Origin of the sequence: Dyella sp. LX-66, from assembly GCF_018599165.1 — a bacterium.
GTDB classification, from domain to species: Bacteria; Pseudomonadota; Gammaproteobacteria; order Xanthomonadales; family Rhodanobacteraceae; genus Dyella_D; species Dyella_D marensis.
Genome location: NZ_JAHFVJ010000015.1, coordinates 1 through 57,671 on the forward strand (window position 1 = coordinate 1; position 57,671 = coordinate 57,671).

Consider the following 57,671-nt stretch of genomic DNA (forward strand, 5'->3'; position numbering starts at 1 on the left):
GGTAGCCGCGCTCGTTAACTTGTTTGACCGCTTCAGCTTTGAACTCGTCGGTGAAACGTTTGCTGGTCATAGATCCTCCGATCCTCAATAGACACTATCAGGTGTCTACGGAATCGGGGGCGTACCACGCAAAACTATCAGCGATGCTGTGCAATGTCACGCGCACAATAGCTTTAGTTGTTCAGTAATGACTCAAAGTAACTTGGATAGCTGGCCAAAACTCTTCGCACACTATCTAGATGGGTTGCCGCTGCGGTGGAAAATGAATCCCCATTGAGCCCGTCACTCCGCGCTTCACGGCAGAGGTTCTGCGCCACAATGCGATCGCTGAATCCAGATTCATAGCAAGAAACTGTCAGTCGATCAGGAAGTCCGTATTTAAGAGATTTTTGAAATAGCGCAATCGAGGAAGTTGCTTCGTTTGCTAGGAATTGATCGCCTAGTAGAAATTGAGCCACGGCGGCAAGTACCAAGGCGCAATCGAAGCCAAGGGTGCTTTCGCAGAAATCAACTATGTCGTCATCGGATAGCTTTCGGCGCTTTTCTGGGCCCCATGGCTTGCTTCCTTGCATCGAGCGGGACAATGCGAAAATCTCCGAATAGGCATGGCCTCGAATCCACAGAGTCGCGATCTGAAAGGCAAGGCCGTCCGGTCGTATGGTGTGGAAGAACTTATCGTCAGATTGCGACGCGAACAGACCCCATGTAGCGCGCAGCCATTGCTCGCTTGACTCGATCGCAACTAGTTGTTCGCGATTGATCTCTACCCATGTCTCGATAGCTTTAGCGTTCCGTGCACCAAGCAGGGTCTTTGCGTAACTTGCTTGCCTCTCGGGATCAGGCTCCTGGCTATAGACATACTCTGCCACCGCAACAAATAGCTTGCCAACCCCAGGTTTTAGCTCTTCGTCAGCCAGATGATAGGCTAGCGTCGATGATGCGAGTCTTTCAGCGGAAGCTTTGAATTCGTCAAGGCCTTCGCTTCCTCTGTTGGCCATCAAGTAGCTCTCAAGAGCGATAAGCAAACGCCGACGCTGCTTAAAATCAGCGAGTATCGCGTTGGCGTTGAACTGACGCGATGGATTGAGTCGCACCACTTCGTCAGCCGAGTTTGCCCAAGTCTCTTCTTCCGCGAAAAGGAGCTCGCATAGCTGCTCGGGTGTCAGCCGAAGCTCCCATTCCCCATTTGCGTTTTTTATCGGAGCAAGTAAGGTCAGTATCGAGCTATTTGTACTTTCGGCGCGGTCTGGTGACAGAAGCTCCGTTGATGATTCGAATCTCCAAGCATCACGTCTTTGGTTTCGTTTGTCATAGACCGCTGGGTCGGAGAATATGACGAGACCTTCGGTATGCATGCCTGATCGTCCAGCGCGACCAATGAGGTTCTGGAAGTCGCGTACCTTGATTTTTTCTCCTGCTTGATAAATGCCGGAAACGATCAAGTATCTGATTGGCAGATTAACGCCTTGAGCCAAGGTCGATGTGCATGCCACAAAATTAATGAGGCTGCGCTGCATTGCATGTTCGATCGACAGGCGTATGCCATGCGGAGTAGTGCCGTGATGGACAAAGATTCCCAAGGCGCCTGCACGACTGAGAATTGACTGCTCACCGAAATGCCCGTCGAGAAGGTTCTTCAGTCGTGCCAGCTCGTTAGCATTTGCGGTATGCGCAGGGGGGCTGACACTAAAGCTGCGTCCGTACACTTCGACGGCACGGGAGGCCATATTCATGGCTGTGTCTTTCCGTCCACAAAACACGGCAACTGCGCCTTGGGGAGCTAAGCGAATGCCCAAGTACAGGGCTACGTCGTTTGCAACGTCCTTTTCTGGAAAGAATCGCTCGTGCTCTCGACCTCTGCGCTCAAGAGACTGTTGTTCCACCGCCCTGGGCACGAAGTAGTCTGGTCGATCGTAACGATTTGATTCGTAGAACATGAGCTGTCCGAGGCGCTCGGACCAACTCGCGAAAGCAACTGCTCTCGAAGTCGTAAGCAATGTCGTGCCGTTTACGACTTGAGCGTCGTTGCCGATTAGCCAGTCTCCTACGGCTTGCGCATTTTGAATCACTGCGGAAATCAGCACCGTCTGTGACGCCTCCGGCAGCGCAGCTTTAATCTCGGTTAACAGCAACTCGTAAGTAACGCCCCTCGCCCCAGAGTCAAACTGATGCCCTTCGTCGTAAACGACTAGTCCCAAGGCGGATGCGATTCTTGGGGTCTGCCGGAGCACGTAGAGGAGCTTCTCAGGCGTCATAACTAGTATGCAGGGCGACGTTGCGATATGCGTGCCTAGCAGATCTGAAATCTGCTGGAGGAAATCGACCTGGAGTGCATCGGAGAGTTCATTGACCCTTACGTCATCGTCTCGAAAAGCATGGCGAAGTGACGCACTGATTTCGTGGCAGAGAGCTCTGAATGGCGCGACGACTACAGCTACCTTGGTACGGTTAGCGAGGAAGGCGCTTCTGAGTATGATTTCTACTGAACGAGTTTTGCCCGCGCTAGTCGGCATCTGGACGATGCCAGAAACACCAGAAAATATTCCGGCTCGACCAAGCAGAATTTGCGATGGCCAAAGCTCTTTCGGAAACTCAGGTCGCCTTACTGCTCTAGCCCATTGTTCTGTGGGTATACCCGTAAATGACGGAAGCGTTGTCCACGCCGAAGATGAAAGACGGAGTCGTACGATTGCAGATAAGAGGTCAGCAAAGAGAAGTTCTCGTGACGACCCGCTTTCGTAGCTTCGGCTTCGAAGCGATTCCAATGATCCAGTCAGTTCTTCGACGTTGGAGCCCTCATAGAAGTGAAAGGCGAGCAGTCTGGCGATTTCATTGAGGACGGAGCCAAATAATGGGTGGCTAACCTGCGGGTACGACTCCCAGCGGCCGGCCAGGACCCAGCGTAGAATTTTGTCCACGGCCGCTTCCTGATCGACCTCACCAATCCTTCGGGCCAGTACCAGGCTGCTCCCGGGGCGGCGGGCAAGATAGTAAGCGGACGATGCTAGAAGCAACGTGTCGCGGTGTATCTCTGTAGAGAAGCGCGAATCTAAGAAGGCGTCAAAGAAGCTCGCTGAAAAACTCAACTCTTCTGCCGCTTCGGGCGAGAGAGGAGTGTCTGCATTTCTATTGCCGCCAATGGATGCTGCTATATCACCGAGCGTGCCCACCGCGAGCAAAAAAAGCTCCTGGGGATTACTTCCTCGTGGAACGGACAGATGAGATTCCTCGGGAACGCCTAGTTCGTACATCTTCCCCTTGGAACGAGTGATCCCTAAGAGGCGTCGACTGTTTGACTCAGGCTTCATTTGCGGCTCGCTCGTACAACGCGTGTATCAGATTCATCAACGCCGAGCCACGAATCACGATTAGTTCGAGATTCTTTGAGTTCTGGTGCTTCTCAGTTACCGAACCCTCCAGCGCGACTTTGTTGTAAGCATCGTCGGATAACAATGCTGCCGCCCCTGATCGATAGATGTAGGGATGATCTGCCTGGTTCTGAAAGCGTTGTACGACGAGTGCCTCTTGCCCTTCTCCGGCGCGTAACAGCCGGCGCTTAGTGGCATTGAGTGTTATTGCTCGCCTAAGGTAGTCCTCCGACGAGTCGTCAATCGCCGACTGAAGCTGGCCAGAGTAGGGAGCGCCGGAGGCTTTGGCTTTGACCTCAAATGCCAGCAACGTATCATTCAGAGAGACGTGTGGCGGGTTCACCATTTTGAACCCAAGGATGTCTACGCCCTTTACCGATTCGTTGCGGCTTGCCTTATCGGCATACTTTCCTCGCGGGACTTGATATCCAAGGACAAACTCGACGTAGTCGGAAACCAACAATTCGGCGAAATCACCTGAGCGAATAGCAGGCCCTGGAGCATTGCTCTTGTCTGGGAACACTAGCTGAGTCAAATAGTCCGCGCGCGAGAGTCCTGTGCCCTCCCTTAGCTGATCTATTTCGTGATCCGGACAATATTGCTGTCGAAAGCGAGATGCCCAGGGGCTAAGGAGCTCCGCCGATAGAGGGACATCGAGCTCCCAAACTTCTATGAGCCGCCCGTCGGCGGTTTGCAGGGAAATTTTCGATTTCGTTAGGCACTCTAGGTGCTTTGGATGTTCAAGCGCGCCCATGGGGGCGCTTGACACTGAACTGCCCGCGACATTCGATTCTGACATGCATCCATTCCCCCTGTCCGGCCCTGCCAAAAGCAGCGCGCTAGCGCACGTAACGTATCAGTTCCTCGTTGAGCGCATAAAGCTGCAAAGCCAGGGCGGAATGAAGCAATCCATTGCGGAGCCTGCAGCACTGCCTGGGGGGGATGCCACAAATTTGCCACAACAAATGTGCGAAATCGTGCCATCCAAAGCAAAACAGCGCATCACACTGCAATGTGTAATGCGCTGTTTTGCTTGAAAAAAATGGTGCCGGAAATAGGAATCGAACCTACGACCTACGCATTACGAATGCGCCGCTCTACCAACTGAGCTATTCCGGCAGTGAGCCGCGAATTCTACGTAACGGCCGATGGGGGCGCAAGCGGCCGGAGCGGCGGATCTTTTGCCGGGCGATTCATGGGCTTGCGTTATCCGCCTGATTTTTCGGACTACTCCCAATGCCTTAAGCACCGCCGTCCGTTCCAGAATGCCTGCAGCCGATTCAGGCCACACGTAGGCGCAGCGGTTGTGGGGAGTCCGGTACGGACGACCGCAAGGGGGCATGCGGGCAAGCGTCTGATCCGCGGTGATCCACGCGGCTTTGCGGGATGGAAGCGTCCCCGGCAGCAGGAGGAAGTCTGGCAATGCGTCTCACAAGTACCGAGATATGGGTAAGGGCCGCGAGGGAATCGCTAGGACGATTCGGCGAGCAAATGTCGGATCAGGCGCGCGCGCCGATGCAGACGCCGGAGCATTGGTTTCTCCACGCCGCCATGGGCGTCGTGCTGCTCGGTGCGATCGCGATGGCGTGGCTGCTGTTCCGCCGGCGTGGCCTGGCGCCGGCGCGCGGCGGCAGCGAGGTGCCGGCGGCGCCGGTGGATCAGGCCATGCTTGCGACGATCAGCCACGACGTGCGCACGCCGCTCACCGGCATCATCGGCTCGCTCGAACTGCTGGGCTATTCCGAACTCACGCCGCGCCAGCGCTCGCTGGTCGAAGGCGCCGAACACGCCTCGCGAACCTTGCAGCAGCGCATCGAGAGCCTGCTTGCGCTGGTCTGGCTGGGAGCCGGTGCAGCATCACGCGGCGACTGTTCCTTCATGAACGATGCGGGCCACGGATCGTCCTCGGCCGAGGCGGATATGTCCGGGCGAGCGGAACCCGACGAGTCGATGCGCGAAGACGCGCAGCGGGTGGTGCGGCGCCTGCTCGACGTGTTCGGCGAGGACGCGGCCGCCATGGACGACTACCTGCGGCTGATGTGCAACGAGGAACAGCGCCTGCTGCTGCATCTCGACGGCCGCGACCTGCAGCGCCTGCGCGAAGTGGCGCATTACCTGTGCGGCATGGGTTCGTTCTTCGGCGCGCAGCGGCTGGCCGTGCTGGCTGGCGCCGTCGAGCTCGGCCAGGATGCGGAAGCGATGCTCGGACACGCCAAGGCCCTGCACGATTATCTCGCCGGCTTTATCGATGCGCTGCGTGAAAGCAGCAGCGAAGCGTCGGCAGCTGCAAACAATACGAATGCGATTTCGGATACATCGCATGGAAACGCATCGGGCCCCGCATTAGAACATTGAACGCTGCGCGCAGGACTTCCCGGCGCGAGTTTTCCCGGGACGGCGCATCAGCGGAACCGCCGTGGCGAATCCCGGCCTGTCCGCCATCCAGGCGCTACGAAGCCAAGGAGATTTCTTAAGTGAACACCACGAACGACGCGAACATCCGGATCATTCTGGCCGACGACCACCCGATCATTCGCAAGGGTGTCATGGCCGTACTCGGCGGCAGCGACATCTCCGTCGTCGGCGAAGCGTCCTGTCCGGTGGAACTGGTGTCCCTGCTCAGCCGGGTCGAATGCGATGCCGTGGTCACCGACTACATCATGCCCAGCGACAGCTCGCCGGACGGCATCCGCCTGATCGAACGGCTGCGCGAGATGCGGCCGGACCTGCCCATCGTGGTGCTCACGATGCTGCGCAACGTCGCCCTGCTGCAGGCACTGCTGGCGGCGGGCGTGAAGGCGATCGTGGACAAGTCCACCGCCATGGCCGAGATCCATACCGCGGTGCGGCTTGCGGCGACGGGCCACGTCTTCGTCAGCGCCACCTTCGAAGGCCGGCTGTCGCGCTTCGGCGCGCATTCGGTCAACCGCCTGACCGACCGCGAAGGCGAAATCATCCGCCTGCTGGTCGCCGGTATGAGCGTCACCGAGATCGCGCGCAAGCTGGACCGCAGCGTGAAAACAGTGAGCAAGCAGAAGACCGACGCGATGAAGAAGCTGGGCCTGCGTTCGGACATGGAGATCTACGCCTACGCCACCGAAGTGGGCTACTGAGTCCGCCGCGGCGCCGTGCGCGGCGCGAGCGATGGCGATTCATCACAGGGAGGCCGCGGCATGTTCACTGCCGTCATCGTCGACGATCACCCCATGATCAATGGGGCGATCCGCAACATGCTGGAGCGGACCGGGGAGTTCAAGGTGCTGGCCGAATGCACCAGCGGCCAGCTCGCGCTCTCCGTGGCCATGGAGCTGCAGCCGGATCTGCTGGTCATCGACCTGGACATTCCGCAGCCGGACGGCATCGAAGTGATCTGCCGCCTGCGCGAAGGCGGCGGGCCGATGGCGATCCTGATGATCTCGGCCAGCGAGGAAACCGTCAGCGGCGTGCGCGCATTCCGTGCCGGCGCCGACGGCTTCGTGCACAAGTGCGCGCCGATGGAGGACGTGGTCGCGGCGGCGCAGCTGATCGTGCGCGGCAAGATCTATTTCAGCCGCGGCATCATGGATGCGGCGTCCAGCCTGGCGACGAAGGGCACGCGCAGCCCGCTGCACGAGCTGGGCCGGCGCGAGTTCGAGGTATTCCGCTGCCTGGCGCTGGGCATGACCAATATCGACATCGCGCGGCACATGTCGATCAGCAACAAGACCGTCAGCGCGCACAAGCGCAACCTGATGGACAAGCTGGGGCTGGCGAACATCCGCGAGGTGATCGAGCTGGCGCGCCAGCATCGGATCATCGAATGAAGTTTCAGCCGCGCCGCTTCGCGCCCTGCAGCAGCCGCAGCACGCCGGCGCAGGCCAGGATCACCACCGCGCAGCCGGTCGGCGGCCACCAGTAGCGCGCTTCGCGCAGCAGGCCGACGCTGGCGAGAAAGCAGGCCGCCAGTGCGACCGCGGCGACCAGCCAGGCCGAGCGGAAGCCGGGCAGTCCGTACAGCAGGAACGGAAACGCCAGCAGCGCCGCGCCTATAGCCAGCTGCCCGCTGAAATTCAGCGGCGCCAGCGTGCTGCCGTCGTGCATCGATTCCAGCAGGTTGGCCTGGTATTCCACGCCGGGCATGCGTTCGCTGCCGCCGGAAGCGGAGGTGTCGAGCAGGTCGCCCAGGCCGGCGGCGGTGGCGCCGATCAGTACCCAGCGGTCCTTGAGCAGCGCCGCCGGTACGTGGCCTTCGAGCACGTCCACGTAGGACACCTGGTCGAAGCTGCCGGCGGGGCCGGCGAAATGCAGCATGACGTAGTCGTCGCGCAGCCATTGATAGGGCGAGGCGCTGTCCAGCGTCGAACGATGCAGGCTGCGCGGTTCCCCCTGCGATGCGGCGGCCTGGCCGAAGTCGCGTACCGCCAGCGCCAGCGCGGGCCAGTAGGGGCTGCCCAGTCCGGCGTGCAGATACGCGCCGCGCACCACGCCGTCCTCGTCCTTCGCCGCGTCCACGTGGCCGAACGCCGCCGCGGCGCTGGCGATCTGCGGCGGCGGCAGCATTTCCTCCAGCGTGCCGCCGAGGTCCGCGGCTTCGGGAAACACCGGCATCACCACGCGGCCGTTGCGCCGCATCGCCTGTGCCAGCGCCTGGTCGTTTTCCGGATGGCGCAGGTCCGGCTCGGCCATGGTGATATCCATGCCCACCGCGCGCACGCCGGCTTCGCTCAGGCGGTCGAGCAGACGGGCGTGGGTGGCGCGCGGCCATGGCCAGTTGCCGAGAGCGGACAGGCTCTTGGGATCGATCGCGACGATCGCCACCGCGTTGCCGGGGCCGTAGCTCCAGTGGCGCATGTGCAGGTCGTAGAACGCGTTGTCCAGGCGCATGGCGAGGCCGCTGGCCAGCACCAGGGTGAGCGCTGCCACGCCGATCATCCAGCCCAGCGCGCGCGCCAGCAGCGCCATCGGATGGAAGCGCTTCATGCGCGGACGCGCCGTCGCTGCAGCTTGGCGACGGCGCGTTCGCTCATCGCGTCACAGCGCCAGCCACAGCAGCGCCGCGCCGCCGCCGGCGATGGCCCAGCGGCAGGAGACGCAGGAGATGCGCGTCTTCTGCGCGGGGCTCCACGGGCCGGCATAGCCGTCGACGTCGATGGTCTGCACGCGTACGTACCACTTGCCGGACTTGAGCTTCTTCAGGTCCAGCTCCGGCTTGTCGACGGTGGCGTCCACCTCGGGCTTGGCGAACTGCGGATCGCGCGCCAGCTGCACGTGGTAGTGCTGGCCGGGCGTGCCGCCGGGCCAGCTCAGCACCAGGTCGCCGTTGGAGCGCTTCGGCTCGCCCGGCACCGGCACCGGCGGTTCTTCCACCAGATCGAACGGCAGCGCGTGCGTGTACGGACCGACCTTGCCGCTGCTGTCGCGGCTGGCCACGCGCCAGTAGTAGCGGCCCAGCGGCAGCGCCTGCGGCGCGCGCGTGCCGTCGCCGCGGGCGTTGTCCTGTTCGGCGAGCACCTGGCCGAAGGCGGCGTCGGTGGAAAGCTGCCAGCGGTAAGAGACGGCCTGCACGCTCTCGGTCCAGTGGAACTCGGGGCGCTTGTCGCGCACCTTGCTGTCCGGCTGCGGCGACACGATCAGCGGCGGCTGCGGCGTGCCGTCGATGGTGACGTTCGGGCAGACGCCGTCCAATCCTTCCAGCGCACCGGCGCCGATGCCGCGCACGCGCACGGCGTAGCTGCCGTCCGGCAGGTCGGGCAGGGTGGCGGTGCTGGTACTGACCACGCGGTCCAGCAGCAGCGCTTCGAACTTGTCGTTCGGCGCCAGCTGCAGCCGGTAATGCTCGGCGCCGGCCAGGGCGGGCCAGTGCAGTTCGACCGGGAACTGGTTGACCGGGCCGCTGGGGCAGGCGATCGCCGGCGCGGGCAGCAGCTCCTGCGGCTGGCCGGGCGCGGCGCCGTCGGCGGTGGCCACGCCGCGGCCGGATTTCACCAGCACGTGGCGCTTCTCTCCGCCTACATCGACCTTGCCGCCCACCACTTCGGTGCGCGCGGCGCCGTCACCGGCGACCACGCGGAAGTGCGTGCCGCGCACGCTGGAGATGGTGCCCGGCGTGGACACGCTGAAACGCGCCGCGCTGCCGGTGAGCGGATGCACGTCGCTGTTGACGCGTCCGCGCTGCAGGCGCAGCCGCGTGTCGACCATGCCGGTATCGCCATAGGCGCTGAGGCGATCCAGCGCCAGCTCGCTGTTGGCCTGCACCAGCACGCGCGAGCCGTCGGCGAATTCCAAGGTGAGGCTGGTGTCGTTGCCGGTGCTCAGGCTGGCGCCGTAGCCGAAGCTCATGCCGGCCTTCACCGGCACCGGCGCGGCGCTGTCGGGCAGCTTGGCCGTGGCCTCGCCGATCACCGCCACCACCTTGGCCTTGGCCGGTTCCAGGCGCAGCCAGGCGACCGGGATATTGAGCGTCATGCCCGGCGGCAGGTGCAGGGGATCGGCGACGTGGTTGTAGTCCTGCAGCTTCTGCCACGGGACATCGGACTTCAGATAACGGGCGGCCAGGTCCCAGATGTTGTCCTTGGGACGTACGCGGTACGTCCAGTCGGACGACGGCGCGGCCTGCGCGACGGTGGCCGCAGCCAGCGCGATGGCGAGAACGATGCTTTGAACGATCGGGGCGGTGCACGTACGGCGCTCGAGCCTGGGCCGCCCCCAAACCCTGTATGTCATGGGAAAACCTCTTTCCTGTTGCGCCCCCTGACGCTCACCGCGCGGTCCCTCCGGGTCGATGGATCGTCCAGTAAATCCAACGCCCGTGCGGATTCAGACAAGTCCTATTGTCGCGGACGCCTCGGAAAATAGCTAACCAAGCCCTTGATCGGCGGTCAGCTGGTTCAGCTTGGTGAGCAGCGCCTCCACTTCGGCCGCGTAGCCGGGCAGGCGGGGCAGGGTTTCCGGCGCGGCGGCGCCATGCAGGGCTTCGAGCAACTGCCGCCCCTGGTTCAGCAGCGGACCGTCGTCGAACAGCTGCAGTGCGCCCAGCAGCCGGTGCAGGCTGAGCGCCGCGGCGGCGGGGTCGGCGTGCTCGACGCTGCGCCGCAGTTCGCCCAGGTCGTCGTGGCTGGCGCTGGTGAAGGCGCGCAGCATGTCCGAATACAGCGCGGGGCCGTCTTCGGCTTCGGCCATGCCGGCCGGCGGGGTGCCGCGGCCGGTGGGCGCAGCGCCGGCTGCCGCCGTGGCGGCGCCGTTCTCCGGCAGCCAGCGTTGCAGCGCCAGGCTCAGCGGCAGCAGCTGCAGCGGCTTGGCCAGCACGTCGTCCATGCCGGCTTCGCGCACGCGCACGGCTTCGCCGGCCAGGGCGTTGGCGGTCATGGCGATGATCGGCAGGCGCCGCGCGGCGCCGCTCTGCGTCTCGTGCCGGCGCCATGCCGTGGCGAGTTCGTAGCCGCTGAGGCCCGGCATGTTGCAGTCGGTGAGCAGCAGGGCGTAGTCGTGGCCCGACAGCGCGTCGAAGGCGTCCGCGCCGTTGTCGACCACCTCGCACGACAACCCCATCAGGGCGAGCTGGCGCTGGATCAGCTGCTGGCTGACCGGATGGTCTTCCGCCACCAGGATGTCGCCGCGATGCGCGGGCAGGGCGGTCAAGGAAACCGGTGCCGGCGCTTCCGCCGCGGCGGGCAGTTCCGGATACGCCTCGTCGCGCAGTTCCAGCGCGCCCAGGCAGGCACGCAGCAGCGCCTGCCAGCGCAGCGGATTGGCGCTGAGCCACCAGCGCTCGTCGCGCTGCTCGGTGCCGCCGGAGGGAAGCGCGTCCCCGGTCACCGCCACCACGTGCGAGCTGATGCGCGTCTCGCTGTCGCGGTCGGCCGGCTCGACGAACAGCAGGCTCGCCGCCATGCCTTCGCGCAGCGCTTGTTCCGGCGGGGCCAGTTCCACCGTCATGCCCAGCGACTTCAGGTGTTCGCCGACCGCCGCGGCGATGTCCGGTGCAGCGAGCCGCACCACCGCATGGCGGCCGCGCAGCGAGGCCGGGGCGGCGGTCTCGCGTTTTTCGACCGGCAGCCACACGTCGAAAGCGACGGTGGTGCCGGCGCCCGGCGTGCTGTCCAGTTCGACCGTGCCGTCCATCAGCGTGGCCAGGTGCCGGCAGATCGCCAGGCCCAGGCCGGTGCCGCCGTAGCGCCGGCTGGTGGAGGCTTCGGCCTGGGTGAAGGGATTGAACAAATGAGCCTGCTTGTCCTTCGCAATGCCGATGCCGGTGTCGCTCACGCTGATGCGCAGCTGCTGCCGCGCGCCGTCGTCGCCCAGCACCACCAGCCGCACCGCCACGCTGCCGCGCTCGGTGAACTTGGTGGCATTGCTCAGCAGGTTCAGCAGGATCTGGCGCAGGCGCACGCTGTCGCCGCGCAGCGTGCCGGCGACGGTGGCATCCACCGCCAGCCGGATCGCCAGGCCCTTGGCCTGCGCGCGCGCGGCCATCACGCTCACCACGTTGTCGGCCAGCACGCGCGGATCGAACGCGCTGTCGTCCAGGCGCAGGTCGCCGGCTTCGAGCTTGGAGAAATCCAGGATGTCGTTGAGCACCTGCAGCAGCACGGCGGCGGAGTCCTCCACCGCGCGCAGCAGCTCGCGCTGCTCGGCATTGATCGGCGTGCGGCCGAGCAGTTCGAGCATGCCGATCACGCCGTTCATCGGCGTGCGGATCTCGTGGCTCATGGTGGCGAGGAAATCGGCCTTGGCCTTGGAGGCGCGCTCGGCCACGTCGCGGGCGATGCGCAGCGCTTCGTTGCGCGCATTCAACTCGGTGGTGTCGATGAAATAGCCCGCCAGGCTGAGCCGGCCTTCCGGCAGTGCGCGCGGGGCGAGCATGGCGTGGATCCAGCGCAGGCCTTCGGCGCCGAACGCGCGGAAGTCGAGCGAGCGCGGTGCCAGGTCGTCGCCGAGCGGCGAGATCAGGGCGAGGAAGGCGTCGGCGTCGTCCGGATGCACGCGTTCCTTCAGCGGCCTCTCCTGCAGTACATCGCCGTCGCGCAGCAGCTCGCGCGTGTCCAGGCCGAACAGGGCCTGCACGTCGCCGGCGGAAAAAGTCACGTGGCGCGTGCCATCCGCATCGCGCTGCAGGGTGAACACCACCACCGGGATGTGCTGCACCACTTCGCGCAGGCCCCGGTCGGCACTGCGCGCGGCGCGCTCGGCGGCGAGTTCGTCTTCGCTCTGCCGCAGGCGCTCGTTCTGCCCGTGCAGCCGCCAGGCCAGCGCCATCGCGGCTACCGCCACCAGGATCAGCAGGCCGGCCAGCATCAGGGTGGCGCCGGTGACCGGCACGGCCTGGTTATCCACCAGGGAGTTGTCGATCCAGGCGAAGGCCAGCGCGGCGGCGGCCGGCCGGGAGAACGCAAGCCTGGAGCAAGGACGGCGTAGCGTGGTTGGCATGGCGTTCCTGGACGTCACGGTTCCGATCGGGTGCGCGGCAAGCGCGCCGGCGACCGGCGGCCTGCTGTGGTTGGCGATGCTCCCCGTGGCGCAGGCGGCCGGTGTCCATGTCCCGCTGCGCGTTCATGCTACTGTTGCCGCCGTTCCGGTACAAACCGGACGGACCGGCCGGGGGGAGCCCGCCGGGGCAGTTGGCAAGGGGGTTACCCAGGCAAGGCAGGGCACGTTGCGGGTCATCATTTCCGACGATCATCCCGTCGTACTGATGGGATTGAAGGCAGCCCTGCAGGGCTACGGCGAGCGCTTCCGCATCGTGGGCGAGGCGCGTAGCGGCAAGGAGCTGTTCGCGTTGCTCGAACGCGAGCCCTGCGACCTGCTCATCACCGACTTCGCCATGCCCGGCGACAACCCCGACGAAGACGGCCTGGCCATGCTCGCCCGTGTGCGCGAACGCTGGCCGCAACTGCCCATCCTCGTGCTCACCATGCTCAGCAACCCGGCCCTGGTGCAGGGCATGCTCGCCGCCGGCGTGCGCGGCGTGGTGGACAAGATGGCGATGACCCGCGAGCTGATGCTGGCCATCGACATGATCAAGGCCGGCCGCGTGTATTTGAGCGAACGCACCCGCCGGCAGATCGAGGGCGGCGACGAAACCAGCGCGCTGTCGCCGCGCGAGGCCGAGGTGGTGCGCTTCCTCGCCCAGGGCGTCACGGTTTCCGAAATCGCCCGCCGCACCGGCCGCAGCGTCAAGACCATCAGCCAGCAGAAGCGCGACGCCATGCGCAAGCTCGGCCTGGACGGCGACAAGCAGCTGTTCGATTACGCACGGTCCAACGGGCTGCTGTAGCCCTCCCTGACGAAGCTCCTGTCCGGCCAGCCCCGCTGGCCGGCGGCTTGGCGTGCCTGAATGCGGGGTTCAGTTGCCTATCACGCCATTTCAGTCAATTGCGTGACTTAAAGCACATTCTCTGTGCACTAGGACTTTTCTGATTCAAAGCGTGCTCCCCGTCACCAAAATGTGCCATGCCAAGTGCGACGGGGCACGTCCGCTACTTCGGGGCTCAGCGCCCACCCCGTGCCGCACCCGGTTTCCCGCATACCAAGGATGCGTATGTGTCGGCGAGCTAACGCTGGCGGTACCCAGGCACTAGCCCCCTGGCGCCTGGGTGCCGGGATCCTCATTCCATGCGGGATCCTCATGCAACGGATGGCATCGGCAGTCGGAGCAACGGTCATTCGGGAAAGACGATGAGCAGGAATCGCAACGGGTCATGCACGCAGGTCGCCGCCATGGCAGGGCTGTACGCCAAAGCGGGACGGGCATGAACGCTGCCGTGGCCTGGCCGATCCGGCGCCGCTCCCTGCTCGATGTGCTCCGCCTGGTCGGCGATGCGCGCACGCGGCCTTATCACAGCCCGCGCGACATGCTGCTGTGGCGCGAACTGGCCGAGCTGGTCGCGCATACCAGGCAGGACGAACCGGCGTCGCTCGCGCGCATCCGCCAGCCCTTGCTTCGCCGCATCCTGGAAGCCGAATGGGGCGCACCCGCCCTGCACGACGAGATCGCGCTGGCCATGCTGCGCACGGAAGAGAGCCTGCTGGCGATCGATCCGGAAATGTGCGACGTGCTGCGCCGCGCGGTGGCGACGCTCAAGCGCCTTTATTGAGTGCCGCTCAGCAGCGGTCGATTGCGATGGTGTGGCCGCAGCTCACCAGTTCGATGCGCGCGTCGTCGTCGCTGCGTTCGCGCGCGAGCATGCGCGCCAGCTTGATCGCCGGACCCAGGCGCAGGCCCCCGGAAACCGGCAGGTCGCCGGTCCATAGGGTCCAGCGTCCGTTCTGGTCTTCCTGGATGCGGTAAACGATGGTCTGCATGATGTCGCCCCCCGGCTGGCGCGCGCGGCGGCATGCCACCGTCGCGCGCGCTGCCTTGCTGTGGATCGGCGCTGTGCTCAGGCGCGCTTGAACAGGCGCACCACGAACAGCAGCACGATCGCGCCGAGCGTGGCGGTGACGATCGAAGCGATCAGTCCGCCGCCGAGGCTGATGCCGAGCAGGCCCGACAGCCAGCCGCCGATAAAGGCGCCCACGATGCCCACCACGATGTCGACCAGCAGGCCGAAGCCGCCGCCCTTCATCACCACACCGGCCAGCCAGCCGGCGACCGCCCCGATGACCAGCCACGCCAGAATGCCGTGCGTCATGTCATGCCCTCCGTTCGTTGATGGAACGGCCGTGCGGGAGTGCCCCCGTGTCCCGGCCGCATGGCCCGCCGCGCAGCGGTCGGGTCGGGCGGCAGTCTAGGAAGCGCGCTGCGGCGGCTCTTTCAGATAAGTCCTACTTGCGCGCTTCGAAGCCGTTTCGTGCGGCAGCCGTTCAGGCTGTTCTGCTTGAGCTTGGTCTTTTTCTTGCTCGAAAGTTTCCTTTCGCCCGCCTGACCGATTGACGGCCTGTTCACGGCACGTGGCGGCAAACTCCGCCGCGCGCGCATTTCGTGATATGGCGCGCAGTTTTTACGGAAAGGAACATCGCCGCCGCTCCTCCCGGCAGGGGAGCGGACGACCGGCAGGGGATCGAAGCTCGTGTGCGGAGTCGCGCGAATCCTTCGATGGAAGTGGACCGACCGCTTCATGCAAGCGGCGGACCGGCTCGCGGCAGGGCGGGGGCGTGGAACGGCCCCCAGGGGTAGCGCGAGCTGGCAACGGTGCGGTGCCTATCGGTAAGGAGGCTGTCATGCAGGTGCTTCGTTCCAGCTATCGCCGCGGCTCATCCCATCGCGATGGGCCTCCCCCGGCGTCGCCACCAGGCCCGCATCCCGCGTAAACCGCGCGGAAGGGGATTCCTGATTTTCATCTGATTCGATCCGCCGCCCGCGGGGCGGCGCGTCGCCGTGCGTCCGCGCGCCTGCGCGGACCGATGGCGGCTGCGGTGCGTGCCCATCCGTGCAAAGGAGAAACCGTCATGCAGGTGCATCGTTCCGGCCGCTTCGGCCGCCGCCCCCTGGTCCAAAGCATCCTGCTCGCGCTGGCGCCGGTGATCGCGCTGCCGTTCACCACCGGCGCGGCGTTTGCCGCGTGCACCACCGCCGGCACCACCATCACCTGCGCCACCGGTTCCAGCACCAACAATTTTTCCAACAGCACGGCCAATGTCACGGTGAACGTGCAGACCGGCGCGGTGCTCAGCTCGCCGCCGATCGTCGGCGGCAACTCGCTCACCCTCACCGGCAACGGCATCACGCTCAACAACCAGGGCACGATCGACCCCACCACCAACAGCGCGGGCCTGTCGCTGGTGATGGCCGGCTCGGTGCTCGGCAACGCTTCCGCCAACACCATCGCGGTGAACAACCTGGCCGGCGGTTCGATGCGCGGCATGTTCAACATCGCCACGCTGTTCGGTTTCGGCGGACAGGCGCTGACCGTGCAGAACGGCGCGGGCGGCACCACCACCATCGCCAACGCCGGCACCATCGGCATGTCGCTGCTCGGCGCCGGCAACACCGCCGACGCGGGCGCGGTGGTCACCTATGGCGGCGCCAACGCCAACCTCACCAATACCGGCACCATCACCGGCCGCATCGGCCTGGGCACGGCGACCAGCGGCAGCAATACGTTTCTCAATGCCGGCACCGTCAACGGCAGCATCTATTTGGGTGACTCGGCCGCCGGCAGCACCTTCACCGCGGTGTCGGGTTCCAGCGTCAACGCTTCGGGCGGCACGGCGATTGCCGGCGTGATGACCGGCGTCACCGGCGTGAAGCTGGCCGCGGCTGGTACGGTCGGCGCGGGCACCGGTGCGAACAACTCGCTGGTGTTGCAGAACTCCGCCGCAGGCCCCGGTTCGGGTACCGGCGGTGCGATCACCACCATCGGCGCCACCGGTTATCTCGGTTTCCAGCACCTGACCGTGCACAGCGGCACCTGGAACCTGCAGGGCGCGCTGGTCAGCGCCGATGCCACGCTAAACGATGGCCTGATCAATTTCGACAACGCCAACGTGTTCGGCAGCGGCTCGTTCACGGTCAACGGCGGCGCGCTGGCTTCGTCCACCGCGGGCTTGTCGCTGGGCAACAACGTGGCGCTCAACGGCAGCCTCACGCTCGGCGGCGCGAACAACTTCGGTTTTGGCGGCGTGCTTTCCGGCACGGGCGGTCTGGCGATCAATACGACTTTGCCGATCACGCTGTCCGGCGCCAATACCTTCGGCGGCGGCGTCGCGCTCAACGCGGGCGGCCTGGTGCTGGCGAACGGTTCCGCACTGGGCAGCGGTGCGCTGAGCGTGGGTGGCAATGTTTCGTTCGATGCCTCGGTGGCCTTGTCGCTCGGCAATACCGTCAACCTCGGCGCGGGTGGCACGCTCAATCTGCTCGGTGGGCAGCCGCTGGTGTTCAACGGAGCGATGAGCGGTACCGGCGGCTTGGTGAAGGGCGGCGGCGCCTTGCTCACCTTGAATGGCGCCAACAGTTTCAGCGGTGGCCTGACGCTCAATGCCGGCGGCTTGATGCTGGGCAATGGCGGTGCGCTGGGCACCGGTGCGTTGAACGTCGGCGGCAATGCGACGCTCGATGCGTCGCTTGGCCTTTCGCTGGGCAATGCGGTGAATCTCGGCGCCGGCACCTCGCTCAATCTGCTGGGCGGCCAGGCGCTGAGCTTCAATGGCTTGATCGGCGGCAGCGGCGCGCTGGCGAAGAACGGCAGTGCGCTGCTCACCTTGAATGGCGCGAACACTTTTACCGGTGGCCTGTCGCTCAATGCCGGCGGCTTGATGCTCGGCGACAGCGGTGCGCTCGGCACCGGCGCGTTGAACGTGGGCGGCAACGCGACGCTCGATGCTTCCGTGGGTTTGTCGCTGGGCAACGCAGTAAACCTCGGAGCAGGCGGCACGCTCAGCCTGCTCGGAGGGCAGGCGCTCAGCTTCAATGGATTGATTGCCGGCGCTGGCGGCCTGGCCAAGAGCGGCAGCGCGCTGCTCACCTTGAATGGCGCCAACACCTTCAGCGGCGGCTTTGCGCTCAATGGCGGCGGCCTGTTGCTGGGCAATGCCGGTGCGCTCGGCACCGGTGCCTTGAATGTCGGAGGCACCGCCACGCTCGACACCTCCGGCGCGTTCGCCTTGAACAACGCCATTGCGATCGGCGGCGGCGGTTCCTTGAATCTGCTCGGCAGCAATGCGCTCACGTTGAATGGCAGTCTTTCCGGCGCGGGCAGTTTGCTGAAGAGCGGCGCTTCGACGCTGACGCTCGGCGGTGCGAACAGCTTGACCGGCGGCCTTTCCATTCTCGGCGGCACGCTGGCGCTGGGCGCTGGCGGCAGTCTGTCGCCGAGCGCGGGCATCACGCTTTCGGCCGGAACCAATCTCGATCTTTCTGGCGCGGGCACCGATCAGGCGATCGGTTCGCTCGCGGGTCTCGGCGGTTCGGTCAATCTCGGCGCGCATACGCTCACCCTCAACGGCCTGGGCGACACCAGCTTCGCCGGCAACATCGCGGGCAGCGGCGGACTGGTGAAGCTGGGCACGGGTATTCAGACCCTGGCCGGTGCCAGCACGTTCGGCGGCGGCGTGGCTTTGAATGCGGGCGGCCTGCTGCTCGGCGATGGCGCCGCGCTGGGTACCGGCGCGCTCAGCGTGGGTGGCAACGTTTCGCTGGATGGCACCGCTGCCTTGTCGCTTGGCAATGCGGTCAACCTCGGCGCGGGTGGCACGCTCAATCTGCTGGGTGGCCAACCGCTCACCTTCAATGGCGTGATCTCCGGTGCCGGCGCGCTGGTGAAGACCGGCGCTGCGCTGCTCACCTTGAATGGCGCGAACACCTTCGGCGGCGGTCTTGCGCTCAACGGTGGCGGATTGCTGCTGGGCAATGCGGGCGCCTTGGGTACGGGCACGCTCGGCGTGGGTGGCAATGTCACGCTCGATGCATCGGCCGGCTTGTCGCTGGGCAATGCGATCAGCCTCGGCGCAGGCGGTTCGCTCAACGTGCTTGGCGGACAGCCGCTGGTGTTCAACGGCGGACTCACCGGCGCGGGCGGCTTGATCAAGAGCGGTGCCGGCCTGCTGACCTTGAACGGCGCGAACGATTTCAGCGGCGGCCTGGCGATCAATGCCGGCACGCTGGCGATGGGTGCAGGCGGCAGCCTGACGGCCAACGTCAATGTTTCGCTCGCCGCCGGTGGCACGTTCGACTTGAGCGGCGGCGCGAACCAGACCATCGGCACGCTGGCCGGCCTCGGCGGCACCGTCAATCTCGGCGCGCAGACGCTGACGCTGGGCAATGCGACCAGCCAGAGCTTCGGCGGCCTTATCGCCGGTACCGGCGGCCTGGTGAAAGTCGGCGCCGGCATCCAGACGCTCACCGGCGCCAACACCTTCAGCGGTGGTCTTGCACTGAATGCGGGCGGGTTGCTGCTCGGCAACGGTGCCGCGCTTGGCACCGGCACGCTCGGCGTCGGCGGCAATGTCACGCTGGATGGCACGGCTGCCTTGTCGCTGGGCAATGCGGTGAATCTCGGCGCGGGCGGCACGCTCAACCTGCTTGGCGGCCAGCCGCTTACCTTCAACGGCGCGATCGGTGGCACCGGTGCGCTGGTGAAGAACGGCGGCGCGCTGCTCACCTTGAACGGCGCGAACACGTTCAGCGGCGGTCTTGCGCTCAATGCGGGCGGCTTGCTGGTGGGCAACGCTGCGGCGCTGGGTACGGGCGCTTTGAACGTCGGTGGCAATGCCACGCTCGATGCTTCGGCCGGATTGACGCTGGGCAATGCGATCACGCTGGGCGCGGGTGCTTCGCTCAACGTGCTTGGCGGCCAGCCGCTGGTGTTCAACGGTGGACTCACCGGTGCGGGCGGCCTGATCAAGAGCGGCGGTTCGGTGCTGACCTTGAACGGCGCCAACACTTTCAGCGGCGGGCTGGCGATCAATGCGGGCACGCTGGCGATGGGTGCGGGCGGCAGCCTCAGCGCGAACCTCGATGTGTCGCTTGCCACCGGTGCGACGTTCGATCTGAGCGGCGGCGCGAACCAGACCATCGGCTCGCTGGCCGGTCTGGGCGGCACCGTCAATCTCGGTGCGCAGACCTTGACGCTCGGCAACGCCACCAGCCAGACCTATGGCGGCCTGATCACCGGCGCCGGTGGACTGGTGAAAGTCGGCGCCGGCATCCAGACGCTGACCGGCGCGAACAATTTCACGGGCGGCGTCGCTCTGAATGCGGGCGGCCTGCTGCTCGGCAATGGCGCGGCGCTGGGCACCGGCGCCTTGAGCGTCGGCGGCAACGTCACGCTGGACGGTACGGCCGCATTGTCGCTGGGCAACGCGGTGAATCTCGGTGCGGGTGGCACGCTCAACCTGATCGGCGGCCAGCCGCTGAGCTTCAACGGCGCGATCTCCGGCGCCGGTGCGCTGGTAAAGAACGGTGCCGCGTCGATCACCCTCAATGCCGCCAACACCTTCACCGGTGGCACCACCATCAACGCCGGCACCATCGCCCTGGGTGCGAACGGCAGTCTCGCTGCGACCGGTGCATTGAACCTTGCCGCTGCTGGCGCAAGCCTCGATCTTTCCGCGACCGGCACCGATCAGGTGATCGGCGATCTGTCCGGCGTCGCGGGCAGCAGCATCCTGCTCGGCACGCACAATCTTGGCCTGGGTGGCGCCGCCAACCTGAGTTTCGGCGGTGGAATCAGCGGCAACGGCGGCATCGTGAAGCTGGGTGCGGGCATCACCACGCTCACCGGCGCCAATACCTATCTCGGCGGCACCACCATCAATGCCGGCACCCTGGCCCTGGGTGCCGGCGGCAGCCTGGCCGCGAATGGCGCGGTGAATCTTGCCGGCGCGGGTGCGGCTTTCGATATCGGTGCCGGCGGCAACCAGGCGATCGGATCGCTGGCCGGCATCGCGGGCAGCACGGTGAACCTGGGCGCGAATGCGCTCACGCTGGGCGGCGCCGTCGATGCGGATTTCAGCGGCGCCATCGCAGGCACCGGTGGCTTGATCAAGAACGGCGCCGGTATCCAGACGCTTGGCGGAGCCAGCACCTTCAGCGGTGGACTTACGCTCAACGCCGGTGGCCTGGTGGTTGGCAACAATGCGGCGCTGGGCACGGGTGCGCTCACGCTCGGTGGCAACGCTTCGCTTGCCGCCAACGGCAATATCAGCCTGGCCAACACGATCGGTCTCGGCGCCGGCGTCGGTTTGAACGTGCTGGGCAACGGTGCGCTCACGCTGGGCGGCGTGCTTTCCGGCGCCGGCAGCCTCGCCATGAATGGCGCTTCCACGCTTACGCTGACCGGCGCCAATACGTTTACCGGCGGCACCACGATCAATGCGGGCACGCTGGCATTGGGCACCGGCGGCAGCCTCAGTTCGACTGGCACCGTTACGCTAGGCGGCACGGGTTTGTTCGATATCTCCGGCGGCGGCAACCAGACCATCGGCCTGCTCGCCGGCGCCAGCGGCAGCGTCAATCTCGGCGCCAACACGCTGAGCTTGGGCGGCGCGGGCAGCGGCAACTTCGCTGGCGCCATCGGCGGCACCGGCGGCTTGATCAAGCTTGGCGCCGGTACGCAGACCTTGTCGGGCAACAACACGTTTACCGGCGGCATCGCGCTCAATGCGGGTGGACTCAGCCTGGGCAGCAACACCGCGCTCGGCACCGGCACGCTCACGGTAGGTGGCGCCGCCACGCTCGATGCAACCACGGCCCTCACGCTCGCCAACAGCATGCTGCTCAATGCCGACCTGACCTTCGGCGGCAGCAACGCGCTCACCCTCAATGGCAACCTCAGCGGCACCGGTGGCCTGATCAAGAACGGCGCGGCCGCGCTGACCTTGAACGGCGCCAACAGCTATCTCGGCGGCACTGTCATCAACAGCGGCACGCTGGCGCTGGGCGCGGGTGCCAGCCTTGCGGGCAGCGGCACGGTGAATGTCGCGGTCGGCGCTACGTTCGATCTGTCGGCCGGCAACGGCACGCAGACCTTCGGCACGCTGACCGGTGGCGGCACGGTGAACATGGGCGCCAACACGCTCAATGTCGGCGGCGCCACCAACGGCACCTTCAGCGGCGGCATCGCCGGCAGCGGCGGCGTGGTGAAGATCGGTGCGGGCGTGGAAACGTTCACCGGCGCCAACACCTACACGGGCGGCACCACGATCAGCGGCGGCACGCTGGCACTGGGCGCGGGCGGCAGCCTCGCGGCGAATGGAGCGGTGTCGCTGGTCAATGCGGGCACGGCGTTCGATATCAGCGCGGGCGGCAACCAGGCGATCGGCACGCTGTCCGGCGTGGCCGGCAGCTCGGTGAACCTGGGCGGCAATACGTTGACGCTGGGTGGTGCGGTCGATGCGGGTTTCGATGGCGCGATCGGTGGTACCGGCGGTCTGATCAAGAACGGCGCGGGCATCCAGACGCTGAACGGCACCAGCACGTTCAGCGGCGGCGTCGCGCTCAATGCGGGCGGCCTGGTGGTCGGCAACAACGCGGCACTGGGCACCGGCGCGCTCAGCGTCAACGGCGCCGGCACGCTGGCCGCCAACGGCAATATCAGCCTCGCCAACAACGTGACGCTGGGCGCCGGCCTCACCGTGCAAGGCGGTGGCGCGCTGACGCTGGGCGGCGTGATTTCCGGTGCCGGCAGCCTGACCATGAATGGCGGATCCACGCTCACGCTCACCGGCGCCAACACCTATACCGGTGGCACGAATATCCAGTCGGGCGTGCTGGCGATCGGCGCGGGCGGCAGCCTCGCCGCCAACGGAGCGGTGACGCTCGGCGGCACCGGCAGCTTCGATATCTCCGCGGGCGGCAACCAGACCATCGGCTCGCTGGCCGGCGCTTCCGGCAGCGTCAATCTCGGTGCCAACACGCTGACCTTCGGCGATGCCAGCAATCAGACCTTCGCCGGCACCATCGGCGGCACCGGCGGCTTGTTCAAGACCGGCACGGGCACGCAGACCTTGTCCGGCAACAACACGTTCAGCGGCGGCGTGGCGCTGGTGGATGGCGGCCTGATCGTGGGCAGCAATACCGCGCTCGGCACCGGCACGCTCACCGTGGCCGGCGCGGCCACGCTGGATGCGAACAACGCCGTCACCCTCGCCAACAACATCGTGCTCAATGCCGGGTTGACCGTGGGCGGCAGCAATGCGCTCACGCTCAATGGCAACCTCAGCGGCCTCGGCAGCCTGACCAAGGAAGGCGCGGCGACGCTGACCTTGAACGGCGCCAACACCTACAGCGGCGGCACGCTGATCAACAGCGGCATCCTGGCGCTGGGCGCGGGTGCAAGCCTCAATGCGGGCGGCATCGTCAACGTGGCCACCGGTGCCACCTTCGATCTCTCCGCCGGCAACGGCACGCAGGTGTTCGGCACGCTCACCGGTGGCGGCACGGTGAACATGGGCGCCAATACGCTGCATGTCGGCGGCGCCACCAACGGCACCTTCAGCGGCGGCATCGCCGGCAGCGGCAGCCTGGTGAAGGATGGCGCGGGCACCGAGACGCTGACCGGCACCAACACCTATACCGGCGGCACCACGATCAATGCGGGCACGCTGGCCATCGGCGCGGGCGGCAGCCTGGCGGCAACGGGTGCCGTCGCGCTGATCAATCCCGGCGCCGCCTTCGATATCAGCGCGGGCGGCAACCAGGCGATCGGTTCGCTCGCGGGCAGTGCGGGCACCACGGTCAGCCTGGGCGGCAACGCGCTCACCTTGAACGGCGTGAGCAATACGAGTTTCGCCGGCACGATCTCCGGCAGCGGCAGCCTGATCAAGAACGGCGCCGGCGTGCAGACGCTGAGCGGGGCCAATACGTTTACCGGCGGCGTGGCGCTCAATGCGGGAGGGCTCAGCGTGGGCAATGCCGGTGCGCTGGGCAGCGGCGCGCTGACGGTCAATGGCGCGGCGACGCTCGACAACACCACGAGCTTGAACCTCGCCAATGCGGTCAACCTCAACGCCAACCTCGACGTGGTGGGCAGCAATGCACTCACCTTGAGCGGAGCGATCGGCGGCACCGGCGGTTTGATCAAGGACGGTGCGGCGACGCTGACGCTGACCGGCGCCAACAGCTATGTCGGCGGCACCACCATTAATGCCGGCACCTTGGCGCTCGGCGCAGGCGGCAGCCTCAGCGCAGCCGGCACGGTGACGCTCGGTGGCACCGGTACGTTCGATATCGGCGCGGCAGGCAACCAGGCCATCGGCGCGCTGGCCGGCACCGGCGGCACCGTCAACCTGGGCGCCGCCAACCTCACGCTCGGCGGCGCGGCCAGCACCGTGTTCGCCGGCGCCATCAACGGCAGCGGCGGGTTGATCAAGAACGGCACCGGCGTGCAGACGCTGTCCGGCGCCAACACCTTCAGCGGTGGCGTGACGCTCAACGGCGGCGGCCTGGTGGTGGGCAACAACGCGGCGCTCGGTACCGGTGCGCTCAACGTGGGTGCTTCCGCGACGCTGGATGCGAGCGGCCCGATCGCGCTGGCCAATGGCGTCACGCTCGGTGCGGGCGCCGCGCTCGACGTGCTCGGCGGCAGCGCGCTGAGCTTGAACGGCGCGGTAAGCGGCAGCGGCAGCCTGGTCAAGGATGGCAACGCCACGCTGACCTTGAACGGCGCCAACACCTACACCGGCGGCACCACGATCAATACCGGCACCCTGGCTCTGGGTGCCGGCGGCAGCCTGGCGGCGACGGGTGCGGTCACGCTCAACGGCACCGGCGTGCTGGATCTCAGCGCGGCTGGCGGTGCGCAGACCATCGGTGCACTCAGCGGTGCGGGTGGTGGCATCAATCTGGGTGCGAACGCCTTGGCTTTCGGCGATGCCAGCAACCAGACCTTTGGCGGAACCATCAGCGGTACCGGCAGCCTGGTGAAGAACGGCAGCGGGGTGGAGACGCTGTCCGGCAACAACAGCTTCACCGGCGGCGTTGCGCTCAACGCGGGCGGCTTGATCGTCGGCAGCGCGAACGCCTTGGGCACCGGTGCGCTTGCGGTCAACGGCGCGGCCACGCTCGATGCGACCGCGGCGCTCAACGTCGCCAACAACGTCGCGCTCAATGGCGGCGCCACGCTGACCTTGCCAGGCGCCGGCGGCGCGGTGAATCTCGGCGGCGTGGTCAGCGGCAGCGGCAGCCTGGTGAAGGACGGCGCATCCACGCTTACGCTGGGTGGCGCCAATACCTTCACGGGTGGCGTCACGCTCAACGGCGGTGGCGTTCTGCTGGGCAACAACAACGCGCTCGGCAGCGGCACGCTCACGGTCAATGGCGCGGCCACGCTCGATGCATCGGCTCCGGTCTCGGTGGGCAATGCCATCGCCCTCGGCGGCGGCACCACGCTGACGCTGCCGGGTGCGGGCGGCGCGCTCACGCTCAATGGCGCGATCAGCGGCGCCGGCAATCTGGTCAAGGACGGTGCGTCCACGCTCACCTTGGGTGGCGCCAATACCTTCACCGGCGGGTTGACGAGCAACGGCGGCAGCGTCGTTCTCGGCAATGCCAACGCCCTCGGCACGGGTGCGCTCAACGTCGCCGGTGCCACCACGCTCGATGCGACCGGGCCGCTCACTGTGGCGAACGACGTCACGCTCGGCGCCGCGCTCAACCTCGGCGGTGCGCAGGCGCTGACGCTGGGCGGCACGCTTTCCGGCAGCGGCGCGGTGAACGTGGGCGGCACGGCGCCGGTCACCTTGAACGGCGCCAATAGTTTCACCGGCGGCGTCACGCTTGGCGGCGGCAACCTGGTGGTGGGCAATGCCACTGCGCTGGGCACCGGTGCGCTGACCGCCAACGGCGGCTCGCTGCAATCCAGTGCCGCGGTGACGCTCGCCAACAACGTCAGCATCGGCGGCAACGGACTCACCGTGCAGGGCGCGACGGATCTTGGCCTCAACGGCAGCCTCACCGGCACCGGCACGCTGGACAAGCAAGGCAGCGGCACGCTCACCCTCGGCGGTGCGCTGGGCGGCTTCGGCGGTTCGCTGGCGGTGAACGGCGGCACGCTGACCGCCACCTCGCCGTACAGCGGCGGCATCAGCGTCGGCACCGGCGCCACCGCCAACCTGCAGGGCAGCGGCAGCAGCGCGACGGTGAACGGTGCGCTGGCCGGCACGCTCAACCTGGGCGCCGGCAGCGCGGTGAACGTGGGCTACGGCGCGCTGGGCGGCATCACCGGCACGGTGAACGGGCAGGGCGCTGGCACCGCGGTCAACCTCACCGGCACCGGCGAGGCGACGCTGCCTTCCGGCACGTTCAACAACATCGACAACCTCAACGTCGGTGCGGGCGGCACACTCGGCATCGCCGGCGGCACCGCGGCGAGCTTTGCCGGCGGCAGCACGGTGGGCGGCAACCTGGTGGTGAACAGCAACGGCAGCCTGGGCGGCCCGGCGACGATCGCCAATGGCGGTGCGCTGATCGGTAGCGGTACGGTCGGCGGCAACGTCACCTTGAACGGCACGCTGGCACCGAGCGGCCTGCCCGGCGCAGGTGGCATGGCTGGTGGCAGCGGTGCGGCGGGCAGCACCATCACGCTGGGCGGCTTGAACAGCGGCGGCAGTGCGATCACCGACATCCGCGCCACCGCGGCGGGCACCAGCGACCACGTGCAGGTCAATGGCGCGGCCACGCTGGGCGGCCAGCTGGTGGCGCTGCCGGCGGCCGGCTCCTACGCGCCGACCACCACCTACACCATCCTCAACGCCACCGGCGGACTGAGCGGCAGCTACGCGAGCGTGGTGCAGAACCTGCTGCCCTTCCTCTCCGCCAGCGTGACCACGCAGGGCAACGCGGTGCTGCTGACGCTGACCCAGGCCGGCAGCGGCGCGCCCACCGGCACGCCGTTCAACCAGTACCCGGGGCTGTCATCCAACCAGGTGGCGATGGCGGGTGCGCTGCAGACGATTTCGCAGCAGACGCCGCAGCGCCTGACCACCTTGCTCGGCTACGCACGCGGCCTCACCAACGACCAGGTGATCGGTTCGTTCGACACGCTGACCGGTGAGACCTATGCCTCGTCCACGCGCTACGAACTCAACGGCCAGGGCCAGCTGCTCGATACCGTGTTCCATCGGCTGAAGCTGGCGCGCGATACCGGCGAGCAGGGCACGGCGGTGTGGGCGGAACCGTACACGTACAGTTCCAGCCGCGATGCGAGCAATGGCGTTGCCGAGACCGACTACCGCATCCGCGGCGTGATCGTCGGCGCGGATACCACGCTCGGTTCCGATCTACGCCTGGGCGCGCACGCGAGCTTCGGCAATTCGCGCACGCAGGTGGACAGCCGCCGCGACCGGGTCGATATCGACCAGTACACGGTGGGCCTGCATACGCTGTACATGCCGGTCGAGCAGTGGTGGGTGGAGGGCGCGGCTTCGTACGGCTGGCAGCGTGCCAGCGGCGACCGCAGCATCCAGGTCGGGCCGCTGTTCGACTCGCGCGCCAGCTCGCGCTACGACGGCAAGTCGCTCAATGCCGGACTGGAAGGCGGCTATCGCTTCAACACCGGCGCGTGGCATCTGGAGCCCTTCGTCGGCGCCTACTACGCCAAGGTGAAGTACGACGCCTTTACCGAGCAGGGCGCGGGCGATGCCAACCTCGCGGTGGGCCGCTCGCGCGCCAGCAGCATGGCCTACGGTGCGGGCCTGCGCGTGATCGGCGATTTTGCGAAGCAGGCCAATGGCACGCAGATCCATCCGATCTTCCTGCTGCGCTATCTGCACGACACGCGTGCCGATTCGGATGCCACCACCAGCGTGGCCTTCGCCGGCGCACCGGACGTGGGCTTCGCCGTGCACGGCACGCCCGGCGTGAGCAATCACTGGCAGGCAGGCGCCGGCTTCAGCTTCGACATCTCGCCGCAGGCCAGCACCTACTTCTATTACACCGCCGATATCGCCAGCCGCGGCGACAGCCACGCCGCCAACCTGGGCGTGCGCTGGAGCTTTGCCGCGCCGGCCGCGGCGATGGCGGCGAGCGCGCGACGGATGGATGCGTTGCCGGCGGCGCCGCTGGCTCCTGCGGCTGCTGCCGTGCCGGCGGCGGTGCCTGCGGCGGACGATCCGTCCTCGCGTGGCGACAAGGCCGCGCCGATCGTTGCCGGGGCTGCTCTGGCCGCTGCAGGAGCGGGCGCTGCCGAGGCCGCCAAGCCGGCGGCTGCGGACGACGCCCCGCTCGGCAAGTGCAAGCCGCGCGCAGCGGCGGGCGCCAAGAAAGCCGCGATCGCCAAGAGCAAGCGCACGGGGCCGCGCCACGTGCCGGCGCCGGGCACGGGCGCCAAGCCGGCGGTGGTGGTGAAAAAGAAGAGGGCGGTACCGGCCAAGCCGAAGCCCGCGGCGGCCGAGCCGCTGTGCGACGGCTGAGCGCCGCCGCTTGTGCCCCCTCTCCCCTCCGGGGAGAGGGTTGGGGTGAGGGGCCGGGCGGAGCGATGAGCGGAGGGTTGTTACAAGCTCAAAAGCTCTTGCTCGCTCGGTAGAAACATTACCGCGAGCACCCGCCCCTCATCCGGCTGCCGCCACCTTCCTCGCTCCTCAAAGCCGGGCACATCCATGTGCCCTCCCCGCGTACTCCCCGAAGGGGAGAAGGGGTTCCTTCGTTTAGGGCTGCACCACGTCGAAGTGCACGTCCGGATTGACCTCCGCCGCGTAGTCCACGTCCTTGCGCCCGAAGCCGAACAGCTTCTGGAACTCCGCCTTGAAGCCTTCGTAATCGGTGATCTGCTTCAGGTTGGCGGTGGTCACGGTCGGCCACAGGGCCTTGCAGGCCTGCTGCACGTCGTCGCGCAGCTCCCAGTCGTCCAGGCGCAGGCGGCCTTCGCCGTCCAGCGGGGCGGGCTTGCCGTCGGCGCGGTACATGAATTCGCGCAGCAGGCGGTTGGCCTGCTCGATGCAGCCTTCGTGGATGCCCTTCTCCTTCATGATGCGGAAGGCCAGGGACACATACAGCGGAATGACCGGGATCGCCGCGCTGGCCTGGGTCACCACCGACTTCATCACGCCGACGCGGGCGTCCAGGCCGGGGTGGCGCTGGCGCAGCTCGCGGGCGGTGTTGTCCAGGTGCTGCTTGGCCTTGCCCAGGGTGCCGTGCCAGTAGATCGGCCAGGTGATCTCGGTGCCCACGTAGCTGTAGGCGATGGTCTTGGCTTCCGGTGCGAGCACGCCGGCCTGGCTGAGGGCGTCGATCCACAGCGCCCAGTCCTCGCCGCCCATCACGGTGACGGTGTCCTTGATCTCCTGCTCGGTGGCCGATTCCACCGTGGCCTGGATCACCTCGTCCTTGTCGGTGTTGACCGAGGTGGCGGTAAAGGTTTCGCCCACGGTCTTGAGGGCCGAGCGCACCACTTCGCCGGTATCCGGCAGCTTGCGCACGGGCGAGGCCAGCGAATAGACGATCAGGTCGATCGGGCCGCCCATCTCGTTCTTGATGATCTCGATGGCCCGCTGGCGGGTCTCGTTGGCGAAGGCGTCGCCGTTGATCGACTTGCTGTACAGGCCGGCCTGCTTGGCCGCCTCGTCGAAGGCCCAGGCGTTGTACCAGCCGGCGGTGCCGGGCTTGCTCTCGCTGGAGGGCTTCTCGAAGAACACGCCCAGGGTGGCGGCCCCGAAACCGAATGCCGCCGCGATGCGCGAGGCCAGCCCGTAGCCGGTGGAGGCGCCCAGCACCAGCACCCGCTTGGGGCCGGCCGGGGCGGCGGCGCCCGCCTGGCGGGTGATGCCGATCTGCTCCAGCACGTTCTGGCGGCAGCCGGTGGGGTGGGCGGTGACGCAGATGAAGCCGCGGATCTTGGGGTTGATGATCACGAGTCTCGGGTCCGTCTTGGGGCGTGAAAGCGGGGCATTTTAGCCAAATGGCGCCGTTTTACCCGTACTGGCACGTAGGTTCGGGCGGGTCCGGGACCCGGCCTGGCCGGCTAGGGCTTGCCGCACGTTTTCCACCGGTAGCCATAACCCATTAGAATCTCCAGGTTTAGCCCCCCGCTTTCCCATTCCTACTTCCCATCCAACCAACCCGGACGGCCGTATGCCTCGCCAAAAACCGCTTTCGCTCTACCGCAACATCGGCATCATCGCCCACATCGACGCGGGCAAGACCACCACCACCGAACGCGTCCTGTACTACACGGGCAAGAAGCACCAGATCGTCGACGTGCACGACACCAAGGACGGCAAGGGCTCCACCACCACCGACTATCTGGAGCAGGAGCGCAAGCGCGGCATCACCATCCAGTCGGCTGCCGTGTCGACCGAGTGGAAGGGCCACCAGATCAACGTGATCGATACCCCCGGGCACGTGGACTTCACCATCGAAGTGAACCGCAGCCTGCGCGTGCTCGACGGCGCCGTGGTGGTGTTCGACGGCGTGGCCGGCGTGGAACCGCAGACCGAGACCAACTGGCGCCTGGCCGACCAGTACAACGTGCCGCGCATGTGCTACGTCAACAAGATGGACCGCATCGGCGCGAACTTTAAGCACGCCGTCGAGGGCATCAAGAACCGCCTGGGCGCCAATGCGCTGCTGTGCCAGGTGCCGCTCGGCAGCAACGACGAGTTCATCGGCATGGCCGACCTCGTCACCGGCCTGGCCTACATCTGGCAGGGCGACGACAAGGACAGCACCTGGGAGAGCGTCCCGCTGGACCAGGTCGCCAGCCATCCGAAGTGCCAGTTCAGCTCCACCGGCGACCGCGAGTGGGTGGCCAACCTGGCCAAGCTGCACGAGGAAACCATCGAGCGCGCGCTGGAGATGGACGACGAGGCTTTCGACAAGCTGCTGCACGCGGGCGATGTGGAAACCTACGTCAAGAGCGGCGATTTCAGCCTGGAACTGCTGAAGAAGGCGATCCGCAAGGGCTGCGTCAGCGGCAAGCTGGTGCCGGTGTTCTGCGGCTCCTCCTACCGCAACAAGGGTGTGCAGCAGCTGCTGGACGCCGTGGTCGACTACATGCCCTACCCGGGCGAGAACGGCGGCATCGCGCTGGTGGACGAAGACGGCCACGTGGTCGGCGAACAGGGCGTGGTGGACGACGCTCCGGCGCGCCTGCTGGCCTTCAAGGTGATCAACGACCAGTTCGGCAGCCTGACCTTCTGCCGCATCTACTCCGGCGTGATCAAGAAGGGCGACACCCTGCAGAACGTCACCCGCGGCAAGAAGGAGCGCATCGGCCGCATCGTGGAAGTGCAGGCCAATGCCACCAAGGACATCGAGGAAGTGCGCGCCGGCGACATCTGCGCCTTCGTCTCGCTGAAGGAAACCGAGACCGGCGACTCGCTCACCGATCCGGCCCATCCGGTGCTGCTGGAGCGCATGCGCTTCCCCGACCCGGTGATCAGCGTGGCGGTGGAGCCGAAGAACCGCAACGACATCGACAAGCTGTCCTCCGCCCTCTACAAGATGGTGAAGGCCGACCCGTCGCTGAAGCTCGAAGTGGACAAGGAAACCGGCGAGACCGTGCTCAAGGGCATGGGCGAGCTGCACCTTGAAATCACCATCGACCGCATGCGCACGGAGCTGGGCGTCGACGCCAGCATGGGCAAGCCGCGCGTGAGCTTCCGCGAAGCGTTCGGCAAGACCATCGAGCACACCTACACGCACAAGAAGCAGTCCGGCGGTTCGGGCCAGTTCGCCGAAGTGAAGATCATCTTCGAGCCGGGCGAGCCGGGCAGCGGCGTGATCTTCTCCGACGAGATCGTCGGCGGCCGCGTGCCGCGCGAGTACATCCCGGCGGTGGAACATGCGGTGACGGTGGAGTCGCGCGAAGGCCAGGTGGCCGGTTACGAAGTGCTCGACTTCAAGGCGCGCCTGGTCGACGGCAAGTACCACGACGTGGACTCGTCCGCGCTGGCGTTCGAAATCGCCGGCAAGGCCTGCTTCCGCGAAGCGCACAAGATGTCCAACCCGAAGCTGCTCGAGCCGGTGATGAAGCTCGAAGTGGTCACCGAAGCCGACTACCTCGGCGACGTGATCGGCGACATCAACCGCCGCCGCGGTTCGATCAGCGACCAGGGCCAGCGCGGCACCAACGCCTTCGTGCAGGGCTTCGTGCCGCTGGCGGAGATGTTCGGCTACATCAACTTCCTGCGCTCGGCCACCAGCGGCCGCGGCACCTTCACCATGGAATTCGACCACTATGAGGAAGTGCCGGCCAGCATGGTCGCGAAGCTGATGGAGAAGGAAGGCGCGAAGTAATTCTTTCGCCTTGCCTGATCGAGAAAGCCGCCGGGTTCGCCCGGCGGTTTTTTTTTGGGCGCCGGTTTTTATCGCGCCCATAAAAATGGCCCCCTTGCGGGGGCCAGGCCATCCGTTGGGAAATAGCCTGTCGGGAGGGTTGAAAGGGGGGTCAAGACCGTCCCGACGGGTGACTAGATACCGGGCACAACGTGAAGGCGCCGTCAGCGCGAACGGGGCTTGCATCACGGCTTTGGAAATCGTGACGCAGCGCCCGGATTCCAGGCTCTCCGGCGGATTTCACGCCGTGCCCATGGACGCTGCCGCAAGCCGCCGCCGCGGCATCGGCCATCCGTCAGGCAGGCAGATATTTCTTAAGGAAGTAACCTCCGGGTTTGTTCCTACGAAAACAGCGCATCGTCGGCTAGCCACGGGGCAGGTGTCATGGGATCGAACGGACATGGGGAGCTGCGCCGCGTGCTGCGGCGAGTGGGTGGATGGTGGCGCTACGGGGTGATCGCCGGCGTACCGCTGGTGGTGGCCGCGGGCCTGGGCTATGCGGGTGGCTGGCTGTCGCCGGGGCGGCTGACGGCGCAGAAGCTGGTCGACCAGCTGCAGTCCAATGCCGGCGTGCATCCGGGCTATCGCCGCAACCACGCCAAGGGCGTGTGCGTGGCGGGCACCTTCACCGGCAATGGCGCCTTGCAGTCGTATTCGAAGGCGCAGGTGTTCGCGCCGGGTGTGGTGCCGGTGGTCGGGCGCTTCGCCATCCCCGGCGGCAATCCTTATGCGCCGGACAGCAGCGCGCCGATCCGCAGCATGGCGCTGCGCCTGACCCAGCCCAACGGGCAGCAATGGCGCACGGGCATGAACAGCATGCCGGTGTTCCCGGTGGCCACGCCGCAGGCTTTCTACGAACTGCTGCAGGCGCAGCAGCCGGATCCGACGAGCGGCAAGCCGGACCAGGCCAAGGTCGGTGCTTTCTTCGGCGCGCATCCGGAGGCCGGTGCGTTCCTGGCCTGGGTCAAGACGGCGAAGCCTTCGTCCAGCTATGCGGTGGACAGCTACTGGAGCTTGAACGCGTTCGAGCTGGTCGACGCGCAGGGCGCGCATCATGCGGTGCGCTGGCGGATGGTGCCGGAGGCAAAGGCGGACGGCAGCGCGGGGCAGGGCGAGGATTATCTTGCGGCTGACCTGGTGCAACGCCTGGCGGCCGCTCCCTTGCGCTGGCATCTGCTGGTGACGCTGGCCGATCCCGGCGATCCAACTTCCGATGCAACCAAAACGTGGCCGGCGAGCCGCCGCGAAATCGACGCCGGCACGCTGGAGCTGACCTCCACCCAGCCGCAGGACAGCGGCCCCTGCCGCGACATCAACTACGACCCGCTGGTGCTGCCCGACGGCATCCAGGCTTCGGACGATCCGCTGCTGCCCGCGCGTTCGGCGGCCTATGCCGCTTCGTACCTGCGCCGCACCAGCGAAGAGGCGCACCTCCCCGGTAGCGCGACCGCGAAGAAGGAGGCCCGCTGATGGCACGCCCGACCGATATGTTCGTGTGGCCCGCGCGGCTGCTGCATTGGCTGATGGCTGTCCTGATCATCGCGATGCTGTTCATCGGCGTGGGGATGGTGGCTTCCGTTTCCGAGCGCCACGACTGGCTGGTGCAACTGCACAAGCCGCTGGGCGTGGCGATCCTGGTGTTGGCGGTGGTGCGGCTCATCGTGAGATGGCGTCATCCGCCGCCGCCTCTGCCGGCCGATCTGCCCGTGCTGCAGAAGTGGGCGGCGCTCGCTTCGCACTGGTTGCTGTACGCCTTGATGCTGGCCTTGCCGCTGGTCGGCTGGGCGATGCTTTCGGCGGGCGGGTATCCGGTGATGCTCAGCGCGTCGCTGCGCCTGCCTTCGATCCTGCCGGCGAATGCCGCGGCATTCGCCGTGCTGCGGCATCTGCATGCATGGCTGGCGGTGCTGCTGTTCGTGACTTTCCTCGCGCATCTGGGCGCCGCGCTCTATCACGGACTGGTGCGCCGGGACGGCGTGCTGGGCAGCATGGTGGGCTGGCGGCCGCGTCGCTGACGATGCTTGTGCGGGATCGAGCGAGGCCATGCATCGGCCTCGCCCCGGTCCGTACATGATGGTGCGGTCGCGTAAACGTTCTCTCCGCGTTTCACCCGGGATAGGTGCTCGAACGCCACCTAAATGCAGACGTTGACTGCACGTTCGGGCATCCATTGCGTAGCGCACCGCTCACCCGGCCATCACGATGGCTTGGTCACGATGCGTTGACACCACAGGGGTGACACCACAGGGAGAATCACCACGATGAAGCTGCGCTATCTCGCATGGGGCCTGCTTGCCGCGGGCGTGTCGTTGAGTTGCAGTTCGGTCGTGTGGGCAGCTGGGCCGGTGCAGGGCATGGGTAGCGCCGCGCCCGGGACGGTGGATCGTTCGATCAGCCCGCGCTGGCACGTCTATACCTTCGTCAAGGACGGCATCGAGTACGTCCAGGTCAACGACAGTGCCGGGCGCGTGCGCGCCGGCGTCGCGGCGACCGCCGGGGTGCATCTCGTGCTGCCGATGGGTATCGACGCCGAGCGCGTTTCCACGCCGGAATCGCCGCTGGCCGCCGGTGCCATCCGTGGTGCGGAAACGGTCTACAAAGATAGGCTCGTGAGCTTGAGCGTCGGGCTGAGCGATGCCGGCCAGTACGTGTGGAGCGTGGCCGATGCTACGTCGGCGGGCGGGCGCTTTGCACCGGCGGACGATACGTCGAACTGCAAGCAGGATCCCAACAGCTGTCCGATCAATCGCCGCGTCACCATGCCGACCACGAATCTCTCGCCGGCCGACGGCGACATCTCCAACTGTAAGCAGGATCCGAACAGCTGCCCGATCAATCGCGCCAACTCGCTGCAGTCATTGCGCCTGTCGCCGCAGCCGCAGGACACGCCGGATTCCAACTGCAAGGAAGACCCGAACAGCTGCCCGATCAATCGAATCGGGGAACAGTGAGTTCCTGGCGCAGCGTCACCTGGACGCTGCGCCCATCCACCACCACGTCGCCGTTGAACAGCTGCGCCCGCAGGCGCAGCTCGCCCAGTCCCAGTCCCAGCGTGCCCAGTCCCTTGGTGACCTTGTCCTGAGAGGGCGGGGCGATCGGCACGCCTTCGCTGCGCACGCTCAGGTGGATGGTGGTGCCGCTGTCGGTGGTGTGCGTGTCGGTGGTGAGCGCGATGCGGTCGCTCGGGCATTCCTTGAGCAGATAGGTCACCGCTTCGCAGGCAAGGCGATACAGCAGCGACAGCGTATTGCGCGGCAGCCGGCTCCACTGGCCATGCACGTTGGCGTGGTAGGCAATGCCCAGCGAGTCGAGCACCTGCACCAGCGGACCTTCGCTCAAGGCATGCGGATGGCCCGCGCCCATCGGCGGCGACAGCGCATCGGCCATTTCCTTCAGGCGCGAGGTGGTCATGGTCAGGGTGCGCTTGTAGGTATCCACTTCGCCGCGGTTGGGCGAGTGGTCGAGCTGGATCAGCAGATGGCGGTGCGCACGCGCCAGCTCGCCGCTGACATAGGCCAGCTCGAACGAACTGCGCTGCAGCTTCATCTCGGCCAGGTGCTGTTCCAGCCGGGTCTTGTCCAGCTGGTCGTCCACCGCGGCGAGCGCATGCTCCAGGCGCGTGGTCTGCATGCCGAGCACGGTGGAGATGGTGAGGAACAGCGCCATCATGGTCTGCGTCATCAAGGTGGCGATGTCGAACATCTCCGGCATCAGCGCAACGATGCCGAAGCTGGCGATGGCACCGATCACGGCGGCACCTTTCCAGCCCCAGGTGATGGCGAAGTAGGCGGCCGGCACGAACAGCACCGCCTGACCGACGAAGCGCAGCGCGGTGTCCTGGGTGCCGGACAGCGCCAGCACCTCGACCGACATCGCGATCACCGTGATCACCGAAGCCTGTATCAGGCTGCGATTGGCCATCCATACGCCGCGCAGCGAACGCTGCTCGTGCCACTGCTGTGCGCCGGCCAGCGCCAGCGGCACCACGGCGAGCATGCCGCTATAGGTGCCGAGGAAATAATCGGAGACCAGGTCGGTCAGCGGCTTGCGGCCGAAGCGCGCCGCCTCGGGCATCAGCGAAGCCACCATCAGGCCGTCGGCGACCAGCACCACGCTGGCGCCGAAGATGCACACCAGCACGCTGCCCAGGCGGATGTCCGGAAACGCGGCACCTGGCAGGCGGTCCTGGCACAGGACGACCACGGCCATCAGCAGGGCGATCGGCGGCACGATGGAGGCCAGGTAGAACGCCCAGCCGAACATGGCGACGCCGTCGTAAAGGTCGTAGGCGAGCAGCAGGGTTTCGCTGACCAGGAACGCCGGCCAGTAGCGCCGCGGCGTCAGCAGCAGGACGGCGAGTTTCAGTCCGCTGGCGGGCACGAAGTGGGCGAAGCCCACTTTGCGCAGCAGCATGTAGGCGATGCCGTAGATGATCGCGACCGCGAGCTGCCGCCCTAACCATCCAAGCCTGGATTCCATGTTTGCGCCAACCGCTCCGCTCCCCGATTCGGTGGCAAATTAGGGTCACTGGCGTGAAATGTCCGAGAAGATTCCTGTGGTAACAACCGGCTGTTGCAAAGCTCATAAGGAATGACAAAACAGCGTGAAAACGTGCTTAGTCCAGGCTGTCGCCATGTCATGCGGCGCGTGACATAAGCGTCGGGAAAATGGGCGATCGCATCACGCTTTTTTCTTGCCGTTACACGCTGGAATGGGTGGCGGCTATTGCGGCAAAGCGAAAAAAACCGGCGTGCGCGCTACCGGGCGCACGCCGGGTGACCGGGAAACCCGTCAATCGTGCAGGCCGTGCGCCTTCAGTACGTCGGCGATATCCATGCGCCAGATATTGCGCGAGCCATTGTTCGGACCGTTCAGCCGCTTCTGCAGCGAGCCGATGTCGTCGCGCTTCTTGGGGAACTGCACTTCGTCCTGCCGGTTGCTCGACACGTACAGCTCGCCTAAGCCCGGACCCAGTGTCGGCGCGTTCTCCAGGGCGGCGGTGTTGACGTCGCCGCCCAGGTGTTCCGGCTTGCCCCAGTGGCCGTCGGCCTGGCGGAAGGCGATATAGATGTCGGCGCTGCCCAGCGAGTCGCCTTCGTTGCCGGCGTAGAGCAGGAAGCGTCCCTTGGGATCGATGCACGGGTCCATGCGGTTGTGCTCGGTATCGCCCAGGTCCACCCGTTCCGGCGCCGAATAGCCCTGGCCGGCGGGGTGGATCACATAGACCTGATAGAACTTGCCGGAATCCGGCCGGTGCGCGGAGAAATAGATGTCGCCATTGGCCGCCACCGTGGGGTTGTAGAGCATCGCGCCGTCGTTATGCGCGCCATCCACGTGCACCGGTTCGCCCCAGCGGCCATTCGCCTGGCGCTCGACGTACCACAAGTTGGTGCCGGCGAAATGCTGCCCGCCCATCTCCGCCGTCACCGGTGCCTCGCCGGCGTGCGGCGGGCGATTGGAGACGAAGTACACCCGCTTGCCGTCCGGCGCGAAGGTGGGTTCGGAGTCGTGCCACTGGCCGGAGAACGGCGCCACTTCCGGCGTGGACCAGCCATTGCCCTGGCGATGCGCGAGCAGGATGGTGTCGTCCTTCTCCGCGAAGTCGGAGCGCAGGAACAGCAGGGTCTTGCCATCGGGCGAGAACGCCGCGGTGGTTTCCTGCAGGCCGGTAGAAATCACGCCGGGTCCGAGCAGCTCGGCGGCGCCGACGGGTGCGGCGCAACCCAGCGCAAAGGCGGTGGCCCAGGCGAACGTATGCAACTTCATGTGTGCTTCCGTGGATGGCCGGGCCATGCCGGCCCGTGCATACGATGCGTGCGGGGGCGCACGCGTGCCGTGCTTTTGTGACGAGCGGCTGCGGCGGCGTGGCGAGCGGTCCGGACGGACGCTCAGGCCATGCCCAACGCCTGCCGTGCCTGCGCGCGGAAGCGGCGGCTGAGGTTCAGCCGCGTGCCGTCGCGCAGCACCACCTCGGCATTGCCCTGGAACAGCGGGTGGATCTCGCGGATGCGCTCCACGTTCACCAAGGTGCCGCGATGGATGCGCAGGAAACGCTGCGGATCCAGCGCCTCCAGCAAGTGGCTCAGCGTTTCGCGGTGCAGATAACGCGTGCCGGCGACATGGATATGCACGTAGTTGCCATCGGCGCGGATCCAGTCGATATCGTCGGTGGCGATCACACGGATGCTCTCGCCGACACGCACGCTGATGCGCTGCGCATGAGTCGGCAGCGGCGCGGGCATGCTGTTGACGACGCTTGGCGTTGCCGTCTGCAAGCCCGCCCACACGCGCCGCACGCGTGCCATCGCCTGGTCGAAGCGTGCCTGGTCGATCGGCTTGAGCACGTAGTCCACCGCATCGGCGTCGAACGCACGCAGCGCGTGCTGGCCATAGGCGGTGGCGAACACCACCATCGGCAAGGTCTCGGGCTTGAGCTTGTGCAGCAGCTTGAAGCCGTCCATGCCGGGCATGCGGATATCCAGGAACACCAGCGCCGGTTCCAGCGCGGCGATCGCCTGCAGCGCTTCATGGGCATTGCCGCATTCGCCCACGATCTGCACGTCCGCATGCGCGGCCAGGGCCTGGCGCAGCGCCAGGCGCGCCAGCACTTCGTCGTCCACCAGCAAGGTGCGGATCGGCGGCAGGCTCATGCCACGTGCTCGGTGGCGTATTCGCGATAGGGAAAACGCAACTCCACCCGCGTGCCGCCTTCGTCCCTGCGCGCCAAGGCTACGCTCGCCGCGTCGCCGAACAGCACCTGCAGGCGCGTGCGCGTATTGCCCAGCCCTAAGCCTTCGGCCATGCCGTCGGGCAGGCCCAGGCCGTCGTCGTCCACGCGCAGGTACAGCTGCGCGCCTTCGCGGCGGCTGACGATGTGCAGGCGGCCGGGTTCGGGTTTGTCGAGCAGGCCGTGGCGCAGCGCGTTCTCCACCAGCGGCTGCAGGATCATGCTGGGCACCGCGGCGTGCACGGTGTCGGCGGCCACGTCCAGCTGGGTGCTCAGGCGGTCCTGGAAACGCACCTGCTGGATGTCGAGATAGCAGCGCAGCAGTTCCAGCTCGCGCGACAGCGGCACTTCCAGCGCGTGGCGTTCTTCCAGGGTCAGGCGCAGCAGGTCGCTGAGCCGCGAGATCATCAGGCGCGCCTGATGCGGATCCGCAAGGGCCAACGCCGAGATGGCATTGAGCGTGTTGAACAGGAAGTGCGGTTGCAGCTGCACGCGCAGGGTGCGCAACTGCGCCTGCGCCAACTGGGATTCCAGCTGCGCGCTGCGCAGGCGTTCGTCGCGCAGCCGGCGCCGCGAATCCAGCCCGCGCAGCACCGCCAGGATCACCCAGTACATCAGCAGGGCGAAGTGATAGCTGAAAGCGAACTGCATGCGCACGAAGCCGGCGTACGTGCTGACCGGCGCATGGCCCGGCCCGGCGACGTTCCAGAAGATCGCCAGATGCACCAGCAACTGCGCCAGCGCCAGCGCGAGGCTGGCCGGCACGTGCACTGCCGCGTAGCGGCGCCAATCGCCATCCGCGGCCTGCCGTCCGAGCCAGGCGACCAGCGGCACCAGCAGCATCCACAGATAGAAGTCGCTGAAGTTCCAGGTGGCCACGCGTGGCCAGTTCGGCACTTCGCCTTCGCTGATCTGCGACAGGCCGCCGCTCAGCGTGTACGAAGCCGCCAGCAGGGTCCAGAAACCCAATGGCATGGCGAGGCGGGCCCAGCGTGGCGTGGTGCTTGCTGCGGACACGAGGTTCTCATCGGCAACCGGGAATGGGCATCCAGTGTGGGACGGATGCCGATTCCCGGGTAGTGCCGCAGGTCTCAGGGGGTGCGGGCGCGGGCCACGTCGGCCACCGCGCTGTGTCTGGCCATCCAGCCGCGCAGATTGAACGCATGCACACGGCGGTCCGGCGCGTTGAAGTACAGCGTGGCGTGATCGGACGAGAGCCGCGCCTCGATGCCGGTCAGGCCCAGCGGCTGCGGCGTGCTCCAGCCTTCGCCGCGCGCGAAGGCGATAAACAGCTCGCTGCCTGCCGGTCCGGCCGGTGCGCGCTTGGAACTGAAGACGATGAAGGACTGGTCGGGCGCCACCGCCGGATCGAAATCGCCGGTCACGCCGTCGCTGAAGGGCAGCGGTTGCGGCGCCTGGTACTGCCCCTGCACGAGACGGCTGCGGAGCAGGCGGAACGCACCCTTGCCGTCGGCATCCGGATCCGTGCGCATGAAATAGAGCGTGCCGTCGGCGGCCAGCGCGGGCGAGAACACGGCGGTGTTGGCATTGAGCAGCGCGGGCAGGCGTTGCGGCTTGCCCCAGCCGTCCTTGGTGCGTGCCACCTGCCACAGGTTGCCGCCATGCCCCGGATAGCGCTGGCCATCGTAAACGCCGTCGAGCACGGCTCCGCCTTCCTGCGCGGGACGGTTGGAGCTGAAGATCAATGACGAGCCATCGGTCGCCATGGCCGGTTCGATGTCCTCCCACTGCGTGGAGAACGGCAGCGGCTGCGCCGCCGACCAGCCGTTGCCATCGCGCGAGGAGAAATACAGGCGGGAGGTGTTGTCCACGCCGCGCGTAAACACCACGGAGCGATCGCCGGGGCCGAAGGCCGGCGAGATGTCCTTGAGGTGATCCCACGGCCCGGCCACCGGCGCGCCATCGCGCGCATGCGCATCCAGCCACGGCGCCAGCGACACCCGCCACAGGTTGTCGCCGTCCTTGTTCCAGTCGGCCTGCTCGCCGGGCACGCGGCGGTCGCTGGCGTAATAGATCGTGCGGCCGTCCGGTCCGAGCTGCGCCGCCATGGAGTGCGTGCCGCCATTGACAGTGTTGCCCAGATCCTGCGGCGAGCTCCAGCCCTGCGGCGTGGCGAAGGCGATCGCCAGGCGGTACGGCTGGTCCTTCGCGCTCTTGATGCTCGCCACCATGAAGGAGCCGTCGTGCGCGATGGCCGGATCGCGCACGATCAGGTCGTCCGCGCCGTAGGCGACGGCTTCGGCTGCCTGGTATTGGCCAGCCTTCTGCACCGAACGCAGCAGGCGCAGCTTGCCGTCCGCGCCGCAGCCGATGTAGTAGATCGTGCCGTCCGCGCCGACGTCCGGCGCGAATACCGAGTTGCAGCTGTTGATGGCCACCGGCAGCCGTTCCGGCTCGCCCCAGCCGTTGCCCTTGCGTGCCACGCGCCACAGGTTGAGGCCGTGGCCGGGGTAGTTCTTGCCGCCCATCGTCATATCGAGCACGGGGCCCTTGCCGTCGGCGGGGCGGTTGGAGGCGAACACCATGAAGGCGCCATCGGGCGACATCGACGGGTCGGTGTCCAGCCAGTGGCCGGAGAACGGCGCGGTCTTCGCGGCCGACCAGGTGTTGCCGCTGCGCTGCGAGAACACGATGGCGTAGCTGTCCTTGGCGCCGCGCGAGAAGTACACCGTGTTGCCATCGGGCATGAAGCCCAAGGCGCCTTCGTCGGCGGCGGTGGAAATCGTGCCGGGGCCGAATACCGTGGCGGTAGTCGGGGTGTCGGTCGCGGCGGCGTTACCGCCGAGGGCAAGCAGCATGGCTAGCGGGAGCAGGCGGCGCATCGGTGGTGCCTCGTCGGGGGAATACCGGGAGGCTAGGCCGGTGCCATCGGGCAGTCGCGCACCGAGTGACAAACGGCGGGGTGGGCGTGACCAGCGGTCGGCGGCTCAGGTGGACATGGCCTTGCCTAACCCGCGGCCCGTGCCCAGGCGCCACTTCAGATTGACCCCGAGCGTCCCCGCCACGATCAGGGCCAGCCCTGCCAACTGCACCGGCGCCAGCCGATGCCCATAGATCAGGTAGTCCAGCAGCAAGGTCACCAGCGGATACACGAACGCCACCACCGCGATGGTCACCACCGGCAGGCGCGGATACGAGGAATAGAACAGCATGTAGACGATGCCGCTGTGGATCACGCCCAGCCCGCACAGCCACCACCAGTGCGTGCCGACATGGAACACGCCGGGGCTGGAAAATCCCGCCAGCATCAGCACGCCTACCCAGCATTGGATCATCACCAGCGCGAACGGCCGCTCGCGTCCGATCGTGCGCGACATCAGCAGGGAAGCACCGCAGAGCAGCGCGCCCAGCAAGGTCAGGCCGATGCCGATCAGGTAGGAGGTGTCGGCGTCGCGCCACAGCTTCAGCGGATCGGCCGAACAGGCCACGCCGATAAAGCCCAGCAAGGTCCAGCCCAGGTCCGCCGGATGCGTGCGCTCGCCCTGCAGCAGCGCGGCGAGGATCAGCATCACGAACGGGAAGAAGTGATAGACCAGGGTGGCCACGCCGATCGACGAGCGCGCCATGCCGGCGAACAGCGCCACCCAGTTGAGCACCAGCAGGATGCCGCTGAACACGGCGCCGCGCAGCAGGGCACGCTCCTGCCACAGCCCGCGCAGATAGCCGCGCGCCAGGCCGAGCACCAGCAGGAACAGGCCACCGAACAGGCAGCGGTAGAACACGGCGGTGACGGCGTCCTGGCCGCTCTCGTGCACGAACACGCCGACCGAGCCGATCAGCAGTTCGGCGAACAGCAGCTGGAGCAGGGCCGCGCGCGAGTCGGCGCGGCCGGGCAGGGAGGTCATGGCGTTCTCTCTGTGGACGACGAGGCCAGCGTAGGCTGCTTGCCTCGACCGATACAGATTCAGATAGGATGAAAGTAGACCGATACAGTTGGGAGGGCGCCATGCTGCTCTACGAACGCCTGGCCGGCGAACTGCGCGGCCAGATCGTCCGCGGCGCCCTGCGCGCGGGAGAGCGCCTGCCGTCGATCCGCCAGCTGGCGCAGGGCCATGGCCTGAGCGCGGCCACCGCGGTGCAGGCCTGCCTGCAGCTGGAACGCGAAGGCCTGGTGGTGGCGCGTCCGCGTTCGGGCTATTACGTGCGGGCCGCCGCGCCGCCGCCGCCCGATGCCAGGCCGATGCGCCGGCGCGCGCCCGGCACGGTGAACAACCCCGCGTTGCAGGAGGTGCTCGACATGCTGGCGCGCGGCGACGTGCTGCCGCTGCACAGCGCGACGCCCTCGCTCGTGCTGTTGCCGCAGGCGGCGCTCACGGCTGCATTGAGCCGCAGCCTGCGCCACCATCCCGCCGCCGCGCTCGACTACGCGCCGCCGCAAGGCCTGCCCACGCTGCGCCGGCAGATCGCGCGCCGGTATGCGCAGCTTGGCGCCGCGGTGTCGCCGGACGAGATCGTGATCACCGCCGGAGCGATGGAAGGCATCAGCCTTGCGCTGCGCACGCTTACTGCGCCGGGCGACGTGGTGCTGGTGGAGACGCCGACGTATCACGGCATTCTGCAAGCCGTGGCTGCGTTGCGCCTGAAGGTGCTTGAGGTACCGAACCTGCCCGGGCAAGGCATCGATGCGGCGCGGCTCGATCAGCTGCTGCAGCAGAATCGCGTGCGCGCGGCAGTGCTGGTGCCGAACTTCAACAATCCGCTGGGCAGCGTCACCAGCGACGCGTCGAAGCAGGCGCTCCTGGCCAGTTGCGCGCGGCATGGCACGGTGGTGATCGAGGACGACGTCTACGGCGACCTCGCATGGTCGGGTGAACGTCCCTCGCCGCTGCGCCGCTGGGATACGCGCGGCAATGTGATCAGTTGCGGTTCGTTTTCCAAATCGCTGTCGCCGGGCCTGCGCCTGGGCTGGATGGCGGCCGGCGCGTGGACGGATGCGCTGGTGCGCGCCAAATATTTCTCCACCGTCGGCGCGGCCAGCCTGCCGCAGCTGGCGATGGCCGATTACCTGCAGAAGCACGATCTGGAACGCCATCTGCGGCGCCTGCGCCGCGCGCTGGCGGACAATGCGCAACGCCTGCACGAGGCAATCGCGCGGCACTGGCCGGCGGGCACGCGTGCCTGTGAGCCGCGGGGCGGCCTGTCGCTGTGGTTGCAGTTGCCGGCGGGCGGCGATGGCGAGGCCTTGTTCGAGGCGGCGCTGAGGCAGGGCATCGGTACCTCGCCGGGCGTGCTGTTTTCCAGCCGTGGGGATTACCGCGATTGCCTGCGCCTGAGCTGCGGCATGCCGTGGGATGCGCGGCTGGAGCAGGCGCTGAAAAAACTCGGCCAGCTGGCGGCGCGCCAGCTGGCCTGAGTGGACGAGGGCTTATTCCTCGTCTTCTTCTTCCTCTTCGTCTTCTTCGTCTTCCTCGAAGGCTTCGAGCTCTTCGACGCGCACGAAGTTCGGCGCTTCGTCGGCGAAGGCGACGGCGCGGCCATCGGCGCACATCGGGCGGACGCTGCGGCGGCGAGTGCCGCCGGTTTCGGATTCGACCAGGGCGAAGCAGACGATGGCCTGGGCGCTTTCTTCGCCGCCTTCGTCGTAGACGGCGACCCAGCCGGTGGCGGGCATGATCTGGAGGATGTTGTCGAGGTTCGACATGGGGTGGGGGTTCTCGGTTGGCGAAAGCCGCTTAGAGTGCCGGGTGGGTATGACGCCTGCAAGCGCGGCGGGCGCTTTGGGGGGGTGTGCTGTCGCGGGGTGTCTCGCCGTTGGCGAGTGTTTCGTGCCGCTGCCGCGGCCCGACTTACTTTCTCTTGCGTGCCCAAGAGAAAGTAAGCAAAGAGAAGGGCACCCTGCTTGGCGCCCTCAGCAGCGCAGCTGCTGAGGGTCCGTGAGGGCTGGCCGGGCTTTTTGACAGGGCATCCATGCCCTGATCAAAAAGGCGGGGACATCGTGTCCCCGCCCCCTGCGGGGCCTTTTCGTCCAGCCCTCACCGCCGGCGCCAAGGGGACCCGGTGGATCAAGAGCAAGATCAAGAGCAAAAGCGCGCAAGCGGAACGCCGCGGCTGCGCCACGTGCTCTTCGCTCGATTTTCGCGTCTGCCGTCATCCCCCTCTCCCCGCCGGGGAGAGGGTTGGGGTGAGGGGCCGGGGCTCGCGAATGCGTATGTCCGTGCAAAGCGAAGAGCTCTACACCAACAATCACCCGCCACGCATCGCCACGCGTGGCATCAAGATTCCCCTCAACCCGGCCTGCCAGCACTAAGCGCCGCACCCTCCGCGCCCATATGCACCCGATGGTGCTCCACCAACGCCTGCCGCTCATGCGCCAGCCGGTTGCTCTCGCGCAGATGCCCGTAGCTCAGCAAATGCACCGACGTAGCCCACGTAATCCGCGCCACATCCAGCAGCGGGCGGAAATGGCTATGGCGGAATTGCGGGCCGTAGCGCGAAGGAATCGGTACCGAGATCACGTCGACGCCCACTTCGCGGCAGGCGCGAATCAGCAGCGAAGCTTCATACGCGAAACCATTCGTCGCGGTGTCCGCCAGTTCCAGCACCTCCGGCGGATACCAGCGCTGGCCGCTCTGCGTGTCGGCGATGCCGCGGGCGCAGGCCCAGGAGATGCCCCAGTCGGCGACGCGGTTGGCGATGTGGCGGGCGCGGGGTTGGCGTTCGGTGTCGAGGAGGCGGGCGCCGATGATCAGGCTGCCGGGGTGGCGCTTGGCGGCGGCAAGCAGGTAGGGCACGTCGTCGGCCTGGTGCTGGCCGTCGCCGTCCATGGTGAGCACGGCTTCGAAGCCGGACTTGCGCGCGGCGCGCAGGCCGGTGCGCAGGGCTTCGCCTTTGCCGTGCTGGCCATCGTGGCGCAGCAGGGTCACGCCTTCGTGGCGGGAGACGATCTTCGGGGTGGCGTCGGTGGAACCATCGTCCACCACGCAGATCGGCACGCCCAGGCGCCTTGCGCCGGCCAGCACGCCGCCGATGGCGCGTTCCTCGTTGTGGCAGGGGATCACGATGCACCAGCGCGGAAGGGACGACGGCATGACGCGCTCCTGGACGGCCTGAAGGCAAGCCAGTGTCGGCATCCCTGCCGTGGCGGAGCGTGAAAAACGTATGGCTTTGTCCGTTAACGCGCTAATACGCGTGCGGATTCATCCGGTTCAATCCGCTCGCGAGGGGCCGCCGTACTGCAACGTATCGGAGATATCCGTCGCCGCCTGGCGCAGATGTTCCAGCGTTGTCTTCTCGCTGATCGCCGAGGCGCGCCGCTCGATAAACGGCACCGTCAGCGCGCACACCGCGCTGCCGTGCTGCATCACCGGGGCGGACAGGTCGGTCACGCCGTCGACGATATGGCTGGGGGCGGTGGCGTAGCCGCGAGCGTGCACCTGCGCGGCATGCTTGAGCAGTTTCTTGCGGTCGAGCTCGGGTTCGTGCGCCGCGATCATGTCCAGCCACAGCTTCTGCACTTCGTCGGTCTGGAACGCCAGCAGCACGTGGCCGGAGGTGGCCTGCGACATCGGGCGGCGATGGCCGACGCGCACCACCAAGCCGATCTCGCCGGGCGGGTCGATGCGCGCGATCACCACGATCTGCTCGCGCGAAGGCACCACCAGGTGGCAGGACTGGTCGACGGCATGGGCGAGCCGATGCATGACAGGCAAAGCCGCTTCGACCGCGGTCTTCAGCGGCGGCTGCTCCATACCTAAACGAAACAGGCGCGGCGTGATCGAGTAACCGGAGTCGCCCTCGCCGCGCATGATGTAGTCGCGCTCTTCCAGCACCTGCAGCATGCGGAAGATCTCGCCGCGGGAACGGCCCACGCCCTCCGAAACCTCGGCGATGCTCAGCGGCACCGGCGAGCCGGCGAGCAGCTCCAGGATGTCCAGGCCTTTGTCCAGCGCGGGCGCGCGGTACTTGGGTGTGCTCTGCTTGGGCATGATGCTGGGGGTCCCCTCGATGATCCCTTCGACGACCGTCAAGATTGCCTCAGCACGCAGCGCCATGCCACGCATCGGGCTGGCCTTGCTGCGTTGCATCTTGTGTTATGGGTGAAATTGCTGTTCATATTTGCACAATCTGTCGCGACTTGTCCCTTCGAGGGACGCCAGCTAGCGGGGTAGGCGGTTTGGACTCGACAACGCAAACGCCGCCGCTGGCGGCGTCCTCACCGCGGGTGGCGGGCCATTCGTGGCTCCCGCTGGCGCTGATCGTCAGCCTGTTCTTCCTGTGGGGCGTGGCCAACAACCTCAACGACGTGCTGATCCCGCAGTTCAAGAAGGCGTTCGTGCTGAACGACTTCCAGGCGGGGCTGGTGCAGAGCGCGTTCTACCTGGGCTACTTCCTGGTGGCGATGCCGGCCGGCATCTATATGCGCCGCTTTGGCTACAAGAGCGCGGTGGTGTTCGGGTTGGGGCTGTACGGGTTGGGCGCCTTGCTGTTCTGGCCGGCGGCGGAACAGGGCACGTACGGTTTCTTTCTGTTCGCGCTGTTCGTGATCGCCAGCGGCCTGGCCTTCCTGGAAACCTCCGCCAACCCGTTCGTGACTTTGCTCGGACCGAGCGAGACGGCCGCACGCCGCCTGAACCTGGCGCAGGCCTTCAACCCGCTGGGTTCGATCACCGGCGTGCTGATCGGCCAGCATTTCATCTTCTCCGGTGTGGAACACACGCCCGAACAGCTCGCCGCCTTGAGCGCCGCCGAGCGCGCGGCGTTCGTCGCGCACGAAACGGCGGCGGTGCAGTTGCCGTACCTGGCCATCGGCCTGGTAGTGCTGGCCTGGGGGCTGTTGATCGTGCTCACGCGTTTTCCCGCCGTGCATGCGGTGGAAGAGGGCGGCGTGGCGCAGGGCCATGGCGTGCTTGCGCGTCTGCTTGGCGACCGGCGCTTCCTCGCCACGCTGGCCGCACAGTTCTTCTATGTGGGCGCGCAGGTGGGCGTGTGGAGCTACCTGATCCGCTACGTGCAGGCGACCATGCCCGGCACGCCGGCCAAGCTCGCGGCCAACTACATGCTCGTGTCACTGGCCTGCTTCATGGCCGGGCGCTTCGCCGGCGGTGCGCTGATGCGCTATGTCGCGCCGCGCCGGTTGCTCGCCTTGTTCGCCGCGGTGAACGTGGTGCTCACCGTGTTCGCGGTAGCGGTGCCGGGTGCGCTGGGCGCCTGCGCGCTGGTGGCCTGCAGCTTCTTCATGTCGGTGATGTATCCGACCATCTTCGCCCTGGGCGTGGAAGGCCATGGCGACGACGAGCGCAAGCTCGGTTCCGCCCTGCTGGTGATGACCATCATCGGCGGCGCGGTGCTGACGGCGGTGATGGGCGCGGTATCGGATGCCGCGGGCATCGCGCGCGCCATGCTGGTACCGGCGGTGAGCTTCGTGGTGATCCTGCTGTTCGCGCGCATGCGCGGCGCGGCGGAACGCTGACATGCCGCGCATGTATTTCGCGTTGGATCTTCGCGACGATCCGGCGCTGATCGCCGAGTACGAACGCTGGCACCGGCCCGAGCAGATCTGGCCGGAGATCGTCGCCTCGATCCGCGAGGCGGGTGTGCGCGATCTGGAGATCTTCCGCACCGGTAACCGCCTGGTGCTGGTGATGGACGTGGCCGAAGATTTCGACGGCGCCGCAAAGGCCGCCGCCGACGCCGCCAACCCGCGCGTGCAGGCGTGGGAGGCCTTGATGGACAGCTTCCAGCAGCGTTTGCCGTGGGCGCAGCCCGGGCAGAAATGGGTGCCGATGGCGCCGATCTTTTCGCTGCGCGATTGCCCTTGAGCGATCGCTCGCGGCGTGCGCAAGACGCCCGGGTGATATCCGTTGCGCAAGTGCGGCAAACCGTCTTCCGATCGTCGCGATCGGCTACGGAATTTGTGTTGCACATCATTCCGTTTAGACGTCTAAATGTTTTTAGATTGCGCAATCTTTCAAGCCATTGACGCATCAATGTCACGGCTCGCGTGACGGAAAAGATCAGCGACAAAGCGTTGCTCGAAAATAGAGTGACGCACATCGCAACTCCACATGACACTGCTTTTCGTTGCTTAAAACCTGCGTAGTCTCACGGAAGCATTCATGGGATGGCCCACATCGACCTCCATCCGTGAATGCCAATCAACGGTTGCGTTCACGCCTCATCGCCAGGAAGCGACAGGCGTGCGTGCGGCCCCAGACAGCGAGGTGCAGGGGGCATCCGGAAGCAGCGTTTCGCCCGGCAAAGCAAGTGTTCCTGCCTCGGCGCGTCCCGCGCGCCACGGGATAGTGTTGCCTCGCGAGGACGATCTAGCCTCCCGTGCTCCCATGCAGCGCCATGGGAGAAAGCAATGGGCCAGCGCCCGCGCGCGCGGAAACCCAGTCTGAGCCAGCTGCGCAAGGCCTCTCGGGCCGCTGCGCGGATGCATGCCGTTGCAAACGGCGGCATGTGCGCGCGTGCGCATGGCCTGCGCGAAGAATCACGACAGCAGATGGCGAATACCGCAAGCACGGGATGTCTTGCCGCTCTTCGCCGCTTGGCGCGCCATCGCACGCACCGTCGACTCGACAACGATCATGCATCGCACTTCCCGGCACGCGGTTTCGCGCGCACTCCGGCAGCGGCGGTGGAAACGAATGGAAAGGGGCGGCCTTCCCAGGAAGGGAAGTGGCATACGCAATGGACACGTATCCACCAGATGGAAGCAATACGGGAGTAGTCGACAATGACGTTGGTCGAGCACAAGCGATTCCAGCGCCCGCCGATCCAGGGGATCCCCATCCGACCATGTCGCGGCTTCGTGCCGCTTCCGCGCTTATGAGCGACTGATCCGGGCCATGTCCCGGGCACCGTCGCCGTGATGTTCGCGCTGCGCGCGAACGCCTGAACCACACGGGCCGCGGAACCACAACCAGCACGCGCGCCGCAAGCGCCGACGGCGCGGAACCGCATGGCGGTTCCGCGTCACGGGCCTTTGCGCGCCCGCGGCGCCGGATCCGCGCGCCTCCTTGATTTGCACCTGCCCCATGCAAGGAGATCGTCATGAACAAGATTTACGGCAAGGTCTGGAACCGCGCGCTGCAACAGCTCGTGGTGGTGTCGGAGCTGGCGACGAGCCGGCGTGGCGCCAGTACCAAGGGCGATGCGCGCGGCGTGCTGCGTCCGCTGGGCGCGGGCGTGTTCACCGCGATGGTGGCGTTCGGCTGGGTCGGGTGGTCGGCGACAGCGCAGGCGCAATCGGTGGATTGCTCGGCGGCGCCATACAACGCCTACAACAGCACGGCCGCGTGCATGGGTCTTCAGGCTAAAGCCAGCGGTATCGGCGCCACGGCGCTCGGTTCGTTGGCGACGACGGATCTCCTCGGTGGCGTCGCGGTGGGCTACAACTCGCATTCGGCGGGCCAGAACAGCGTTTCTCTCGGCTTCCAGGCCTTGTCGACCGCGATCAATTCCATCTACATCGGCGCGCGCACCAGCCCGACAGCCGGCGCAACCGTAGGCGGCGCGATCGCCATGGGCACCGACGTCACCGCGTCCGGCGGTAATGCCGTCGCCATCGGTACCGTCGCGATTGCCGCCGGCAACAACAGCCTGGCCTTCGGCAATACCAGCGCGGTCGACGTGAATTCGGTCAACAGCATCGCCGTCGGCTATCTGTCCAAGATCACCAATTCCAACAACGCCCTTGCGCTCGGCTCAGGCTCGACCGTCACCAATGGAACGCATGCGACGGCCGTCGGCTGGCAGGCGCTCGCGACCAACCTCAACGCGGTCTATCTGGGCCCGCGCACGATCGGTACCGGCGCGTCGGGCCAAGGCGCTGTCGCGATCGGCACGGATGTAAGCGTTGCCGGCGACGAAGGCATCGGCATGGGCCTGCAGGCGAATGCGAGCAATACGGACGCGATCGCCATCGGCACGCAGTCCGCCGCGTCGGCCGCCCAGGCGACCGCCGTGGGCAGGCAGACGTCGGTCACCGCCCAGTACGGCACGGCCATCGGCAGCAACTCCTCCGCTTCCGGCATAGCGGCGACGGCGGTGGGCGCGAACGCGCAGGCTTCGGGCGCTTCCAGCGTCGCGGCGGGCCAGAACAACGTCGCCAGCGGCAACCAGTCGATCGCCATCGGTCTGTCGACGCAGGCCTCGGCGGTCGGCGCTATCGCTATCGGCGCCAATGGCACCGGGGGCGCCGCGTCATCGGGTGCCAACGCGGTTGCCGTGGGTGCTCAATCGTCGGCAACGCAAAGCGGTGCCCTTGCCGTCGGCCTGCTGGCGAATGCCAGCGCGGTCAACAGCGTGGCGATGGGCAACGCATCCAAGGCGCAGGCCGCTTCCACGGTAGCCATCGGCGATACCAACACCGTCGCGGCAGGCGCGGGTGCAGGCTCCATCGCCGGCGGCCACAACTCGCAGGTGACGGCCGGCACCGGCGCGGTGGCGCTGGGCGAAGGCCAGAAAGCCACCGGCAACGGTGCGGTGGCGGTCGGCGATCCGAACGTGACCAACGGCAATGGCGCGGTCACCATGGGCGCCAACAACGTTGCGGCGGGCAACGTCGCGGGCACCACGGCGGCCAACGGTGCGGTAGCGATCGGCAATACCAACCAGGCCATCGGCCAAGGGTCGGTCGCGCTGGGCAATGCCAGCAAGGCCGCCGCCGCGGGAGCGTTGGCGTTCGGCGATACCGCCACGGCCAGCGGCACGAACACCGTGGCCGTCGGTAGCGGTGCTACCGCGGTCACGGCTTACGACGTCGCGGTGGGTTCGGGCGCGCATGCGGCTTCGTTCAGTGCGTCCGCGCCGACCATGGCGATCGCCATCGGTGCCGGCCAGGCGACCAACGACGGCGCCATTGCCATCGGCGATGGCTTCAACGGCGGACCCAAGGCGTCAGGCCGCGATTCCGTCGCGATCGGCACCGGCACCGCAGCCTCGGGGACGACGGCCGTGGTGGTTGGCGCGGGAGCCTCGGCCTCGGCCGATGGCGCCTTTGCCGGCGGCGCCTCGTCGACGGCGAGCCAGGCCAATGCGCTCGCGCTGGGCGCCGGGGCGAAGGCAAGCGCGCAGGCTGCGGATGTGGCCCTGGGTGCCGGCTCGACCACGTCGGCGGTCGTGGGTACGGCGAACTACACCATCGCCGGCACCACCTACACCTTTTCCGGCACCACGCCGGCCAGCACGGTCAGCGTCGGTGCGCTGAACGCGGAGCGCACCGTCACCAACGTCGCCGCCGGCCGCATCGCGCAGAGCAGCACCGACGCGATCAACGGCTCGCAGCTGTGGGCGGTGACGCAGGCGGTGAATGCGGTGGCGGCATCCGCGTCGCCGGTCCACTACTACAGCGTGAACGATGGCGGCACGCAGGGCGGCAACTACAGCAACAACGGCGCGACGGGTTTGAACGCGATCGCCGCCGGCGTGGGCGCGGCGGCATCGGGCGGCAATTCGATGGCGATGGGCAGCAATGCGAGCGCGACGGCAGCCAATGCCGCGGCTATCGGCTACGACGTGCATGCCACCCTGGCGAACGCTTCGGCCTTTGGCGTAAGCACCAGTGCGACCGGTACGGGAGCCGTGGCGGTGGGCAACAATTCCACCGCGTCCGCCACCAACGCGGTGGTGCTCGGCACCAGCACCACGGCCACCGATATCAACGCGGTGGCCATCGGCACGCAGGCGAATGCGGCTGCCGTCAACTCGACGGCGGTAGGCGTGCTGTCGAAGGCCCTGGCTGTATCCACGGTCGCTATGGGCGACAGCAATACCGTCGCGGCGGGCGCGGGTACCGGCTCCATCGCCGGCGGCCATAACTCGCAGGTGCTCGGCGGCACCGGCGCGGTGGCGCTGGGCGAAAGCCAGACGGTGAACGGCAATGGCGCGGTGGCGATCGGCGATCCGAATTCCGCCACCGGCAACGGTGCCGTCACGGTGGGTTCGAACAACACCTCCAACGGCGATGGCGCCGTGGCGATCGGTAACGGCAACAACGCGCAGGGCGTGGGCTCGGTCGCGCTGGGCAACGGCAGCGCCGCGCAGGCGGCGGGCGGCGTGGCGTTCGGCAACGGCGCCGTCGCCACCAACGCCAACGACGTGGCGCTGGGTTCCGGTTCCACCACCGCCGCGGCGGTGGGTACGGCCAGCTACACCATCGCCGGCACCACCTACGGCTTCGCCGGTACCACGCCGGCCAGCACGGTGAGCGTGGGCGCGGGCAATGCCGAGCGCACCATCACCAATGTGGCCGCCGGGCGCATCAGCAACAGCAGTACCGATGCGATCAACGGCTCGCAGCTGTGGGCGACCAATCAGGCGGTGGACAACCTCAGCAACGTGGTGACGGCGGGGGCGACGCATTACTACAGCGTCAATGACGGCGGCACGCAGGGCGGCAACTACGCCAACAACGGCGCGACCGGCGTCAATGCGCTGGCCGCGGGGGTCGGTTCCACCGCTGCGGCGGATCGCTCTACTGCGCTGGGCCAGGGCACCGGCGTATCGGTGCTCGGCGGTGTCGCGCTCGGCGCGGGAGCGGTGTCCGATCGTGCGATCGCGCCGGCCTCCGGCTCGATCATCGTCGGCACCAATGTGATTCCGTACAACACCACGGACCGCAACCTGCTCGGCGCGGTGTCGGTGGGCAACACCACCGATTTCCGCCAGATCACCAACCTGGCGGACGGCACGCAGGACCAGGATGCGGTGAGCCTGCGCCAGCTGAAGGGCGCGATGTCTTCGTTCTCGGTGACGCCGATCAAGTACTTCCACGCCAATTCCGCCGCGACCGATTCGCTCGCAGCGGGTGCGGAGTCGGTGGCGATCGGTCCGCAGACCACGGTCAACGGCGACAACGGCATCGGCATGGGCAACGGCGCCATCGTGCAGCAGACCGCGCCGGGCGGCACGGCCATCGGCCAGACCGCCACGGTGAACCTGGCCGATGGCGTGGCACTCGGAACGAATGCCACCTCCAACGGCATCCAGGCGATGGCGCTGGGCGCGGGGTCGCAGGCGGCGTTCGCCGGCAGCGTGGCGCTGGGTGCGGGCTCGGTCACGGCGGCGGCGGTGGGTACGCCCAATACCGTGATCAACGGCCAGACCTATGCTTTTGCCGGCACCACGCCGGGCAGCACCATCAGCGTCGGTACCACCGGTGCGGAGCGCACCATCACCAACGTGGCGGCCGGCCGCCTGGATGCGAACAGCACCGATGCCATCAACGGCTCGCAGCTGTACCAGACCAACCAGGCGATCGGCACGGTAGGCACCAGCGTCACCAACCTGGGCAATACCGTCACCAACCTGGGCAACTCGATCGCCAACAGCTACGGCGGCAACACCACCTACGATCCGACCACCGGCACGCTCAATACCAGCATCACCTACGGCGGCAACACCTACAGCTCGCTGCAGCAGGTGTTCAACCAGATCAATACCGGCGGCATCAAGTATTTCCACGCCAATTCCAACCTGGCCGATTCGGCGGCCAATGGCTTGAACAGCGTGGCGATCGGTCCGGTGTCGAACGCCAATACGGAGAACGCGGTGTCGATCGGCAACGGCGCGACCGCCGGTGCCAACGTGGGCGACGTGGCATTGGGCGCGGGCAGCACCACCGCTGCGGTGGTGCAGACCGGCAGCGGCACCATCGCCGGCAATACCTACACCTATGCGGGCGCCACGCCGACCAGCACGGTGAGCGTGGGCGCGCCGGGTGCCGAGCGCACGGTCACCAATGTGGCCGCGGGCCAGGTCAACGGCAACAGCACCGACGCCATCAACGGCTCGCAGCTGTACGCCACCAACCAGGCGATCGACACGCTCAACAACACCGTGGTGGCGAATGCCACGCACTACTACAGCGTCAACGACGGCGGCACGCAGGGCGGCAACTACGCCAACAACGGCGCGACGGGTGCCAACTCGCTGGCCGCGGGCGTGGGCGCCACGGCCACGGCGGCTTCCGGTACTTCGCTGGGCCAGAACACCGGCGTGTCGGTGCAAAGTGGCGTGGCGCTGGGTTCGGGGGCGGTGTCCGATCGTGCGATCGCACCGGCTTCCGGTTCGATCATCGTCGGCACCAATGTGATTCCGTACAACACCACGGACCGCAACCTGCTCGGCGCGGTATCGGTGGGCAATGCCACGGACTTCCGCCAGATCACCAATGTGGCGGACGGCACGCTGGACCAGGATGCGGTGACCTTGCGCCAGTTGAAGGGCGCGATGTCTTCGTTCTCGGTGACGCCGATCAAGTACTTCCACGCCAACTCCACCGCGAGCGATTCGCTGGCGGCGGGTGCGGAGTCGGTGGCGGTCGGTCCGAAGACCACGGTGAACGGCGACAACGGCGTGGGCATCGGCAACGGCGCGATCGTGCAGCAGACCGCGCCGGGTGGCACGGCGATCGGCCAGAACGCCACGGTGAACCTGGCCGATGGTGTGGCGCTCGGTACCAATGCCACCTCCAACGGCATCCAGGCGATGGCGCTGGGCGCAGGTACGGAAGCGGCGTTCGCCGGCAGCGTGGCGCTCGGTGCGGGTTCGAAGACCGATGCGGCGGTAGGTACGGCCAGCACCACGCTGGCCGGTACGACGTACAACTTCGCCGGTGCGACGCCGGGCTCGACGGTGAGCGTGGGCAGCGTCGGTGCGGAGCGCACGCTGACCAATGTGGCGGCAGGCCGCATCAGCGGCAGCAGCACGGATGCGATCAACGGCTCGCAGCTGTTCGCCACCAACCAGACCCTGCAGCAGCTCTACACCAGCCTGCAGAACCTCACCAACACGGTGAACAACCTGCCGCAGCAAGGGCCCGGCACCACCAACAACACCTACCAGACCAGCGTCGACAACACCAAGAACGCCACCGCCACCGGCAACAACTCCACCGCGGCCGGCGCCAACTCCAACGCCTCGGGCAACAACAGCACGGCGATCGGCGGCAACTCCAGCGCCACCGGCGACAACAGCGTGGCGATCGGCGCCAACTCGGTGGCCAATACCGCCAACACCGTGTCGGTCGGTTCGGTGGGCCACGAGCGCACCGTCACCAACGTGGCGGCCGGCACCAACGCTACCGACGCCGTGAACGTGGGCCAGCTCAACGACGCCATCCAGAGCGCCAAGAACTGGTCGAAGGACTACGTCGACCAGCGCTTCCAGTCGGTGGACCGCGACCTCAACCGCATCGGCAACCGCGCCAATGCCGGCATCGCCTCGGCGATGGCGATGGCCAGCCTGCCGCAGGCCTACCAGCCGAACCAGAGTTCGGCCGGCGTGGCACTAGGCACCTTCCACGGCGAGAACGGCATTGCGGTCGGCGTGTCGACCATCACCGAGAGCGGCCGCTACGTGTTCAAGCTCAATGCCACCACCAACTCGCGCGGCGATGCCGGCGCCGGCGTCGGCGCGGGGGTGGTGTGGTGAGCGCGAACAAGACCATGAGCGATCTTCAAGGAGTCCATTCCATGCGTACCTCGATCAAGCACCTCGCCCTGGCCTCGTTCGCACTGGCCCTGGCCGCCTGCGGCAACGTCAGCCACGACATCGCCAAGGACGGCGGCTCGGCCGGCCAGATGGTATGGCCGGAGCCCGGCGACACCACGCCCATGCACAAGGGCGGCACCTTCCCGAACCTCGCCAACCTGCGGCAGGTGAAGGCCGGCCTCAACAAGCCGCAGGTGTCCGACCTGATCGGCTATCCGCATTTCAGCGAAGGCGTGTGGGGCGTGCGCGAGTGGAACTACCTGTTCAACTTCCGCAAACCCGGCAGCGACGAAGTGACGGTGTGCCAGTACAAGGTGCTGTTCGACGAGAACAAGCTGGCGCGCAGCTTCTACTGGAAGCCAGAATCCTGCGCGGCCTTGCTGGATGAGCCAAAGCCACCGGCACCCGCACCCGCGGCGGCAGCAAGCAAGCCGCGCGTACTTTCCGCCGATGCACTGTTCGCGTTCGACAAGTCCGAGCTGTCGCCAGCGGGCCGCCGCACGGTAGACGATCTCGCCGCCGAATTGAGCGGGCAGGGCGACAAGCTGCGCTCGGTACATATCGACGGCTACACCGACCGCCTGGGCAGCGATGCCTACAACCAGGACCTGTCGCAGCGCCGCGCCGAATCGGTAAAAGCCGAACTGGTACGCGCCGGCGTGCCGGCACAGCGGATCAGCGCCGAAGGGCATGGCAAGGCTGATCAGGTGAAGGACTGCCCGGACGGCAAGCGCACAGAACTGATCGCCTGCCTGGCACCGAACCGGCGGGTAGAGGTGAAGGTCGATAGCGTGGAGTAGTGCTCTGCATGGGGCGTCTCCTCTCTTCGCGGTGAGCGAAGGGAGGAGACGCATCGCATCGGGATTCAGCGCCGCGCTCCGCCCGGCCCCTCACCCCGACCCTCTCCCCGGAGGGGAGAGGGAGAAGTGTGGTGGCGCCGCATACAGGAACGAAGAGCAAAAGCTGGCCTCGGTTCTTGAACATCCTCTTCGCCACGGCACGTTGAAGAACCCGCTACGTAAACGCACAGTCGTTTCGTATAGACCCAGGTTAATCACGTTACCGCAGCCGCCCACCGCTCCTTCTAGTCGCGTCGCGAGCCGTTGCTCTGAAGGCCATTTCTTTTGGGTTACTTTTTCTTTGGGCCAGCAAAGAAAAAGTGACTCGGGCGCCGGCAGGCGCACGAAATGCCCGCTGCATAAGCGGCCCATTCGCGTCACCGCGAAAACCAGGCGATACCGCAAAAGGATCCCGGCCTACGCCGGGATGACGAAGACGGGGCGGTGAGGCAAGCCCGCCCCAACCCTCTCCCCGGGGGGAGAGGGGCGGCGTATCGTTATTACCGACCGATATCGCGCAGCTTTTTCCCAGCCATCAGATTCCGCTCGATCTGCTCCAGCGTCACGCCCTTCGTTTCTGGCACCAGCCAGAACGTCAGTACGATGAACACCGCGTTGAGCGCCGCATACAGCCAGAACGTCGACGCGTT

33 protein-coding genes and 1 tRNA gene (1 of these 34 running past the window's edge) are annotated in these 57,671 nt (G+C 66.8%); 15 read left to right on the plus strand and 19 right to left on the minus strand.

Annotated elements, in window-relative coordinates; translation table 11 throughout:
• Window positions 1–173: 173 nt before the first annotated feature.
• The 3 genes from KK141_RS20385 to KK141_RS20395 form a co-directional block, all read right to left on the minus strand.
• Window positions 174–3,251 carry a DEAD/DEAH box helicase gene (locus KK141_RS20385; RefSeq protein ID WP_214572930.1) on the minus strand — a complete coding sequence of 1,026 codons (3,078 nt, stop codon included), beginning with the start codon at window positions 3,249–3,251 and terminating at the stop codon, window positions 174–176.
• A gap of 46 nt (window positions 3,252–3,297) precedes the next feature.
• Window positions 3,298–4,167, minus strand: a complete 870-nt coding sequence (locus KK141_RS20390; protein WP_214572931.1) for a Hachiman antiphage defense system protein HamA — start codon at window positions 4,165–4,167, stop codon at window positions 3,298–3,300.
• Window positions 4,168–4,411: 244 nt separating this feature from the next.
• A tRNA-Thr gene (locus KK141_RS20395) sits at window positions 4,412–4,487 on the minus strand.
• Between the two features lie 372 nt (window positions 4,488–4,859).
• On the opposite strand from KK141_RS20395, the gene KK141_RS20400 reads away from it, so the two are divergent.
• From KK141_RS20400 to KK141_RS20410, 3 genes are all read left to right on the plus strand, one after another.
• Entirely contained in the window at window positions 4,860–5,723 is an 864-nt protein-coding gene (locus tag KK141_RS20400; protein WP_250901906.1) for a histidine kinase dimerization/phospho-acceptor domain-containing protein, read from the plus strand.
• Between the two features lie 119 nt (window positions 5,724–5,842).
• Complete coding sequence (locus KK141_RS20405) at window positions 5,843–6,481, plus strand: response regulator transcription factor (RefSeq protein ID WP_214572933.1); 639 nt, start codon at window positions 5,843–5,845, stop codon at window positions 6,479–6,481.
• 60 nt (window positions 6,482–6,541) lie between these two features.
• Entirely contained in the window at window positions 6,542–7,171 is a 630-nt protein-coding gene (locus tag KK141_RS20410; RefSeq protein ID WP_214572934.1) for a response regulator transcription factor, read from the plus strand.
• Between the two features lie 4 nt (window positions 7,172–7,175).
• Here KK141_RS20410 and KK141_RS20415 read toward each other — a convergent pair whose 3' ends face one another.
• From KK141_RS20415 to KK141_RS20425, 3 genes are all read right to left on the minus strand, one after another.
• Entirely contained in the window at window positions 7,176–8,327 is a 1,152-nt protein-coding gene (locus KK141_RS20415) for a CHASE2 domain-containing protein (RefSeq protein ID WP_214572935.1), read from the minus strand.
• Between the two features lie 51 nt (window positions 8,328–8,378).
• Window positions 8,379–10,070, minus strand: coding sequence for a FecR domain-containing protein (locus KK141_RS20420; protein WP_214572936.1), 1,692 nt, complete (start codon window positions 10,068–10,070; stop codon window positions 8,379–8,381).
• Window positions 10,071–10,202: 132 nt separating this feature from the next.
• Window positions 10,203–12,773 carry an ATP-binding protein gene (locus tag KK141_RS20425; RefSeq protein WP_214572937.1) on the minus strand — a complete coding sequence of 857 codons (2,571 nt, stop codon included), beginning with the start codon at window positions 12,771–12,773 and terminating at the stop codon, window positions 10,203–10,205.
• On the opposite strand from KK141_RS20425, the gene KK141_RS20430 reads away from it, so the two are divergent.
• Both KK141_RS20430 and KK141_RS20435 read left to right on the plus strand, forming a co-directional pair.
• Complete coding sequence (locus tag KK141_RS20430) at window positions 12,772–13,620, plus strand: response regulator transcription factor (RefSeq protein ID WP_250901907.1); 849 nt, start codon at window positions 12,772–12,774, stop codon at window positions 13,618–13,620. The two genes, KK141_RS20425 and KK141_RS20430, sit on opposite strands and share 2 nt — an antisense overlap.
• Before the next feature lie 475 nt (window positions 13,621–14,095).
• The gene (locus KK141_RS20435) at window positions 14,096–14,440 is read left to right on the plus strand and encodes a hypothetical protein (RefSeq protein ID WP_214572938.1); all 345 of its coding nucleotides are present in this window, start codon (window positions 14,096–14,098) and stop codon (window positions 14,438–14,440) included.
• A 7-nt stretch (window positions 14,441–14,447) separates the two neighbouring features.
• Here KK141_RS20435 and KK141_RS20440 read toward each other — a convergent pair whose 3' ends face one another.
• Window positions 14,448–14,648, minus strand: a complete 201-nt coding sequence (locus KK141_RS20440; RefSeq protein ID WP_167254641.1) for a hypothetical protein — start codon at window positions 14,646–14,648, stop codon at window positions 14,448–14,450.
• Between the two features lie 77 nt (window positions 14,649–14,725).
• The gene (locus tag KK141_RS20445) at window positions 14,726–14,977 is read right to left on the minus strand and encodes a GlsB/YeaQ/YmgE family stress response membrane protein (RefSeq protein WP_167254643.1); all 252 of its coding nucleotides are present in this window, start codon (window positions 14,975–14,977) and stop codon (window positions 14,726–14,728) included.
• Window positions 14,978–15,734: 757 nt separating this feature from the next.
• Between KK141_RS20445 and KK141_RS20450 the strand changes: the two genes are divergently transcribed.
• Window positions 15,735–28,133 carry an autotransporter-associated beta strand repeat-containing protein gene (locus tag KK141_RS20450; protein WP_214572939.1) on the plus strand — a complete coding sequence of 4,133 codons (12,399 nt, stop codon included), beginning with the start codon at window positions 15,735–15,737 and terminating at the stop codon, window positions 28,131–28,133.
• Between the two features lie 234 nt (window positions 28,134–28,367).
• Here the strand turns inward: KK141_RS20450 and fabV are convergent, their stop codons facing one another.
• Window positions 28,368–29,570, minus strand: coding sequence for an enoyl-ACP reductase FabV (fabV, locus tag KK141_RS20455; protein WP_214572940.1), 1,203 nt, complete (start codon window positions 29,568–29,570; stop codon window positions 28,368–28,370).
• A gap of 220 nt (window positions 29,571–29,790) precedes the next feature.
• Here fabV and fusA point away from each other — a divergent pair, with 220 nt between their 5' ends.
• The 4 genes from fusA to KK141_RS20475 all read left to right on the plus strand — a co-directional run bounded on the left by fusA (window position 29,791) and on the right by KK141_RS20475 (window position 34,946).
• Window positions 29,791–31,956: an elongation factor G gene (gene fusA, locus KK141_RS20460; RefSeq protein WP_214572941.1), complete on the plus strand. Its 2,166-nt coding sequence runs from the start codon at window positions 29,791–29,793 to the stop codon at window positions 31,954–31,956.
• A gap of 423 nt (window positions 31,957–32,379) precedes the next feature.
• Window positions 32,380–33,465: a catalase family peroxidase gene (locus tag KK141_RS20465; RefSeq protein ID WP_214572942.1), complete on the plus strand. Its 1,086-nt coding sequence runs from the start codon at window positions 32,380–32,382 to the stop codon at window positions 33,463–33,465.
• A complete protein-coding gene (locus KK141_RS20470; RefSeq protein ID WP_214572943.1) occupies window positions 33,465–34,010 on the plus strand; it encodes a cytochrome b/b6 domain-containing protein in 546 nt (181 codons plus the stop codon). Before KK141_RS20465 ends, KK141_RS20470 begins: the two co-directional genes overlap by 1 nt.
• A gap of 246 nt (window positions 34,011–34,256) precedes the next feature.
• Window positions 34,257–34,946, plus strand: coding sequence for a hypothetical protein (locus tag KK141_RS20475; protein WP_214572944.1), 690 nt, complete (start codon window positions 34,257–34,259; stop codon window positions 34,944–34,946).
• Here KK141_RS20475 and KK141_RS20480 read toward each other — a convergent pair.
• The 6 genes from KK141_RS20480 to KK141_RS20505 all read right to left on the minus strand — a co-directional run bounded on the left by KK141_RS20480 (window position 34,924) and on the right by KK141_RS20505 (window position 42,588).
• Window positions 34,924–36,474: an MASE1 domain-containing protein gene (locus KK141_RS20480; protein ID WP_214572945.1), complete on the minus strand. Its 1,551-nt coding sequence runs from the start codon at window positions 36,472–36,474 to the stop codon at window positions 34,924–34,926. The genes KK141_RS20475 and KK141_RS20480 overlap by 23 nt on opposite strands.
• Window positions 36,475–36,786: 312 nt before the next feature.
• Complete coding sequence (locus KK141_RS20485) at window positions 36,787–37,761, minus strand: PD40 domain-containing protein (protein ID WP_214572946.1); 975 nt, start codon at window positions 37,759–37,761, stop codon at window positions 36,787–36,789.
• Between the two features lie 122 nt (window positions 37,762–37,883).
• Window positions 37,884–38,645: a LytTR family transcriptional regulator DNA-binding domain-containing protein gene (locus KK141_RS20490; protein WP_214572947.1), complete on the minus strand. Its 762-nt coding sequence runs from the start codon at window positions 38,643–38,645 to the stop codon at window positions 37,884–37,886.
• Entirely contained in the window at window positions 38,642–39,739 is a 1,098-nt protein-coding gene (locus KK141_RS20495; RefSeq protein WP_345777621.1) for a histidine kinase, read from the minus strand. Before KK141_RS20495 ends, KK141_RS20490 begins: the two co-directional genes overlap by 4 nt.
• Window positions 39,740–39,813: 74 nt before the next feature.
• Window positions 39,814–41,565, minus strand: coding sequence for a PD40 domain-containing protein (locus KK141_RS20500; protein ID WP_214572948.1), 1,752 nt, complete (start codon window positions 41,563–41,565; stop codon window positions 39,814–39,816).
• A gap of 105 nt (window positions 41,566–41,670) precedes the next feature.
• Window positions 41,671–42,588: a DMT family transporter gene (locus KK141_RS20505; protein ID WP_214572949.1), complete on the minus strand. Its 918-nt coding sequence runs from the start codon at window positions 42,586–42,588 to the stop codon at window positions 41,671–41,673.
• 101 nt (window positions 42,589–42,689) lie between these two features.
• On the opposite strand from KK141_RS20505, the gene KK141_RS20510 reads away from it, so the two are divergent.
• Entirely contained in the window at window positions 42,690–44,096 is a 1,407-nt protein-coding gene (locus tag KK141_RS20510) for a PLP-dependent aminotransferase family protein (protein WP_214572950.1), read from the plus strand.
• 12 nt (window positions 44,097–44,108) lie between these two features.
• Here the strand turns inward: KK141_RS20510 and KK141_RS20515 are convergent, their stop codons facing one another.
• From KK141_RS20515 to KK141_RS20525, 3 genes are all read right to left on the minus strand, one after another.
• The gene (locus tag KK141_RS20515) at window positions 44,109–44,384 is read right to left on the minus strand and encodes a hypothetical protein (RefSeq protein WP_214572951.1); all 276 of its coding nucleotides are present in this window, start codon (window positions 44,382–44,384) and stop codon (window positions 44,109–44,111) included.
• A 583-nt stretch (window positions 44,385–44,967) separates the two neighbouring features.
• Window positions 44,968–45,771, minus strand: a complete 804-nt coding sequence (locus KK141_RS20520; protein WP_214572952.1) for a glycosyltransferase family 2 protein — start codon at window positions 45,769–45,771, stop codon at window positions 44,968–44,970.
• 117 nt (window positions 45,772–45,888) lie between these two features.
• The gene (locus KK141_RS20525) at window positions 45,889–46,668 is read right to left on the minus strand and encodes an IclR family transcriptional regulator (protein WP_214572953.1); all 780 of its coding nucleotides are present in this window, start codon (window positions 46,666–46,668) and stop codon (window positions 45,889–45,891) included.
• Window positions 46,669–46,883: 215 nt separating this feature from the next.
• Between KK141_RS20525 and fucP the strand changes: the two genes are divergently transcribed.
• The 4 genes from fucP (at window position 46,884) to KK141_RS20545 (ending at window position 56,982) form a co-directional block, all read left to right on the plus strand.
• Window positions 46,884–48,152: an L-fucose:H+ symporter permease gene (gene fucP, locus KK141_RS20530; RefSeq protein ID WP_250901911.1), complete on the plus strand. Its 1,269-nt coding sequence runs from the start codon at window positions 46,884–46,886 to the stop codon at window positions 48,150–48,152.
• Between the two features lies 1 nt (window position 48,153).
• Window positions 48,154–48,501 (plus strand): L-rhamnose mutarotase, encoded by a 348-nt coding sequence (locus KK141_RS20535; RefSeq protein WP_214572955.1) that lies wholly within the window; start codon window positions 48,154–48,156, stop codon window positions 48,499–48,501.
• 1,237 nt (window positions 48,502–49,738) lie between these two features.
• Window positions 49,739–56,122, plus strand: coding sequence for an ESPR-type extended signal peptide-containing protein (locus tag KK141_RS20540; protein ID WP_214572956.1), 6,384 nt, complete (start codon window positions 49,739–49,741; stop codon window positions 56,120–56,122).
• A 41-nt stretch (window positions 56,123–56,163) separates the two neighbouring features.
• Window positions 56,164–56,982 (plus strand): OmpA family protein, encoded by an 819-nt coding sequence (locus KK141_RS20545; RefSeq protein WP_214572957.1) that lies wholly within the window; start codon window positions 56,164–56,166, stop codon window positions 56,980–56,982.
• A gap of 539 nt (window positions 56,983–57,521) precedes the next feature.
• On the opposite strand, the gene KK141_RS20550 is transcribed toward KK141_RS20545, so the two are convergent.
• Window positions 57,522–57,671: the 3' portion of a sugar porter family MFS transporter gene (locus tag KK141_RS20550; protein ID WP_214572958.1), read on the minus strand. The gene runs 1,242 nt beyond the window's last position; 150 of the gene's 1,392 nt are visible here — the last part of the coding sequence; the start codon falls outside the window, past its right edge; the stop codon is at window positions 57,522–57,524.

What these genes read in the sequence shown, in the direction of transcription:
- KK141_RS20525 (WP_214572953.1), bottom strand. Translation starts at nt 46,668, where the DNA reads ATGCCCAAGCAGAGCACACCCAAGTACCGCGCGCCCGCGCTGGACAAA.
- KK141_RS20485 (WP_214572946.1), bottom strand. Translation starts at nt 37,761, where the DNA reads ATGAAGTTGCATACGTTCGCCTGGGCCACCGCCTTTGCGCTGGGTTGC.
- fusA (WP_214572941.1), top strand. Translation starts at nt 29,791, where the DNA reads ATGCCTCGCCAAAAACCGCTTTCGCTCTACCGCAACATCGGCATCATC.
- KK141_RS20480 (WP_214572945.1), bottom strand. Translation starts at nt 36,474, where the DNA reads ATGGAATCCAGGCTTGGATGGTTAGGGCGGCAGCTCGCGGTCGCGATC.
- KK141_RS20470 (WP_214572943.1), top strand. Translation starts at nt 33,465, where the DNA reads ATGGCACGCCCGACCGATATGTTCGTGTGGCCCGCGCGGCTGCTGCAT.
- KK141_RS20430 (WP_250901907.1), top strand. Translation starts at nt 12,772, where the DNA reads ATGGCGTTCCTGGACGTCACGGTTCCGATCGGGTGCGCGGCAAGCGCG.
- KK141_RS20435 (WP_214572938.1), top strand. Translation starts at nt 14,096, where the DNA reads ATGAACGCTGCCGTGGCCTGGCCGATCCGGCGCCGCTCCCTGCTCGAT.
- KK141_RS20440 (WP_167254641.1), bottom strand. Translation starts at nt 14,648, where the DNA reads ATGCAGACCATCGTTTACCGCATCCAGGAAGACCAGAACGGACGCTGG.
- KK141_RS20515 (WP_214572951.1), bottom strand. Translation starts at nt 44,384, where the DNA reads ATGTCGAACCTCGACAACATCCTCCAGATCATGCCCGCCACCGGCTGG.
- KK141_RS20425 (WP_214572937.1), bottom strand. Translation starts at nt 12,773, where the DNA reads ATGCCAACCACGCTACGCCGTCCTTGCTCCAGGCTTGCGTTCTCCCGG.
- KK141_RS20540 (WP_214572956.1), top strand. Translation starts at nt 49,739, where the DNA reads ATGAACAAGATTTACGGCAAGGTCTGGAACCGCGCGCTGCAACAGCTC.
- KK141_RS20415 (WP_214572935.1), bottom strand. Translation starts at nt 8,327, where the DNA reads ATGAAGCGCTTCCATCCGATGGCGCTGCTGGCGCGCGCGCTGGGCTGG.
- KK141_RS20520 (WP_214572952.1), bottom strand. Translation starts at nt 45,771, where the DNA reads ATGCCGTCGTCCCTTCCGCGCTGGTGCATCGTGATCCCCTGCCACAAC.
- KK141_RS20510 (WP_214572950.1), top strand. Translation starts at nt 42,690, where the DNA reads ATGCTGCTCTACGAACGCCTGGCCGGCGAACTGCGCGGCCAGATCGTC.
- KK141_RS20390 (WP_214572931.1), bottom strand. Translation starts at nt 4,167, where the DNA reads ATGTCAGAATCGAATGTCGCGGGCAGTTCAGTGTCAAGCGCCCCCATG.
- KK141_RS20545 (WP_214572957.1), top strand. Translation starts at nt 56,164, where the DNA reads ATGCGTACCTCGATCAAGCACCTCGCCCTGGCCTCGTTCGCACTGGCC.
- KK141_RS20475 (WP_214572944.1), top strand. Translation starts at nt 34,257, where the DNA reads ATGAAGCTGCGCTATCTCGCATGGGGCCTGCTTGCCGCGGGCGTGTCG.
- KK141_RS20400 (WP_250901906.1), top strand. Translation starts at nt 4,860, where the DNA reads ATGTCGGATCAGGCGCGCGCGCCGATGCAGACGCCGGAGCATTGGTTT.
- KK141_RS20465 (WP_214572942.1), top strand. Translation starts at nt 32,380, where the DNA reads ATGGGATCGAACGGACATGGGGAGCTGCGCCGCGTGCTGCGGCGAGTG.
- KK141_RS20450 (WP_214572939.1), top strand. Translation starts at nt 15,735, where the DNA reads ATGCAGGTGCATCGTTCCGGCCGCTTCGGCCGCCGCCCCCTGGTCCAA.
- KK141_RS20445 (WP_167254643.1), bottom strand. Translation starts at nt 14,977, where the DNA reads ATGACGCACGGCATTCTGGCGTGGCTGGTCATCGGGGCGGTCGCCGGC.
- KK141_RS20410 (WP_214572934.1), top strand. Translation starts at nt 6,542, where the DNA reads ATGTTCACTGCCGTCATCGTCGACGATCACCCCATGATCAATGGGGCG.
- KK141_RS20535 (WP_214572955.1), top strand. Translation starts at nt 48,154, where the DNA reads ATGCCGCGCATGTATTTCGCGTTGGATCTTCGCGACGATCCGGCGCTG.
- KK141_RS20500 (WP_214572948.1), bottom strand. Translation starts at nt 41,565, where the DNA reads ATGCGCCGCCTGCTCCCGCTAGCCATGCTGCTTGCCCTCGGCGGTAAC.
- KK141_RS20505 (WP_214572949.1), bottom strand. Translation starts at nt 42,588, where the DNA reads ATGACCTCCCTGCCCGGCCGCGCCGACTCGCGCGCGGCCCTGCTCCAG.
- KK141_RS20385 (WP_214572930.1), bottom strand. Translation starts at nt 3,251, where the DNA reads ATGTACGAACTAGGCGTTCCCGAGGAATCTCATCTGTCCGTTCCACGA.
- KK141_RS20490 (WP_214572947.1), bottom strand. Translation starts at nt 38,645, where the DNA reads ATGAGCCTGCCGCCGATCCGCACCTTGCTGGTGGACGACGAAGTGCTG.
- KK141_RS20420 (WP_214572936.1), bottom strand. Translation starts at nt 10,070, where the DNA reads ATGACATACAGGGTTTGGGGGCGGCCCAGGCTCGAGCGCCGTACGTGC.